This is a genomic window from Lysobacter sp. HA18 (assembly GCF_054057595.1).
Genome location: NZ_JBSRZL010000001.1, coordinates 3,130,708 through 3,188,378, shown reverse-complemented (window position 1 = coordinate 3,188,378; position 57,671 = coordinate 3,130,708). Strand labels below are relative to the sequence as shown.

General features: G+C 67.2%; 43 protein-coding genes (2 of these 43 only partly in view). 25 read left to right on the top strand and 18 right to left on the bottom strand.

Features of this window, described 5'->3' with window-relative positions:
• The 3 genes from ACVWWW_RS15395 to fucP form a co-directional block, all read right to left on the bottom strand.
• A protein-coding gene (locus ACVWWW_RS15395; protein WP_051234581.1) for a glycoside hydrolase family 3 protein crosses the window boundary here: on the bottom strand, positions 1-2,499 show its 5' portion. Its footprint begins 30 nt before the window's first position; 2,499 of the gene's 2,529 nt are visible here — the first part of the coding sequence; its start codon is at positions 2,497-2,499; the stop codon falls past the left edge of the window.
• Positions 2,500-2,616: 117 nt separating this feature from the next.
• On the bottom strand, positions 2,617-3,918 hold the full coding sequence (locus ACVWWW_RS15390; RefSeq protein WP_027081637.1) for a glycoside hydrolase family 2 TIM barrel-domain containing protein: 1,302 nt from the start codon (positions 3,916-3,918) through the stop codon (positions 2,617-2,619).
• A complete protein-coding gene (fucP, locus tag ACVWWW_RS15385; protein ID WP_027081638.1) occupies positions 3,902-5,188 on the bottom strand; it encodes an L-fucose:H+ symporter permease in 1,287 nt (428 codons plus the stop codon). Before fucP ends, ACVWWW_RS15390 begins: the two co-directional genes overlap by 17 nt.
• A 205-nt stretch (positions 5,189-5,393) precedes the next feature.
• Between fucP and ACVWWW_RS15380 the strand changes: the two genes are divergently transcribed.
• Positions 5,394-6,422: a substrate-binding domain-containing protein gene (locus ACVWWW_RS15380; protein ID WP_036140947.1), complete on the top strand. Its 1,029-nt coding sequence runs from the start codon at positions 5,394-5,396 to the stop codon at positions 6,420-6,422.
• On the opposite strand, the gene ACVWWW_RS15375 is transcribed toward ACVWWW_RS15380, so the two are convergent.
• The gene (locus ACVWWW_RS15375) at positions 6,423-7,613 is read right to left on the bottom strand and encodes a BaiN/RdsA family NAD(P)/FAD-dependent oxidoreductase (RefSeq protein WP_027081640.1); all 1,191 of its coding nucleotides are present in this window, start codon (positions 7,611-7,613) and stop codon (positions 6,423-6,425) included. It abuts the gene before it with no gap.
• 134 nt (positions 7,614-7,747) lie between these two features.
• Complete coding sequence (locus tag ACVWWW_RS15370) at positions 7,748-10,129, bottom strand: S9 family peptidase (protein ID WP_027081641.1); 2,382 nt, start codon at positions 10,127-10,129, stop codon at positions 7,748-7,750.
• A 288-nt stretch (positions 10,130-10,417) separates the two neighbouring features.
• Between ACVWWW_RS15370 and ACVWWW_RS15365 the strand changes: the two genes are divergently transcribed.
• Genes ACVWWW_RS15365 through ACVWWW_RS15350 form a run of 4 tightly spaced genes read left to right on the top strand, consistent with a single transcriptional unit; the run spans position 10,418 to position 16,461 of the window.
• Positions 10,418-11,836, top strand: a complete 1,419-nt coding sequence (locus tag ACVWWW_RS15365) for a cytochrome ubiquinol oxidase subunit I (RefSeq protein ID WP_027081642.1) — start codon at positions 10,418-10,420, stop codon at positions 11,834-11,836.
• Positions 11,833-12,849: a cytochrome d ubiquinol oxidase subunit II gene (gene cydB, locus ACVWWW_RS15360; RefSeq protein WP_027081643.1), complete on the top strand. Its 1,017-nt coding sequence runs from the start codon at positions 11,833-11,835 to the stop codon at positions 12,847-12,849. Before ACVWWW_RS15365 ends, cydB begins: the two co-directional genes overlap by 4 nt.
• Positions 12,850-12,893: 44 nt before the next feature.
• On the top strand, positions 12,894-13,175 hold the full coding sequence (locus ACVWWW_RS15355; protein ID WP_027081644.1) for a YcgL domain-containing protein: 282 nt from the start codon (positions 12,894-12,896) through the stop codon (positions 13,173-13,175).
• Positions 13,168-16,461, top strand: a complete 3,294-nt coding sequence (locus ACVWWW_RS15350; protein ID WP_051234583.1) for an ankyrin repeat domain-containing protein — start codon at positions 13,168-13,170, stop codon at positions 16,459-16,461. The genes ACVWWW_RS15355 and ACVWWW_RS15350 overlap by 8 nt, the downstream gene beginning before the upstream one ends.
• 41 nt (positions 16,462-16,502) lie before the next feature.
• Here the strand turns inward: ACVWWW_RS15350 and ACVWWW_RS15345 are convergent, their stop codons facing one another.
• On the bottom strand, positions 16,503-18,305 hold the full coding sequence (locus ACVWWW_RS15345; protein ID WP_027081646.1) for a monovalent cation:proton antiporter-2 (CPA2) family protein: 1,803 nt from the start codon (positions 18,303-18,305) through the stop codon (positions 16,503-16,505).
• Positions 18,306-18,446: 141 nt separating this feature from the next.
• Between ACVWWW_RS15345 and ACVWWW_RS15340 the strand changes: the two genes are divergently transcribed.
• The 3 genes from ACVWWW_RS15340 (at position 18,447) to ACVWWW_RS15330 (ending at position 21,389) form a co-directional block, all read left to right on the top strand.
• Positions 18,447-19,475, top strand: coding sequence for a GGDEF domain-containing protein (locus ACVWWW_RS15340; RefSeq protein WP_036141110.1), 1,029 nt, complete (start codon positions 18,447-18,449; stop codon positions 19,473-19,475).
• Entirely contained in the window at positions 19,472-20,353 is an 882-nt protein-coding gene (locus ACVWWW_RS15335) for a hypothetical protein (RefSeq protein ID WP_027081648.1), read from the top strand. Before ACVWWW_RS15340 ends, ACVWWW_RS15335 begins: the two co-directional genes overlap by 4 nt.
• A gap of 160 nt (positions 20,354-20,513) precedes the next feature.
• Positions 20,514-21,389, top strand: a complete 876-nt coding sequence (locus tag ACVWWW_RS15330; RefSeq protein WP_456998734.1) for a hypothetical protein — start codon at positions 20,514-20,516, stop codon at positions 21,387-21,389.
• A gap of 88 nt (positions 21,390-21,477) precedes the next feature.
• Here the strand turns inward: ACVWWW_RS15330 and rho are convergent, their stop codons facing one another.
• On the bottom strand, positions 21,478-23,202 hold the full coding sequence (gene rho / locus ACVWWW_RS15325) for a transcription termination factor Rho (protein WP_027081650.1): 1,725 nt from the start codon (positions 23,200-23,202) through the stop codon (positions 21,478-21,480).
• A 303-nt stretch (positions 23,203-23,505) separates the two neighbouring features.
• Positions 23,506-23,832 carry a thioredoxin gene (gene trxA / locus ACVWWW_RS15320; RefSeq protein ID WP_027081651.1) on the bottom strand — a complete coding sequence of 109 codons (327 nt, stop codon included), beginning with the start codon at positions 23,830-23,832 and terminating at the stop codon, positions 23,506-23,508.
• Positions 23,833-24,070: 238 nt separating this feature from the next.
• On the opposite strand from trxA, the gene rhlB reads away from it, so the two are divergent.
• The 10 genes from rhlB (at position 24,071) to eda (ending at position 34,958) form a co-directional block, all read left to right on the top strand.
• On the top strand, positions 24,071-25,822 hold the full coding sequence (rhlB, locus tag ACVWWW_RS15315; protein WP_027081652.1) for an ATP-dependent RNA helicase RhlB: 1,752 nt from the start codon (positions 24,071-24,073) through the stop codon (positions 25,820-25,822).
• A 13-nt stretch (positions 25,823-25,835) separates the two neighbouring features.
• Positions 25,836-26,621: a cell division ATP-binding protein FtsE gene (gene ftsE, locus ACVWWW_RS15310; RefSeq protein ID WP_456998733.1), complete on the top strand. Its 786-nt coding sequence runs from the start codon at positions 25,836-25,838 to the stop codon at positions 26,619-26,621.
• Entirely contained in the window at positions 26,618-27,577 is a 960-nt protein-coding gene (gene ftsX / locus ACVWWW_RS15305; RefSeq protein WP_051234587.1) for a permease-like cell division protein FtsX, read from the top strand. The genes ftsE and ftsX overlap by 4 nt, the downstream gene beginning before the upstream one ends.
• Before the next feature lie 58 nt (positions 27,578-27,635).
• On the top strand, positions 27,636-28,424 hold the full coding sequence (locus tag ACVWWW_RS15300) for a response regulator (protein ID WP_051234740.1): 789 nt from the start codon (positions 27,636-27,638) through the stop codon (positions 28,422-28,424).
• A gap of 46 nt (positions 28,425-28,470) precedes the next feature.
• A complete protein-coding gene (ung, locus tag ACVWWW_RS15295; RefSeq protein ID WP_027081656.1) occupies positions 28,471-29,199 on the top strand; it encodes a uracil-DNA glycosylase in 729 nt (242 codons plus the stop codon).
• Between the two features lie 123 nt (positions 29,200-29,322).
• Positions 29,323-30,780 carry a glucose-6-phosphate dehydrogenase gene (gene zwf, locus ACVWWW_RS15290; RefSeq protein ID WP_027081657.1) on the top strand — a complete coding sequence of 486 codons (1,458 nt, stop codon included), beginning with the start codon at positions 29,323-29,325 and terminating at the stop codon, positions 30,778-30,780.
• Positions 30,780-31,490, top strand: a complete 711-nt coding sequence (pgl, locus tag ACVWWW_RS15285) for a 6-phosphogluconolactonase (protein ID WP_027081658.1) — start codon at positions 30,780-30,782, stop codon at positions 31,488-31,490. The genes zwf and pgl overlap by 1 nt, the downstream gene beginning before the upstream one ends.
• Entirely contained in the window at positions 31,490-33,328 is a 1,839-nt protein-coding gene (edd, locus tag ACVWWW_RS15280; RefSeq protein ID WP_036140955.1) for a phosphogluconate dehydratase, read from the top strand. Before pgl ends, edd begins: the two co-directional genes overlap by 1 nt.
• A complete protein-coding gene (gene glk / locus ACVWWW_RS15275) occupies positions 33,325-34,308 on the top strand; it encodes a glucokinase (protein WP_027081659.1) in 984 nt (327 codons plus the stop codon). The genes edd and glk overlap by 4 nt, the downstream gene beginning before the upstream one ends.
• On the top strand, positions 34,305-34,958 hold the full coding sequence (gene eda, locus ACVWWW_RS15270; protein ID WP_027081660.1) for a bifunctional 4-hydroxy-2-oxoglutarate aldolase/2-dehydro-3-deoxy-phosphogluconate aldolase: 654 nt from the start codon (positions 34,305-34,307) through the stop codon (positions 34,956-34,958). Before glk ends, eda begins: the two co-directional genes overlap by 4 nt.
• A gap of 3 nt (positions 34,959-34,961) precedes the next feature.
• Here eda and ACVWWW_RS15265 read toward each other — a convergent pair whose 3' ends face one another.
• From ACVWWW_RS15265 to ACVWWW_RS15235, 7 genes are all read right to left on the bottom strand, one after another.
• On the bottom strand, positions 34,962-35,087 hold the full coding sequence (locus ACVWWW_RS15265; RefSeq protein ID WP_456953917.1) for a hypothetical protein: 126 nt from the start codon (positions 35,085-35,087) through the stop codon (positions 34,962-34,964).
• A 98-nt stretch (positions 35,088-35,185) separates the two neighbouring features.
• Positions 35,186-36,637 carry a solute:sodium symporter family transporter gene (locus ACVWWW_RS15260; RefSeq protein ID WP_027081661.1) on the bottom strand — a complete coding sequence of 484 codons (1,452 nt, stop codon included), beginning with the start codon at positions 36,635-36,637 and terminating at the stop codon, positions 35,186-35,188.
• A gap of 92 nt (positions 36,638-36,729) precedes the next feature.
• Positions 36,730-39,522: a TonB-dependent receptor gene (locus ACVWWW_RS15255; protein WP_027081662.1), complete on the bottom strand. Its 2,793-nt coding sequence runs from the start codon at positions 39,520-39,522 to the stop codon at positions 36,730-36,732.
• Between the two features lie 422 nt (positions 39,523-39,944).
• On the bottom strand, positions 39,945-40,904 hold the full coding sequence (locus ACVWWW_RS15250) for an alpha/beta hydrolase-fold protein (protein WP_081671896.1): 960 nt from the start codon (positions 40,902-40,904) through the stop codon (positions 39,945-39,947).
• 11 nt (positions 40,905-40,915) lie between these two features.
• On the bottom strand, positions 40,916-42,952 hold the full coding sequence (locus ACVWWW_RS15245; protein WP_027081664.1) for a glycoside hydrolase family 97 protein: 2,037 nt from the start codon (positions 42,950-42,952) through the stop codon (positions 40,916-40,918).
• Between the two features lie 3 nt (positions 42,953-42,955).
• On the bottom strand, positions 42,956-45,721 hold the full coding sequence (locus tag ACVWWW_RS15240) for an alpha-1,6-glucosidase domain-containing protein (protein ID WP_081671939.1): 2,766 nt from the start codon (positions 45,719-45,721) through the stop codon (positions 42,956-42,958).
• Positions 45,722-45,746: 25 nt separating this feature from the next.
• Positions 45,747-47,360, bottom strand: a complete 1,614-nt coding sequence (locus ACVWWW_RS15235) for an alpha-glucosidase family protein (RefSeq protein WP_027081666.1) — start codon at positions 47,358-47,360, stop codon at positions 45,747-45,749.
• Between the two features lie 302 nt (positions 47,361-47,662).
• On the opposite strand from ACVWWW_RS15235, the gene ACVWWW_RS15230 reads away from it, so the two are divergent.
• From ACVWWW_RS15230 to ACVWWW_RS15220, 3 genes are all read left to right on the top strand, one after another.
• Complete coding sequence (locus ACVWWW_RS15230; protein WP_027081667.1) at positions 47,663-49,168, top strand: MFS transporter; 1,506 nt, start codon at positions 47,663-47,665, stop codon at positions 49,166-49,168.
• Complete coding sequence (locus ACVWWW_RS15225; protein WP_036141117.1) at positions 49,168-50,853, top strand: alpha-amylase family glycosyl hydrolase; 1,686 nt, start codon at positions 49,168-49,170, stop codon at positions 50,851-50,853. Before ACVWWW_RS15230 ends, ACVWWW_RS15225 begins: the two co-directional genes overlap by 1 nt.
• Positions 50,854-50,917: 64 nt before the next feature.
• Entirely contained in the window at positions 50,918-51,772 is an 855-nt protein-coding gene (locus ACVWWW_RS15220; protein ID WP_027081669.1) for an alpha/beta hydrolase, read from the top strand.
• Between the two features lie 10 nt (positions 51,773-51,782).
• Here the strand turns inward: ACVWWW_RS15220 and ACVWWW_RS15215 are convergent, their stop codons facing one another.
• Entirely contained in the window at positions 51,783-52,820 is a 1,038-nt protein-coding gene (locus tag ACVWWW_RS15215) for a LacI family DNA-binding transcriptional regulator (RefSeq protein ID WP_027081670.1), read from the bottom strand.
• Between the two features lie 232 nt (positions 52,821-53,052).
• On the opposite strand from ACVWWW_RS15215, the gene rpoH reads away from it, so the two are divergent.
• From rpoH to ACVWWW_RS15195, 4 genes are all read left to right on the top strand, one after another.
• A complete protein-coding gene (gene rpoH, locus ACVWWW_RS15210; protein ID WP_027081671.1) occupies positions 53,053-53,937 on the top strand; it encodes an RNA polymerase sigma factor RpoH in 885 nt (294 codons plus the stop codon).
• Between the two features lie 142 nt (positions 53,938-54,079).
• Positions 54,080-54,406, top strand: coding sequence for a hypothetical protein (locus ACVWWW_RS15205; RefSeq protein WP_027081672.1), 327 nt, complete (start codon positions 54,080-54,082; stop codon positions 54,404-54,406).
• A complete protein-coding gene (locus ACVWWW_RS15200) occupies positions 54,406-55,002 on the top strand; it encodes an RNA 2'-phosphotransferase (RefSeq protein WP_051234591.1) in 597 nt (198 codons plus the stop codon). Before ACVWWW_RS15205 ends, ACVWWW_RS15200 begins: the two co-directional genes overlap by 1 nt.
• Positions 55,003-55,004: 2 nt before the next feature.
• Positions 55,005-55,469: a metallophosphoesterase family protein gene (locus ACVWWW_RS15195; RefSeq protein WP_027081673.1), complete on the top strand. Its 465-nt coding sequence runs from the start codon at positions 55,005-55,007 to the stop codon at positions 55,467-55,469.
• 39 nt (positions 55,470-55,508) lie between these two features.
• On the opposite strand, the gene ACVWWW_RS15190 is transcribed toward ACVWWW_RS15195, so the two are convergent.
• The gene (locus ACVWWW_RS15190; RefSeq protein WP_081671897.1) at positions 55,509-56,891 is read right to left on the bottom strand and encodes a peptidoglycan-binding protein; all 1,383 of its coding nucleotides are present in this window, start codon (positions 56,889-56,891) and stop codon (positions 55,509-55,511) included.
• 21 nt (positions 56,892-56,912) lie between these two features.
• On the bottom strand, positions 56,913-57,671 hold the 3' portion of the coding sequence (locus tag ACVWWW_RS15185) for a hypothetical protein (protein WP_155914071.1). 33 nt of this gene lie beyond the right edge of the window; only the last 759 of its 792 coding nucleotides appear in the window; its start codon lies beyond the right edge, outside the window; the stop codon is at positions 56,913-56,915.

The following is a 57,671-nucleotide window of genomic DNA, read 5'->3' as shown; positions in this document are numbered from 1 at the left end:
GGCCTGGGTGTCGAGCTCGATCTGCGAGAACGCGATCTCGAGCCCGGCATCGGCGGTGACATGGAACACGTCGTCGACCTTGGTGAGGTCGGTGCCGCCACGCGCGAAGCACACCAGCGGGACGGCGACGCGCGTCCACCGGCCTGTCGGAATCTCGGCGAGCGTGGCGGTGAGCGGCACGTGCCCGCGGCCGATCGCGATGTCGACCTCGCCGCGCGCGGGCGAGTCGATGCGCAGCGTGGTGACCAGCGATGTGCCGGCCATGCTTTCGCGCGACAGGTCGATCGGCGCGTCGGCACGCAGCGATACCTCGGCGGGGCCGCGCCACTGCAGGCGACGCGCGTCTTCCTGCGCGTGATGGTCCGTCGCACTCACCGCAACACCGCGCACGAGATCGCGCGACGGCAGCGTGCGTACCGGCTTCGCTTCGCCGCCCTTGTCTGCAACACGCAACGTCCAGCCTGGTGCGAGCTTGCCGCGTTCGAAGAACACCGCGGGATCGGCGTCGGCGTTACCGAGCCCGGATTCCTCGGGCAACGTGCCGACCTTGTGCGGCGACGCATAGCTCAGCCCGTAACCGAGCGGAAACTGCGGGTCGTAGCCCGGCTGCCCGGCATTGAGTGGCGTCTGCACCGCGGTGCGCGGCCACGAGAACGACAGTCGACCGCTGAAGTCATGACGCGGCTTGCCGGATGCATCGGCGAACAGCACATCCGCGATGCCGCCACCTTCCGAACCCGGCAACCACGCGGCGACAAATGCATCCGACGCATTGATCTCGCGATTCATCCACAACGGACGACCCGACAGAAACACCGCGACCACCGGAATGCCCGCAGCCTTGAACTGGCGCAGCATCTCGAGGTCATGCCCGCGCCCATGACGGAACGCGAGGCTGGGAATATCGCCAAGGAATTCCGCATACGGGTCTTCGCCGAACACGACGATCGCGACGTCGGGCTTGGTCGTGTACTTGCCGTCGACCGACAGCTCGGCCCGGCCACCGGCCTGCGACGTCGTCGTACGGATGCCGTCCCAGATCGATTGGGCGTTCGGGAAATCCGCGCGTTCGGTGCCGCTGCCCTGCCAGCTCAGCGTCCAGCCGCCGGCCTGTTTGCCGACGTCGTCTGCACCGTCGCCAGCGACGAGCACGCGTGTGTTCGGCTTGATCGGCAGCACGCCGCGGTCGTTCTTCAGCAGCACCAGCGACTTGCGCACCGCTTCGCGCGCGAGTGCGCGATGCGCGGCACTGCCGAGTTCCTCGAAATGCCCGCCGAGTACGCGCTGCGACGGCTTCGGTGCACCGAACAGACCCATGCGGAGCTTGACGCGCAGGATGCGCGACACCGCATCGTCGAGGCGCTGCATGGGGATCGTGCCGTCGCGCACCTGCTTGACCGTCGTCGCGTACAGGCCTTTCCAGCTGTCGGGCGCCATGTACATGTCGACGCCGGCGAGCAGCGCGGTGGCGCAGTCGATCGGCGTGCAACCCGGCACGTCGGCGTGACCGTTCCAGTCGCCGACGACGAATCCGTCGAAGCCCATGCGCTGCTTCAGCACGTCGGTGAGCAGCGACCGGTTGCCGTGCATCTTCGCGCCGTTCCAGCTCGAGAACGACGCCATCACCGTCTGCGTGCCGGCTTTCAACGCCGCGATGTGCCCCGCGCCGTGGATGTCGCGCAGCTCCTGCTGGGACACGCGCGTATCGCCCTTGTCCTTGCCGTCGAACGTGCCGCCATCGCCGATGTAATGCTTGGACGACGCGACGACGTGGCGCGCATCGAGAAATTCCTTCGAACCGACGCGACCCTGCAGGCCTTCGACCACCGCAGTCGCATAGCGCGATACCAGCGCCGGATCTTCCGAATAACCTTCGTACGTGCGGCCCCAGCGATCGTCGCGCGGCACGGTGACGGTGGGCGCGAACGTCCACTCGAAACCGGTGGCGCGCAGTTCGTCGGCGGTGGCCTGCGCGATGCGGCGCACCAGCGCCGGGTCGTTCATCGCACCGAGCGCGATGTTGTGCGGATACAGCGTGGCGCCGACTACGTTGTTGTGGCCGTGCACGGCGTCGATGCCGAGCAGCACGGGAATACCGCGGCCGCCCTTGCTCTTGTCGACGGACGCGTCGTGCAGTGCATCCGCGAGTGCGAGCCAGTCTTTCGCCGGTGCGTTGTACTTGCCGCCGGGATCGGAGTTGCCGCCGCCGAGCACGGAGCCGAGGTGATAGGTGCGCACGTCGTCGGGCGTGAGGCTGCCGAAGTCGCCCTGGATGACCTGGCCGACCTTTTCCTCGACGCTCATGGCCGCGAGTAGTTCGCGGATACGCGCTTCGATGCGTGCATCGCGCGGAACGGGCGACGTCATCTTCGGCCACAGGTCCGGATGCGCGACGTTGGACGCCGACTGCGCGGTGGCGCTGCCGATGCCGGCGATCGCGACGGCGAGCGAAGCCGCGAGCAGCAGGCGGCGAGGGGCGCGGGACGGGAAGGGCGGCATGCGGGCTCCGGGTCGTCATCCACGTGTCGGGCCGGCGGGCCTGACAGCGTTGTCAGTCCAAGCGTGAAGGCGGCCGGCGGCGCGTGCACGCTGCACTGCCGCATGACCGCGCGCGGGTCAGTGGGTGGGCGGGGTCGCGACGCGGAACGGAAGGTTCGCGTAGCCGGCGTGGCCGCGGCCGTCGCGCACTTCCACGAACAATCGGTAGTCACCGGGATGGACGGGCGCGACGAAGCGCGCAGTGCCGGCATCGACGATCTTCGCCGCGACATCCATCGGCGTCGGCCGCGTCTCGGCATCGCCTCCGATTGAGGTCGCGCGGCTCTCCTCGAGCACGTACCAGCGCGGCTGCAGGCGGTCGCCGTCGGGTTCGCTGACCTTTGCGCGGGCGACGTGCGGGGTGCCGGGTGCGAGCACGATGCCGGACTTCGCGGTGCGCCCGTCCACCGTGAGCGACCCAACCAGCGGCGCGCGGTTCGGCGGCGCCTTGCCGGTCCACGCGGTCTGCAGCGCGTCGACCGCCGGTGTCGATTCGCCCGACTCGAGAAACAACCCGTACCAGGTCGGCGTGCGTTCCTGCTTCTGGCCCCACAGGAACACGAAGGAGCCGAGCCGCTGCGGATTCGCGGGTGCGATCTCGTGCAGGTAGCGCTCGCGAATCGACGCCGCCTTGCGCGCGCTGTCGTCCTCGATCGGCGCGCCCCACGGCGTGGTCGGGCTTTCCCAGTGACCGGTCGGTCCCCATTCGGTGACGACGTACGGCCCGGTCCAACCGGACGCACGGATCTTCGCGTCGAGCCCGGCGATGTCGGCATAGAGCTGCACGCCGAGCAGGTCGAGCTGCGGCGCGCGCGCTTTCACTTCCGCGACGACCTTCGGATCGATGCCCGCAAGCGTCGTCATCACCGGATGGTTCGGATCCACCGCGTGAATGGCCGCGGCCATGCGGTTCACCGCGTCCCAGACGCGCGGATTCGTCGCATCGAGGTTGAGCTCGTTGCCGACGACCCACATCAGTAGCGCGGGGTGATCGCGATAGCGCAGTGCTTCGGCGCGAATGCGTTCGACTTCGCGCGACACCGCGGCATCGTCGTCGAAGTCGAAACCGTGGCGCTCGCTTTCGACTTCGAGACCGAGCGCAACGTGCAGGCCGTTGCGCTTCGCGCGGTCGAGCATCGCCGTCGCGTCATCGCCGGGTCGCCAAGTGCGGAACGCGTTGCCGCCGCGTTCGCGCAGCGCTTCTTGGTTTCCATCCTGCAGGCCGGCGCCGCGGATCACGAACGGCTGGCCGTCGACCTGCAGGTGGTATGCGCCCGAATCGTCGTGCGTGATGCGTACGACGGATGGTGCCGCGAGCGCCGTCGATGCGAACGCGGCGAGCAATGCCGCCGCGATCAAGGCCTCAGTGCGCGCGCTCATAGATGCGCGCGTACTTCAGGCCGAAGAACAGGATGAAGGCATAGCAGGCGATAGGCAGGAAGAACGACGGCTGCAGGCCGATGCGGTCGGCCAGCGCGCCCTGCAAGAACGGCACGATCGCGCCGCCGACGATGGCCATGCAAAGCATGCCGGACCCTTTGGCAGTGAGATCGCCAAGGCGATGCAGAGCCATGCTGAAGATGGTCGGGAACATGATCGAGTTGAACAGGCCGACGGCGATGATCGCGGTCATTGCGAGCGTGCCGCTGCCGAGCGTGGCGGTCAGCACGAGCAGCATCGCCATCGCCGCGTTGAAGCCCAGCACCAGCCCCGGCCGCACCTTCTGCATAACGGCGAAGCCAATGAAGCGCCCGATCATGGCGCCGCCCCAGTAATAGCTCACGTACTGGAAAGCGCTTGCTGCGGGCAGGCCACGGATCTGAGGCTCACCCAAAAAATTGACCAGCAGCGAGCCGATGCTCACTTCCGCGCCGACGTAGAGAAAGATCGCAACCGCGCCGAGCACGAGGTGGCGATGACGCAGGATCGACGGCGTCGGTGCCCCCGGCAGCGCGTCGTCATGCGTGATGCGCGGCAAACGCACGATCGCGAACACCACGGCGAGCAGTGCGAGCGTCGCGGCGAGGCCGAGATACGGGCCCTGTACGGTCGCGGCTTCCGTCGTGCGATAGGCAGCGCGCGCGGCATCGTCCATCGCGGCGAGGCGCTCCGGCGTCAGCGCCTGTACGCCGGTAAGGATCAGCAGGCCGCCGACGTACGGGCCGACCGTCGTACCCAGCGAATTGAACGCCTGCGTCAGCGTGAGCCGGCTCGACGCCGTGCGCGGATCACCGAGCACGGTGACGTAAGGATTCGCCGCGACCTGCAGAATCGTGATGCCGGCCGCGAGCACGAAGAACGCGACGAGGAACAACGCGTAACCGCTCGTCGATGCCGGATAGAACAGCAGGCAGCCGGTCGCCGCGATCGCGAGCCCGGTCACCACGCCCTTCTGGTAACCGATGCGCCGGATCAGCGCACCCGCGGGCAACGACACCAGGAAGTACGCGCCGAAGAAGCAGAACTGCACCAGCATCGCCTGGGTGTAGTTGAGCGTGTAGATCGACTTGAGGTGTGGGATCAGCACGTCGTTGAGCGACGTCAGCAGTCCCCACATGAAGAACAGCACGGTGACGATCACCAGCGGACGCGTGGTGTCCGCGGGCGCGTCGGTGGTCGAAACGGACGGTGCAGCCGAGTACGAAGCCATTGACGCGGTCTCCTGCGGAGGGTCGGCCGGAGTCTGCCGCAAAGTTTCGCTCGATGATAGCGCTGTCAATTTTTCGGGTAGGATCGGGCGCGTCCGGGGGATCGCCGTTCCGGAAATGCCGTGGGAGGCCGCCCGGACGGGGCCATTACACTGTGCCGCGCCGCGTCGCCCGCCTTCCATGGCGGCGCCGGCCGGATGCGGGCCGATGGGAGCGATCATGGTGTCGAGAGTGCGGATCGAGGACGTCGCCGAAGCGGCGCGCGTATCGATGAAGACCGTCTCGCGTGTACTCAACCGCGAGCCGAACGTGCGCGAGGAAACCCGCGAGCGCGTGCTCGAGGCCGTGCAGCGCCTCAACTACATCCCGCATTTCTCCGCGCGCAGCCTCGCCGGCAGCAAATCGTTCCTGGTCGCGTTGCTCTACAACAACCCGTCCGACAACTACCTGATGGGCGTGATGTCCGGCGCGCTCGCGGCCTGCGAACAGCGCGACTACGCGATGCTTCTGTGCCCGGTCGACACGGATGTTCCCGAGTTGCTCGAGCGCGTCGAAGGCCTGATCCGGCGCTCGCAGCCCGACGGCCTGATCATGACGCCGCCGATCACCGACATCCCCGAACTGCGCGCGCGTCTTGCGGAGATGCAGATTCCCGTCGCATGCATTTCGCCGAAGGATCGCGTCGGCAGCATCGGCGTCGGCATGGACGAGACGCAGGCCGCCTGCGACATGGTCCAGCACCTTGCGTCGCTGGGCCATCGCCGTATCGCGCACATCTCCGGCCATCCCGCGCACGGCGCGACCGGTTGGCGTATCGCGGGTTACAAGCTCGGCCTGCAACGCGCGGGCCTCGACGTCGACGACTCGCTACTGATGCCGGGCGAGTTCTCGTTCGAATCGGGTGCACGCGCCGCGCACGAGCTGCTCGCGCAGAAGCGTCGCCCGACCGCGATCTTCGCCGCCAATGACGACATGGCCGCCGGCGTGATTTCCGTCGCGCTGGAGCAGGGCCTGCGTGTGCCGGAAGATCTCTCCGTCTGTGGCTTCGACGACACGCCGATGTCGACGCAGATCTTTCCGCCGCTCACCACGGTGCACCAGCCCACGCACGAGATGGGCCGCCTGGCGACGCTGGAACTGCTCGCCGCAGTGCAGACGCCCGGCAGCGGCCGCATGCTGCATGTGCCGTACACGCTGTGCGTGCGGCGATCGAGCGGCCCCGCGCCGCGCCGCTGATCAGTCGCTGCACACCGCTTTGCCGCAGGCGTCGCCCGCCGCCCAGGCCCACTGGAAGTTGTAGCCGCCGAGCCAGCCGGTGACGTCGACGACTTCGCCAATGAAATACAGGCCGGGCACGCGCTTTGATTCCATCGTTGTCGACGACAGCTCGTTGGTATCGACGCCACCGAGCGTGACTTCCGCGGTCCGATAGCCTTCGGTTCCGCTCGCGACAATCGGAAAGCGCTGCAGCAGCGTGGCGGCGTCGCGCAGCTGCGGTGGCGTGAGTTGCTTGATCGGGCGATCGGGCAACCAGACTTCGCAGAGTCGTTGTGCAAAACGTTTCGGCAGCACGTCCGAGAGAATCGTGTGCAGCATCGCGTCCGGTCGTGCATGGCGTTGCGACGTCAGGAACTCGTGCGAATCGTGCTGCGGCAGCAGGTCGACGACGAGTTCGTCGCCCGGTTGCCAGTACGACGAGATCTGTAGGATCGACGGCCCGCTGAGGCCGCGATGCGTGATCAGCATCTGGTTGCTGAAGCTGGTGCCGTTCGCTTCGACGGTGACCGGGAACGCGACACCGCTGAGATCGGCCAGCCGTTCCTGATGCGTGCCGCTGAGCGTGAGCGGCACCAGCCCTGCGCGCGTCGGCTTCAGCGTGTGACCGAACGTGCGTGCGAGTTCGTAGCCGAAACCACTTGCACCCATGCTCGGGATCGAGAGGCCGCCGCTCGCCACAATCAACGCACGTGTTCGGAAAACGTCGACGGTCGTGCGAACGCGAAAGTCACGCTCGCCTTCGTGTTCGATCTGCTCGACGCTGCAACTCGTCAACACGCGGGCACCGGCCGCATCGCATTCGTCCATCAGCATCTTGACGATGAGCTTGGACGACTCGTCGCAGAACAGCTGACCGAGTTCCTTCTCGTGATACGCGATGCGATGACGCTCCACCATCTCGATGAAATGCCACGGGGTGTACCGCGCCAGCGCCGACTTGCAGAAGTGCGGATTGCCCGACAGGTAGTTCGCCGGGGTCGTGCCCGTATTGGTGAAATTGCAGCGCCCGCCACCGGACATCAAGATCTTCTTGCCGACGCGGTTGGCGTGCTCGATCACCTGCACGCGCAGGCCCCGGCGCGCGGCGGTGAACGCGCACATGAGGCCGGCGGCACCGCCACCGATGATCAGGACGTCGACGTCTTGCATGGGATCCGTGAGCTGGAGCGTTCGCCGGATCGGCCCGACGAAGCGTGCGTCGCATTATCGCCGCGAACCGATCACGGCCGCGGAAACGAAGACGCCGCCCGGAGGCGGCGTCTCGCATGACTCAGCCGGACGACTTACTTGCCGAGCGACTGCGCGAACAGCTCGCGGATGCGGCGGTATTCGTCGTACCACGAGTCCGCGTGCACGAAGCCGTGGCGTTCCAGCGGATACGGCGCGAGCGTCCACTTGTCCTTGTGCAGTTCGATGAGCTTCTGCGTGAGCATCACCGAATCGCGGAAGAACACGTTGTCGTCGATCATGCCATGTGCGATCAGCAGGTTGTCCTTCAACCCGGCGGCGTATTCGATCGGCGAGCTCGTCGCGTACGCGTCGGGATCGAGCTCCGGCGTATTGAGGATGTTCGACGTGTACTCGTGGTTGTACTGCGACCAGTCGGTGACCGGGCGCAGCGCGGCGCCGGCCTTGAACGTGCCGGGCGAACGGAACAGGCCCATCAGCGTCATGAAGCCGCCGTAGCTGCCGCCATAGAGGCCGGCGTGGTCGCGATCGGCGTGGCGATTGGCCACCACCCAGTCCAGCGCGTCCAGATGATCGTCGAGCTCGGGATGACCCATGTTGCGATAGATCGCCGTGCGCCAGTCGCGGCCGTAACCGCTGGACGCGCGGTAGTCGATGTCGAGCACCACGTAACCCGAATCGACGAGCAGATTGTTGAACATCTGCTCGCGGAAGTAGTTCGGATAGCGCGCGTGCACGTTCTGCAGGTAGCCCGCGCCGTGGATGAAGAACACGATCGGGTACGTCTTGCCGGCCTCGTAATTCTTCGGGCCGTAGAACTTGCCCCAGATCGTGCCGGCACCGTGCTTGCTCGGGATCTGCACGATCTCGGGCTTGATGAAGTCGAACGCTTTGTACTGCGCGGTGCGGGTGTCGGTGAGCTCACGCGCGGTGCCGCCGTTCGCATCGACGACCGCGAGCTGCGGCGGCAGGTAGCTCGACGAATGCCGCACCAGCAGCTTCGACTCGTCCGGCGACAGCGCGAAATCCTCGACGCCATCCAGGCTCGTCACTTCGCGCACGTCGCCGCCGTTCGCATCGACCGCGCACACTTCGTAATCGCCCGGCCAGCTGCGATTGCACTCGAAGTAGAAGCGATGCCCGTCGCGCGTGAGATGCGGCGCGGAAACCTCCCACTTGCCCGACGTCAGTGCGCGCGACGAACCCGGTGCATCGCTGACGTACAGATGCGAGTAACCCGACTTCTCCGACAGGAACCACAGGCGGTTGTGGCCGTTCGCGGGCATCCAGCCGAAGTCGTTGAAGTTCCAGTTGATCCACGCGTTGTCGGTGAGGCGATCGCGCGTCACGAGTTTCTTGCCGGCGAGATCGACCTGCGCGATCCAGCGGTCCTTGTTGTCGACCGCACGCACCAGCACCGCAGCATCGCGGCCGTCGTCGCTCCAGTGGATCGCCGGGCCGGTGCCGTCGCCGTCGGTTTCGATGCGTACCTCTCGCGCGCCATCGAGCGGCTTCTTGCCGGCCTTCTTGCGCAACTCGGCGAGCGGGTCGGTCTTGATGCCGGGCAGGTCGTCGAACTTGAGCGGCGTGACCGCGCCGGTCGCGGTTTCGACCAGCCACAGCGAATGCGCGGCGGGCGTATTGCGGCCGACGCGCGTGCGCGCTTCCTCGGTTTCCTCGTAACCCGATTCGGTCACGTAGCGCGGCAGCTTGCCGGCCTGGCCGAGGTCCGCGCCCTTCGGATACGTCACCGCCAGCAGCCAGCGGCCGTCGGGCGAGAGCGCGCTGTCGACCAGTTCGACGTCCTTGCCGAGATACGCAGTCGGCGGTGCGGCGGTGGGATCGGCGGCACGCCAGACCTTGTCCTGCGCCTTCGCGGCCTCGCGCTTCTCGCGGTCGGTGCGCAGCGTGTCGATCAGGCGCAGCTGGCGCGCGCGCAGGTCGTCGTCCTTCTTCGCCTTGTCGGGGTCGTCCTCGGTCTTGAGCGTGGACGCCTGCGCGACGCTGCCGGCGCGCCAGACGAACCAGTCGTTGCCCGCGCGGAACACGAGCTGCCCTTGCGGACCCCACTGCGGGCGCGATTCCTCGGCCGCGGTGCGCGTGACCTGCGTCAGCGCGCCGCTCTTGAGGTCGCGCACGAAGATGTCACCGCCGCGCGAGAACGCCATGCGCGTGCCGGCCGCGTCGACCACTTCATCGTCGCCGTCGATTGCCGCGTGCTCCGCGCCGTCGAGCTTGACCGCTACGCCGCCAGTGATCGGCTGGCGAAAGGTGTCGCGGATCGTCGCGCCGGTGCGCTTCTGGCTGAAGTAGGCGTTCTGGCCGTCCCACGACCACCACGCCTGCTCGACGGAATTTCCGATCCAGTCGGGATCGGCCATCGCCTGGTCGAGGGTGATGCGCGGCGTGGACTGCGCGTGGGCGAACGGGGCGAGCCCCGCGAGGACAAGGGCGGTGGCAAGGGCGCTGCGACGCATGGAGAGTCCGGTGATACGAAGTCGGCGGAGCGTAGCAGCCGGTGCGGGTGGCGCACCGTGGCGTCGGTCATCCTCGCGAGCGGCCGCATCCCACTATCGCCACGCGACGTAGTGCATGAGACGCGACCGCGCATCCGGCCTTAACGACGCGACGTCCATCGTGCCGCGGCGCGCGCGGTCGTCCGGCGACGGCGTCCCGATGCTGCGACGCTGCTGCAGCGAGCTCGCGCGTGGCGCACAATACGCAGGCGAATAGACGACTCAACCTGATCGACGGGAAGGCCCTCGATGGATGCTCTGCTGCTCTCGCGAATCCAGTTCGGATTCGTGATCTCGTTCCACATCATGTTTCCCGCATTCACGATCGGACTGGCCAGCTGGCTCGCGTTCTGTGAATGGCGATGGCTCCGGACGCGCGACAGCGTCTGGCGCGACATCTACTTCTTCTGGCTGCGCATCTTCGCCATCAGCTTCGGCATGGGCGTGGTCAGCGGCATCGTCATGAGCTTCCAGTTCGGCACCAACTGGGCCGTGCTCAGCGAACGCGCCGGCAACATCCTCGGCCCGTTGATGACGTACGAGGTGCTGACCGCGTTCTTCCTCGAGGCGACCTTCCTCGGCGTGATGCTGTTCGGCGCGCGCAAGGTGCCGGAAAAACTGCACTTCTTCGCGACGTGCATGGTCGCGCTCGGCACGCTGGTGTCGACGTTCTGGATCATCTCGGCCAACAGCTGGATGCACACGCCGGCCGGTTACACGATCACGCAGGCCGGCGTGTTCGAACCCGCGGACTGGTGGGCGATCGTCTTCAATCCGTCGTTCCCGTACCGGCTCGCGCACATGGTGCTGGCCGCGTTCATCACCACGTGCTTCGTGGTCGGTGGCGTCAGCGCGGGCTACCTGTGGCGACGCGAGCATGTCGATGCTGCGCGCAAGATGCTGAAGATGGCGGTGCTGTTCGCCGCGATCACGGTGCCGACGCAGATCTTCGTCGGCGACCTGCACGGCCTCGAAGTCCACAAGTACCAGCCGACCAAGCTTGCGGCGATCGAAGCGCACTGGGAGCAGGGCGCGGCCGGCGCTGGCGTGCCGCTGGTGCTGTTCGCGGTGCCGAACCAGCAGGCCGAGCGCAACGATTACGAAGTCGCATTGCCGCGTGTCGGGTCGCTGGTGCTCACGCACAGCTGGGCCGGCGAGATCACGCCGCTCAAGGCCGTGCCGCGCGAAGACCGCCCGCCGGTCATCCCGGTGTTCTTCTCGTTCCGCGTGATGGTGGGGCTCGGGCTTGCGATGCTGGCGCTGGCCTGGCTGTCGGCGCTGCAGCTGCGTCGCGGCCGGCTGTTCGACACGCGTTGGCTCATCAACGGCTGGCGCTGGATGACGTTCGCCGGCTTCGTCGCTTTGCTGACGGGCTGGTACGTCGCCGAGATCGGCCGTCAACCGTGGGTAGTGTACGGCCTGCTGCGTACAGCGAATGCGGTAAGCCCGATGCTGACCACCGGCGAAGTGATTGCGTCGATCGCCGCGTTCATCACCGTCTACGCGATCGTGTTCGGTGCGGGCATCTGGTACATCCGCAAGCTCGTGCGCGTCGGTCCAGTGCCGCACGATCCGGGCCCGGAAGCCGAGCATGGCGAGCGTCGACCGAAGCGGCCGCTGTCGGTGGATTCGGTCGACGACGGCGCCGCGCGCGAGGTGCGCCCGTGAGCGCCGCGACCGTGCTGCCGGTGCTGTGGTTCGGCGTGATCGGTTTCGGCGTGCTGATGTACGTGCTGCTCGACGGTTTCGTGCTGGGCCTCGGCATCCTCGCGCCGTTCGCGCGCGACGAGGACGAACTCGACCACATGATGAACACGGCCGCGCCGATCTGGGACGGCAACGAAACCTGGCTGGTGCTCGGCGGCGCGGGCCTGCTCGCCGCGTTCCCGAAGGCCTACGCGATCATGCTGTCGGCGCTGTACCTGCCGGTGCTGCTGATGCTGATCGCGCTGATCTTCCGCGGCGTCGCCTTCGAATTCCGCTTCAAGGCCACGCGCGCGCGACGCTTCTGGGGCGCGGCGTTCGGGCTCGGCTCGACGTTCGCCGGATTCGCGCAGGGCGTGATCCTCGGCTCCATCGTCGAGGGCATGCCGCTGGAATCGGGCAAGTACCTCGGCGGCGCGTTCGGCTGGTTCAGCCCGTTCTCGATGCTGACCGGCGTGGCGGTGGTGTTCGGCTACGCGCTGCTCGGCACCACGTGGCTCATCCTCAAGACCGAAGGCCCGCTGCAGCGCCTCGCGCGGCACATGGCACGGCCGCTGGTGCTGGTGGTTGTGGCGTTCATGGGCCTGGTCAGCGCATGGCTGCCGTTCCTGAGCTCGCGGATCATGGCGCGCTGGTTCGAGGGCGGGCATTTCTGGTGGCTCGCGCCGGTGCCGCTGCTCGCGCTGGTCAACGCCGCGTGGCTGTGGCGTGCGGCGCTGCGCGAAGGGCGCGACGCGACGCCGTTCCTGCTCACCCTGAGCTTCTTCCTGCTCGGTTTCGTCGGGCTGGTGCTCGGCGTCTGGCCGCACATCATTCCGCCGTCGCTGACGATCTGGAGCGCCTCGTCGCCGCCGTCGTCGCAGGGCTTCGTGATGGTCGGCATGGTCGTGCTGCTGCCGGCGATCCTCGGCTACACGTGGTGGTCGTACCGGGTGTTCGCGGGCAAAGTCGCGGCCGACAGCGGCTATCACCACTAGTCCGCGGGTATGCTGTCGCGACGCCCTCAACGAGCGTTGCCGTCATGCACGCCCACGTCTACAAGAGCCTGCGAAAGGCCGACACCTACGTCTATCTCGCGCAGCGCGATGCGTTCGACGCGCTGCCCGAGCCTGTGCGCGCGCAGCTCGGCGGACTCGAATACGTGCTCGAAGTCGAGCTGACGCCCGAGCGTCGCCTCGCGCGCGCCGACGCCGCGCAGGTGCGCGAAGCACTCGAATCACGCGGCTTCTTCCTGCAGATGCCGCCGCCGCCCGACGCACCGGCCTACGACGCGGGCGAGTACTACCGGAGCCGCGATGCCTGACCGCGGCAACCTGCACGGACGCGCGTTCGCGTTCATCGCCGCGGCGGTTGTCATCGCCGCGCTCGCGATCCTGCCGTCGCCGGTCACCTCGATCGGCATCCTTCTCGCACAGCCGCTTGCGGCGGTCGGTGTATCGACCTGGCGTCGCCGCGTCGGTTCGACGTCGCGTCATCTCGCGACATTGCTCGGCCTGTGGACGATCGCCACGCTCGGCGTCGGCCTGTTGTTGTCATGGCCGTTGATGGCGCTGCTGCGCAGCGGTTCGCTGCCGGCGACGATCGCGTTGAGTCTCGCGGTCGGCATCGCGCTTCTTGTGCTTTGGCCAACGTGGACGTTATGGACCGGCGTGGAGCGCGATGGCGACTGGCGCGCGCATCTCGACGCGATGCCCGATCGCGATCGCACCGCATGGCGCGGGCTCGCCGTCGCCGTGCCGGTCGTCGCACTCGCATCGGCGGTCACGGTGTTCGCGTGGCCGGGCGTGCTGACGGGCTCCACGCGCATCGCGGTCGCGGTGTTCGTCGCGCTGCTTGGTCCCGCGTTGCATTTCCTGATCTCGCGCGTCGATGGCAATGCGCGCGAGGTACGACCCGAACGTACCGACCGCATCGACAACGTGGTCGCGCTCGACGCCATTCGCGCCGAAGCGCCCGTCGCGGTCGCGCCGGCCGTCGACCCCAAGGCGATGCTGCGCGAGCTGTACGACGCCGCACGCGGTGGTCGCGTCGAACGCGCACTCGCACTGATCGACGCCGGCGTCGACGTCAACTCGCCGCCGCCCGCCGGCGAACGCGACCAGCGTGCATTGCCGGTTCTCGCCGCAGTGCTGCCGGACCTGCGCCTGCTGCGCGCGCTCATCGCGAAGGGCATCGATCTCAACGCGATGCAGGCCGGCATGACGCCGCTGCTGGCCGCCACGCGCGACAGCTGGCATGGCCGCCCCGAAGCGGTGATGACGCTGCTGTCGAACGGCGCCGACCCGCGCCTGCGCGATGGCGACGGCAATACCGCGCTGCACTTCGCCGCGCGCAGCACCGATCCGGGTGTCGCCGCACTGCTGCGCGATGCTGCGGCCGAACTCGAAGTCGTCAACGCCGAAGGCCTGTCGCCGCTCGGCATGGCCTGCGCTGCGGGCAACTGGCGCGTCGCGCGTTTCCTGCTCGAACGCGGCGCGCGTCCCGAGCCGCCGGGCGGCCAGCCTGCATTGCTCGCCGCCGCGGGTGCGGAAGACGATGACCCGGCTGGCGTGCAGCTGCTGCTCAAGCACAAGGCGCGCGTCGACGCGCGCGACCGCTCCGGTCGCACCGCGTTGCACGTTGCCGCGCATGCCGGCCACATGGAAATCGTGATCGCGCTGCTCGAAGCCGGCGCCGATGCCGCGCTCACCGACGCGCAGGGCCGCACGCCGATCATGGAAGCCGTGCGCGGCGGTCAGCTCGAAGTCGCCGACGAACTGCTGCGCCAGTTGCCGGATAGTGGCGTCGCACAGGCGTCGCGTGTCGACGCCGACGGCCGAAGCCTCTTGTCGCTGGCCTGCGATTCCGAACGCGCGACGCCCGAACTCATCACGCGCCTGCTCGAGCTCGGCGCCGATCCTGCGCAGGTCGACAAGCAGGGCAAGCGCCCGGTCGACCGCGCGGCGGAAGCCGGTCGCTGGGCGCTGGTCGCCGCACTCGACGCCGGCTATCGCCTGCCTGCCGCGCTGCGCGAAGACGACGATGCACCGTTGCCCGACCGCACGCCGATCGCGTTGCTGCGCGAAGGCCTGCGTGAGCACGCGGACGGACTCGACAGCGTCGTGCGGTTGATGTCGGCCAGCGATCTCGGCTCGCTATTGCACGACGACGAGATCGTCGCCGATCCCGCCAACGTCGCGTGGCTGCTTGCGCGCGGTGCCGATCCTTATATTCGCGACGGGCAGGGCCAGACGCCGCTGTTCGTGCTGCTCGGTCGCGGCCCGGCCGCGTTGCCGGCACTGCGGCGACTGCTCGATGCCGGCGTATCGCCGGCGGGTCGCGGCGGTCTCGCGCGTTTCCTCGCGGCCTGCGTCGCCGGCGATGCCGCCTGCGCACGCATGGCGGTCGAGCTGTTCGAACGCGGCGCCGATCCGTTCGGCCCGTCGCGCGGCGGCGATCCCGCGATCACGCTCGCCGTGCGCCTTGGCGGCATCACGTTGATCGAGCGTCTGCTGCAGGCCGGCGTCGGCCTCGACGCGCGCGACAGCCGCGGCATGAGCGCGCTGCATCTCGCCGCCGCGCTCGGTCGCGTCGATCTGGTGAAGCGCCTCGTCGCGCACGGCGCATGCACCGAGTTGCGCGCCACCGACGGGCAGACGCCGCTCGGTGTCGCGCTTGCCGCAGGTCGTCGCGACATCGCCGACTGGCTGGACTGGCGCGGCTGGCCGCTGCCGCGTCGTCCGCTGCGCGCGCTCGACGTGCCGGCCGCGGCGATGGCGGGCGACGACGATGCCGTGCGTCGCCTGCTGGATCTCGAACTGCCGGTCGACGCCGTCGATCGCCAGGGCTGCAGCGCACTGCTGCGCGCCGCCGGTGGCGGACATCGCGCGGTAGTCGAACTGCTGTTGCAGCGCGGTGCCGATCCGGGTCTCGCCGCGCAGTCGGGCGCGACGCCGCTGTCGGCCGCGGTGTCGATGCGTCATATCGACATCGTCGATCGCCTCGTGGCGTCGCGCGTATCGCTCGAACAGCGACTGCCCGGTGATCTCACCGTCTTGATGGTCGCAAGCGCGCTCGGTCTGCCCGATCTCGCGATGCGCTTGATCTCGGCCGGCGCCGACGTGCATGCGGTCGACGGGCAGGGTCGCAATGCGCTGCACTGCGCCGCACTGTATGCCTTCACGTCGCGCGATCGCGCACGCGTCGCCGCGTTGCTGGATGCGCTGGTACTCGCAGGCGTCGAACCCGATGCGGCCGCCAACGACGTCACGCCATTGCTGTTGCTGCTCGGTGCGCGTGCAGAGCCAGGCACCGGCACGGACGAGGACGTGCTGCTCACCGCGCTCGAGCAGTTCCTCGTGCAGGACGTCAAACTCGACTCACGCGACGCGCGCGGCTTCGGTCCGCTGCATCTCGCTGCGCTGCACGGCCTGCCGCGCATCGTGCAGCGCCTGTTGAAGGCCGGTGCGGATCCGGATCTTCGCGATTCGCTCAACCGCACGCCGCGCGAAGTCGCCTTGATGCGCGGTTTCGTCGACATCGCTGCGGAGTTCGCGCCGAGCAACGCATCGCGCGACATCTCCATGGCGCGGTTCCTACGCGATCGCTGAAGCAGACACAGCGGACGGTTCGACGTCCGCTCAGTCGACTGTCACGGCGTTTCCGGTTCGCGCACCATGCCGCCGAGCACGCCCTCGCCGACGTCCGCGTTGAACAGGTCCTCCAGTTCGCGGCGTGCATCGCGCGCGCTCTGCAGCAGGGCTTCCTCGTCGTCGCGCACTTCGTATTGCGCGCGCAGCAGACGCTCATCGTGCTCGCGGAAACGTTTGACCTGCGCGTGCACGGTCGCCGCGTCGAAGCCGAGTTCGACCAGTACGCGCTCGCCGGTGTACAGGCTGGAGTGGAAGGCCTCGCGGATCGCATGCGCGCCGAGGTCCATCAGTTCCCATGCGTGGCGACGATCGCGCGCACTCGCATATACCGTGGCGTCCGGGTACATCTGCCGCACCGTGCGCGTCGTACGCACCGAGGCTTCTGGGTCTTCCAGCGCGATCACGAACACTTTCGCCGAATCCGCGCCGGCGGATCGCAGAAGATCCGAGCGGCTCGGATCGCCGTAGTACACGGGATTGCCGAAGCGACGCACGAAGTCGACCTGGTCCGCGCTGGGCTCGATGGCGATGAAGGGCAGCTTCTGCGCGGTCAGCAATCGTGCGACCACCTGCCCGAAGCGACCGAAGCCTGCGATCAGCACCTTCGGTTGATTGTCGGGAATCGTGTCGAACGCACGCGCCGGTTTCGCCGGTGCATGCCGTAGCACGCGCGAGACGACCAGCAGCAACAGCGGGCCGAACGCCATCGACAGGCCGACCGTCGCGACGAGCCGATCGCGCGTCAATGCATCGATGATGCCGACGCGGTTCGCTTCGGAGAACACCACGAACGCAAACTCGCCGCCGAGCGCGAGTACGCCCGCGAGCTGCAATGCATCGCGTGTCGACAAGCGACCGGGCCGCTTGCCGACCATCACCAGCAGCACGAACTTGATCGCGAGCACGCCGCCGACCATCGCCGCCATGCGCAAGGGCTCGGCGGCCACGCGTGCGACGTCGATGCTCATGCCGACCGCCATGAAGAACAGGCCGAGCAGCAGACCCTTGAACGGATCGACCTGCGCTTCGAGTTCGTGGCGGAATTCCGAATCCGCCAGCAGCACGCCGGCGAGGAAAGCGCCCAGACCCGGCGACAGACCAGCCTGCAACATGATCCACGCCGCGCCGAGCACCGTCAGCAACGCAGCGCCGGTGAAAACTTCCGGCATGCCAGTGCGCGCGATCAATCGGAAGCCCTGTCGCAACAGCAAGCGCCCGCCGACGACGACGAGCAGTACCGCGCCGATCGCCTTGCCGACGGTGTAGCCGTCGAACGTGGTGCCGCCGACGTGGCCGAGCACCGGCATCGCGGCGAGCAGCGGAATGGCCGCGAGGTCCTGGAACAGCAGGATCGCGAACGCGAGCCGGCCATGCTCGCTGTGCACCGCGCGCCGTTCGGACAACAACTGCAGGCCGACCGCGGTCGACGACAGCGCGAGCGCGACGCCGACCACGAACGCCGCCGTCCACGACAGTCCCGCGAGCTTCGCGGCAACAGCGAGTGCCGCACTGCAGGCGAGCATTTGCGCACCGCCCGCACCGAACACGGGACGGCGCATCACCATCAAACGTGATGGCGACAGTTCCAGGCCGAGCACGAACAGCAGCATGACGACGCCGACTTCCGACGCCGCGAGCACCGGGTCCGCATCGGCGACCACGCGGAAGCCCTGCGGCCCGAGCAGCACGCCCGCGGCGAGATAGCCGAGCACCGCGCCGAGGCCGAGCCGACGGAACAACGGCGCCGCGACGACAGCGGCGAGCAGGAAGACGAGTGCGAGGTCGAGACCGCTGCCGTGCATGGAAAGCTCCGGGGCCGGACGCGCCATCGTAGCGGGCGTTGGATCATGAACGGCAGTGGCCGTCGCGACGCAGTGTCCGTCGGGTTACGCTCGGCGGCCGGCCGCGCGAGGCCGGTGCCCTTCAGCGCGGACGAGGCCGTGATGTCGCTCCACCGGTTGCGCACCGATTTCCAGTTCACCGTCCTCGTCCTGTTCTGCCTCGTCGGCCTGATCGGCATCGCGCCGTTCGTGGCGTATCGCTTCGTGCGCGTCGAAACACAGGTCGCCATGGTCGACAGCGCGATCGTCGCCGCACTGTTCGGCACGCTGGTCTATGCATGGCGCGGCGGCAACGTGGCACGCGCGAGCCTGTTCGTCGTCGGCATGACGTCGTTCGCCTGCATCATCGTCGCGCGCATGGTCGGGCTGTCCGGCGCGTTCTGGTCGTGTCCCGTGCTGGTGTCGAACTTCCTGCTGGTGCGACGCGGCTACGGCCTGGCCGCATCGATCGTGCTGATCGCGGTGATCGTGATCGACGGCAGCGCGTTCGCGACGATGCTCGATCGCCTGATGTACCTGTCCAGCGCATCGGTCGCGTGCATGCTTGCGTACGTGTTCGCGCGACGCACCGAATTGCAGCGCGCGCAGCTGGAGACGCTGGCATCGCGCGATCCATTGACGGGCGTCGCCAATCGCCGCGCGATGGATCGCGAATTGCACATCGCCGCCGAAGCGTTTCGTCGCCATCGCACGCCGGTGGGCCTGCTGGTGATGGACCTCGACCACTTCAAGCGCGTCAACGACGAGTTCGGCCACGATGCCGGCGACGACGTGCTCGTCTCCTTCGCACGCGTCGTGCAAGCGCGCGGCCGCGCCGGCGACCGCCTGTTCCGCTACGGCGGCGAAGAGTTCGTGCTGATGCTGCCCGGCACCGACGTCGAGACGTTGCAGCAACTCGCCGACGCGCTGCGAGCCGACGTTTCGAGCCGCGTGCGCGCCGGCGATCGCGCGATCACGGTGTCGGTCGGCGGTGCGGTCCTGCATCCGGGCGAGGACAACGCGCATTGGCTGGCAAGGGCGGATGCGGCGATGTACGAGGCAAAGCATCAGGGGCGGGATCGGGTGGTGGTGGATACCGCGCCGCCGGTTCCGGCATCATCGGTCACCGGCCCCTCAAGGAAGACGACATGAAGCACCGCTGGACAATCCTGCTGTGCGCGGCGCTGGCGGCGTCGACCGCCCATGCCGCGGTCACCCCGTTGCCCGCGATGGAAGAGCCGATCCTCGTCACCCGCGTCGACTGCCGCATCGTCATCGACACGCAGGGGCATGTCGCCGAGTACGTGCCGAAGACCGAACTTCCCGCACCCGTCGCGGCGCGCGTGGCCGACCTGGTCAACGCATTGCGCTTCGAACCGGTGGAAGTGGACGGTCGCGTCGTCAATGCGGAAACGACGATGCGCGCGGCGGTATCGGCCAAGAAGCTCGATGACGGTGGCATGCGCCTGGCGATCGATAACCTGACGTTTCCGCCGGAGAAGCCGACGAGCCCGGGCGCTCCTTCGTCCGCGTACAGCAAGCGCATCTCGATCCACTTTCCCGAAGAGGCGCTACGCCTTGGGCTCGATGCCGATGTGCTCGTCGCGCTGCGACTGGGTGCAGACGGACACGTGCTCGACGCGGCGGCCCAGCAGAGTGCATTGGTGCACCAGCGTGGAAACCCGCGCGAAGTCGCCAAGGCGCTCGCGATCTTTGAACGTGCGGCTGTCGCGGGCGTGCGGCAGTGGCAGGCGAATCCGGCGTCGCTGCAGGACAAAGACCGCGTGGGCGACGGCTATATCACCTACATGCCCGTGCAGTTTCGTACGGCGTCCCAAGGCCAGAAGCCGTCGTTCGACGGCGTCGGCCAGTGGACGCTGGAGACGCGCACCGTGAAACGTGTCCCCGCGTGGGTGCCTGTCGCCGCAACCGCCCCGCAGCCCGGTGCGTCCGATCTCGCCGACGGCGAACAGAGCGGCGTCAACACGCGCTATCGCCTCGCGGCGCCGTTGGCCGCGCTCGCGCCCTGACGTACGAAGGGCGCGTAGAAGGCTTCGTCGCGCCGCTTACTCAACGCCGACGCGCCGTCAAGGCGCAAACCGGCGCTGGACGTACGACGCGCACAGTCAAGGCATGCCGAACCGCGGCAGACGTTTTGGCAGAACATATTTGCGAGCGATAGGGGGATACATGAATCGTCGTTGCCTAGTGCTGTTGAGTACCCTGATCGCCGGGCCTGCGTTGGCAGGCCCGCTCACCGTCGAGCCGCGTGTATTGACCACGTATCTCGATGGCGAGCTTACGGTCGACCCGGCGGGTGTCGTCGAGTCGTATCACGTGACCGGGGACGTGCCCGAAGGGCTCGCGACCAAGGCTCAGGAGATGGTTCGTCAGCTGCGATTCGAGCCTGTGCTGGTCGACGGCAACCCGGCGCGTGCGCACACACAGATGCGGGTAACGCTCGCTGGAACGCCGACGGATGACGACGGGCTGTCCGTTCACCTGGACAACATTTCGTTTCCCAAGCAACGCGAGGGCCGGAGTGCGGATCACTACGAGCCGGTGCAAATGAAGGTCGATCAGAAGTCGATGGCCGATTATCCGAAGCCTGCTGCCGTCGCGGGCGTCGATGCGAACGTGCTGGTCGCCGTGAAAGTCGCTCGTGACGGCAGCATCGCCGATGCGTCAGTCCGGCAGAGCGCGCTGCTTGCTGCCGGCGGGAGTGACGCCGTGGTGTCGAGCCTGCTGTCGCAATTCGAGTATCAGAGTCTGCGGGCGGTGCGGCGATGGCACGTAAAAGTTGACGTCCGCGACGGAGCGCAACCGACCGTGTCAGACATGACCGCACTCGTGGTATTCGCATATCGCATGAAGGAACGGGCTACACCCCATGCCGGTGAGTGGACGTGGGAGACGCGCTCGGAGAAGCGCGACACGCCGTGGTTGCCGCACGATCCCTCCGAACCGTTCGCAGGCGTGGCGGACACTTTTGGTGATGGTCTGCTGAGCGACGAGGGGGCCAAGTTCCGGCTGATGCCGCCCGTTGGTGGGAAGGGCGCACCGTAGGTGCATCTGCGACTCGTGTAGTCGTGTCCGGCGCCGACAAAAAAAGCCCCGCCGAAGCGGGGCTTTTTATCGCATCAACTAACTCGACTCAGCGCTTCATCGAGCTGAAGAACTCGTCGTTGGACTTGGTGTTCTTCATCTTGTCGAGCAGGAACTCCATCGCGGCGATTTCGTCCATGCCGTGCAGCAGCTTGCGCAGGATCCAGATCTTCTGCAGAAGCTCCGGCTCGATGAGGTAATCCTCGCGACGCGTGCCCGAGCGGTTGATGTCGATCGCGGGATAGACGCGCTTTTCGGCGATGCGACGGTTCAAATGGACTTCCGAGTTACCGGTGCCCTTGAACTCTTCGTAGATCACCTCGTCCATCTTCGAGCCGGTGTCGATCAGCGCGGTGGCGATGATCGTCAGCGAACCGCCTTCCTCGACGTTTCGCGCGGCGCCGAAGAAGCGCTTCGGGCGATGCAGCGCGTTGGCGTCGACACCGCCCGACAGGATCTTGCCGGACGACGGCACGACGTTGTTGTACGCACGGGCGAGGCGGGTGATCGAGTCGAGCAGGATCACCACGTCCTTCTTGTGCTCGACCAGGCGCTTGGCGCGCTCGATCACCATCTCGGCGACCTGCACGTGGCGCGCGGCCGGCTCGTCGAATGTCGAGCTGATGACTTCGCCGCGCACGGTGCGCTGCATGTCGGTCACTTCCTCGGGGCGCTCGTCGATGAGCAGCACGATGAGGTGCACGTCCGGATGGTTGTAGGTGATCGCGGTAGCGACCTGCTGCATCAGCATGGTCTTGCCGGCCTTCGGCGGCGAGACGATCAGTGCGCGCTGGCCTTTGCCCTGCGGCGCCATCAGGTCGAGGATTCGACCGGTCACGTCTTCCGTCGAGCCGTCGCCGCGCTCGAGGCGGAACTTGCGGCGCGGGAACAGCGCGGTGAGGTTTTCGAACAGCGCCTTGTTCTTCGACGCCTCGATCGGCTCGCCGTTGATGGTGTCGACGATGTTGAGCGCGAAGTAGCGCTCGCCGTCCTTCGGCCAGCGGATGCGGCCGGAGATGTGGTCGCCGGTGCGCAGGTTGAAGCGGCGGATCTGCGACGGGGAAATGTAGGTGTCGTCCGGGCCCGCGAGGTAGCTCGCCTCGGCCGCGCGCAGGAAGCCGAAGCCGTCCGGCAGGATTTCCAGCACGCCGTCGGCGGCGACGCCTTCGCCGTGGCGGGTCAGCACCTTCAGCAGCGCGAAGATGACGTCCTGCTTGCGGGCGCGGGCGACGCCTTCGTGGATGTTGAGCTGCTCGGCGATCTCGACCAGCTTCGGCGCGGGCATGCGCTTGAGGTCGGACAGCGAGTACTGCGGGAAGCCTTCGGGCACGGCCGGGTGCGGTCGCGCGACGAAGGTCTCGCCATTGTTGTTGGCGCCATCGTCGCCGCCGGGCTGGTCGCGGCGTTCGCGCTGGCGGTCGCGGCGGTTCTTGAAGCGCTCACGGCGCGTCATGCGCTGGCCACCTTCGCCCTGCTCGCGCTGGGCGTTGTCGGCATTGGCGCCACCCTGCTGGGTGGATTCGCCGGAGGTGGACGGCTCGGGTGCGCCGGCAACGGGCGCGGCCTCGGCCGGCGCGTCGTTGCGCGGTGCGGATTCGGCGGGCGCCGCAGCTGCGGGCGCGGCCGGAGCAGGCGCTGCGGCGGGTGCCGGAGCCTCGCTGCGGGGCGGTTCGGCGACGGCGGTCGCGGTGTCGGGGGCGTCGGCCTTGGGCACGCGCGTCTTGCGCACGCGCTTTTCGGCGACTTCGCCGGCGTCGGGGGTCTGGTCGGACAAGCGGGAATCCTCGCTAATGCGGCGAGCGCCCGCGGTGCGCGGGCCAAGTCGGGATCGGTGTAGAAAAAGAGGGGTGCGGCGAGCGCGAACGCGCCGGGCCAGCGGGAAACTAGCACCGCCGCGACGAGGCGTGCAAGCGCTCGAAGCGACGGTCATTCGACCGTGGACGGCTACGGTGCCGTGTGAAGGCCAGCGCCGGGGGGGCGCGGTGAGTCCACCTTACGCGAGAGCAGGGCGCGCGATGCGGCGCGCGGCCCTGCGATTCATCGGCGGGTCACGCCATCGGCGCGACCCGCGAAACGCTCAGAGCGCCTTGTCGATCAACTGCGCGAGCTGGGCCTTGCCCACCGCGCCGATCTGCGTGCCCTGCACCTGGCCGTTCTTGAAGACCAGCAGCATCGGGATCGAACGCACGTGGTACTTCAGCGCGGTCTGACGCTCATTGTCGACGTTGACCTTGACGATCTTGGCGCGGCCCTCGTAGGTGCCGGCGAGCTCGTCCAGCGCGGGCGCGATCATCTTGCAGGGGCCGCACCACGGCGCCCAGAAGTCCACCAGCACCGGCTCGGCCGACTGCAGGACCTCGCGGTCGAAATCGGCATCGCCGACGTGCTTGATCTTCTCGCTCACTGAACAGGTCTCCTCGAGGTACGGGTGCGGGCACCATGGTCGCACGGGGTGCGTGGAGCCATGCGCTACACTTGGGGACCTTACGCGGTGGTGCAAGCCCCGCGCGACCGTCCGGCCGCATCCGCAGCGTTCCGCGAATGCCACCGTCGCCGCCCCACGCGCGCCCGGACTTCTTTGCCGGCCGCCGTCTTCCGGTCGCCGCCCTCCCTGCAAGCGCCGCTCGGCGCGCCGGATCCTGATGAGCGACAAGCCCCTAACCGACGTTTCCTTTACCTCCTTCGACCTGCATCCCGCACTGCTGGCCGGCCTCGAAGCCGCCGGGTTCACGCGCTGCACGCCGATCCAGGCCATGACCCTTCCGCTGGCGCTCGCCGGCCGCGACGTCGCCGGCCAGGCGCAGACCGGCACCGGCAAGACGCTCGCCTTCCTCGTCGCAGTGGTGAACCGGCTGCTGACGCGCCCGGCGCTGGCCGACCGCAAGCCCGAGGACCCGCGCGCTCTGATCCTCGCGCCGACCCGCGAACTCGCCATCCAGATCCACAAGGACGCGGTGAAGTTCGGCTCCGAACTCGGCATCAAGTTCGCGCTGATCTACGGCGGCGTCGACTACGACAAGCAGCGCCAAATCCTGCAGCAGGGCGCCGACGTCATCATCGCGACGCCCGGCCGCCTGATCGACTACGTCAAGCAGCACAAGGTCGTGTCGCTGCACGCCTGCGAAGTCTGCGTGCTCGACGAAGCCGACCGCATGTTCGACCTCGGCTTCATCAAGGACATCCGCTTCCTGCTGCGCCGCATGCCCGAGCGCACCACGCGGCAGACGCTGCTGTTCTCGGCGACGCTCAGCCACCGCGTGCTCGAGCTTGCGTACGAGCACATGAACGAGCCGGAGAAGCTCGTCGTCGAGAGCGAGTTCATCACCGCCGCGAAGGTGCGCCAGAAGGTGTACTACCCGTCGGATGAGGAAAAGATCCCGCTGCTGATCGCGCTTCTGTCGCGTTCGGAAGGCGCGCGCACCATGGTGTTCGTCAACACCAAGGCGTTCGTCGAGCGCGTTGCGCGTGCGCTTGAACGCGCCGGCTATCGCGTCGGCGTTCTGTCGGGCGACGTGCCGCAGAAGAAGCGCGAGTCCTTGCTCAAGAAGTTCCAGGCCGGCCAGCTCGAGATTCTCGTGGCGACCGACGTCGCCGCGCGCGGCCTGCACATCGACGGCGTGTCGCACGTCTACAACTACGACCTGCCGTTCGATGCCGAGGACTATGTCCACCGCATCGGCCGTACGGCCCGTCTTGGCGCGGAAGGCGATGCGATCAGCTTCGCCTGCGAGCGTTACGCGATGAGCCTGCCCGACATCGAGGCCTACATCGAGCAGAAGCTGCCGACCGAGCAGGTCACAGCCGACATGCTGGTCGCGCTTCCGCGCACGCCGCGCGCGAAGGTGGAAGGCGAAGAGGAAGAAAGCGTCAGCGCGATCTTCCGCGAAGCGCGCGAACAGAAGGCCGAGGACGATGCGCGTCGTGGCGTCAAGCCGCGTTCGGGCAGCCGCACCGGCGGTTCGCGTGACGGCGAGCGTCGTCCGCCGCGCGGGCCGAAGCCCGAGCGTGCGACGAGCACGCCGAAGCCCGAGGCCGTCGTCGCCACTGCGACCGGCGATGCGGTTGCCGAAGTCGCCAAGGCACCACGCGCACCGCGGATCGATCCGGTCACCGGCGAAGAGCTGGCGCCGCGCAAGCGTCGTCGCCGTCGTCGTGGCAAGCCGGTCGATGGAGCCGTCGCCGCGGAGTCGGGTTCGGGCAGCAACGGAGCGGCGACGCCGCGTCCGGAACGCACGCCGCGTCCGCCGCGTCACGAGCCGCGCGGTGGCCGTGCGCAGGGCAGTGATGCGCCGGCGCCGGCCGCGGTCACGTCCGATGCGAAGCCGGGCCTGCTCGGCCGCGTCGCGCGCGGGCTGAAGTCGCTGATCACGCGGGCGCCGCGCAGCCAGCACTGAGTCCATCGCGTCGATGACACGAACGGGCGATCGCACTGCGGTCGCCCGTTTTCGTTGGTGCGCTCGCGGTGATGTCGACGGCCGTCGCGGACCATCTGCGATACTCCGCCGCATGACTCTTCTGCGTTTCGACAACGTCGGCAAGCGCTATGCATCCGGGCGCGAGGCGCTGGCCGATGTCAGCTTCGAGGTCGCGCCGGGCGAGATGCTGTTCGTCACCGGGCATTCCGGTGCGGGCAAGAGCACGCTGCTGCGCCTGATCCACCTGACCGAGCGCGCGAGCCGCGGCGCCGTGATCTTCGACGATCGCAACCTCGGCAAGATGCGCGGGCGCCGCATGGCGCTGCACCGTCGCGATGTCGGCGTGGTCTTCCAGGACCATCGCCTGCTGGCCGACCGCAGCATCGGCGACAACGTCGCGCTGCCGCTGCTGCTGCGCGGTACGCATCGCGCGGAGATCGCCAAGCGCGTGCGCTTCACGCTCGAAAAGGTCGGCCTCGGCGACCGCGAGAAAGCACTGCCGCGGCAGCTCAGCGCCGGCGAGCAGCAACGCGTCGGCATTGCGCGCGCGATCGTCGCCGAACCCAAACTTCTTCTCGCCGACGAACCGACCGGCAACCTCGATCCCGCGCTGTCGACGGAGATCATGGCGCTGCTCGAATCGCTGTCGATGCGCGGCACCTCGGTGATGGTGGCGAGCCACGACCTCGCGCTGGTGCGCCGCATGCGCAAACGCGTGATCGTGCTCGACCACGGCCGCCTGGTCGATGACATTCCGCCCGGGGAGCTCGCCGCATGAGCACCAAGGCGAAGAAGGCCAAGCGCGTCGAGGGCGTGCGCACGCGCTCCCGCGTCGGCAGCTGGTTCGATCACCACGTCTACAGCCTGATCGCGAGCCTCGGCCGCATGCTGCGCAAGCCGTGGGCGACGGGGCTGACCGTCGGCGTCATGGCGATCGCGATCGCGTTGCCGCTGGGCCTGTGGGCGGTGCTGTCGAACCTCTCGCAGTTCACGGGCGACGTGCAGCAGTCGCGGCAGGTCAGCCTGTATCTCAAGCCCGGCACCACGCTCGAGCGCGCCAATGCGCTCGCGCAGCAGGTGCGCGCGCGGCCGGACGTGGTCAACGCGACGGTGCGCAGCGCGGACGAGGGGTTGAAGGAACTCCGCGAACAGGGCGGGCTAGCCGAAGCCGCCGACGCGCTCGGCGAAAATCCGTTGCCGCACCTTCTGCGCATCACACCGCGTGGCGACGATGCGGTGCTCGCGGCGTCGCTGCAGTCGCTCAACGATGTCGACGTCGTCCAGCAGGACGCCGCCTGGCGCACGAGGCTCGATCGCTGGCTCACGCTCGGCGAGCGCATCGCCTGGGTGCTGGCGACTCTGCTCGGCCTCGGTGCGCTTCTGGTCGTCGGCAATACCGTGCGGCTGGATATCCAGTCGCGACGCGACGAGATCGAGGTTCTTCAGCTGCTCGGCGCCACCGGCGGCTTCGTGCGTCGACCGTTCCTGTACCTGGGCGCCTGCTACGGGCTTCTCTCGGGCGCGATCGCGCTCGGCCTGCTCACCGGCGCGGAACTCGCGCTGCGCGAGCCGATCACCCGGCTGGCGCAAACGTACGGCAGCGCATTCCGTCTGCAGGGTTTCGACCCGATCCGGGCCGCCGTCGCAGTTCTGGGCGCCGGGCTGATCGGCTGGCTTGGCGCGGGGCTGGTGACGGGTCACTATCTCCGGCAGACCCGCTCGACCGGCGATTGATGTGAGCACGGAGCACCAGGATCTTCGCCATCTGCCGACGACCACGTCGGCGCGCGTGATGGTGGTCGATGGATCGAAGCTGGTGCGCAAGCTCATCGGTGACGTGCTGCAGCGCGAAGTGCCGGGCATCGAGGTCGTCTGCTGCGACGGCGTCGCGCAGGCCGGCGAAGCGCTCGCCAACGGCCCGGTCGACCTCGTCACCACCGCACTCGCACTGCCCGACGGCGACGGCATCGCGCTCGCGCGCACCGTCCGCCAGGCGGCGGGGCAGAAGTACGTGCCGATCATCGTGGTGTCGGGCGATGCGCAGTCGCACCTGGAATCGCGCACCTTCACCGAAGACGTCACCGACTACTTCGACAAGGCGCTCGGCCATGCCGCGCTCGCCGCCTTCATCCGCGGCTACGTGCACCCCGAGCCGATCCCCGGCGCGCGCGTGCTGTACGTCGAGGACAGCAAGGTGGTGGCCGTCGCGACCAAGCGCATGCTCGAGCGCCACGGCCTGAAGGTGATGCACTTCATCGGCGTCGAGGAAGCGCTCGCGCATTTCGACGCGCACCGCGACCAGCCCGACATCGGCGCGGACCTCGTGCTGACCGACGTCTACCTCAAGGGCGAACTGAGCGGGCACGACCTGCTCGGCCGCCTGCGCGTGCAGTTCGGCTATGGCAAGCGCCGCCTGCCGATCCTGGTGATGACGGGCGACGCCAACCCGCAGAACCAGAGCGAGCTGCTGCGCGCCGGCGCGAACGACCTGGTGCTCAAGCCGATCGAAGAACGCCTGCTGATAACCAAGACGCTGTTCCAGCTGCGCCTGTCGCGACTCGAGCACGCCGCGGCCGCCTGAGGCGATTCGCATTGCGCCCGCCGCGTCGATTCCCGACGATACGGCGATGAGCGCCGCCGAAAACATCCGTCTCGAGCCCGGCTGGAAAGCGCAGGTGGGCGATTACCTGCTGCGCGATGACATGCAGCAACTCGCCGCCTTCCTGCGCGACCGCAAACGCGCGGGCGCTCAGGTGTTTCCGCCGGGCCAGGAAATCTTCGCCGCGTTCGACGCGACACCTTTCGATCGCACGCGCGTGGTCGTGCTCGGGCAGGACCCGTATCACGGCCCGGGGCAGGCGCATGGCCTGGCGTTCTCGGTGCTGCCCGGCGTGCCGGTCCCGCCATCGCTCGCCAACATCTATGCCGAGCTGCAGCGCGACCTCGGCATAGCGCGGCCGGATCACGGCTGCCTGCTGCCGTGGGCATGGCAGGGGGTGCTGCTGTTGAACTCGGTACTCACCGTCGAGAACGGCCGCGCTGGCGCGCATCAGGGCAAGGGCTGGGAAGGCTTCACCGACCACGTGGTCGACGTGCTCAATGCCGAGCGCGAGGGCCTGGTGTTCCTGCTGTGGGGCAGCTATGCGCAGGCCAAGGGCAAGCGCATCGACACGTCCAAACATCGCGTGCTGAAAGCGCCGCATCCGTCGCCGCTGTCGGCCCATCGCGGCTTCATCGGCTGCGGACATTTCTCGTCGACGAACGAGTACCTGGCGCGCCGCGGCAGCCCTGTCATCGACTGGTCGCTGCCAGCCGCGGCCGCACTCAAGGCGACCCTGGACCGCACGCCGGCGTAGGGTCCGGCGGCGCATGACAGCGCTGCCATTCGGGGTATTCTCGACCCAGCGGCTGTAATCGTTTGCACCGCACCCTTCATTGCGCGCGCCGTACGCTTGCGAGTCCTGTCGATGCCCGTGCCCATGAGTCCAACGCCCGCTTCGCTGCTCACGATCTTCGGCGCCTCCGGCGATCTCGCGCAGCGCATGCTGCTGCCGTCGCTGTACGGCCTGCATCGCGACCGCCTGCTTCCGCCGTCGCTGCGCATCCTCGGCACCGCGCGCAGCGATTTCGACGACACGGCCTTCCGCGGCAGCGTCGCGCAGGCGATCGAACGTTTCGTGCCCGCCGCCGATCGCGACGACAGCGTCGTGCGCGAACTGCTCGAACGCATCCACTACGTGCCCGCGACGCTGGGCGATGAAGCCTCCTTCGCCACGCTCGGCGAGCGCATCCGCGAACTGCGCAACGGCGGCGATGTCGTCTATCACCTGAGCACCGCGCCGCGTTTCTATGGCGACATCTGCCGCGCACTCGGCGCGATGGATCTGGCTGACGCCGGCACCCGCGTGATGCTGGAAAAGCCGATCGGCCACGATCTTTCCAGCGCGAACGCGATCAACGACAGCGTCGCGGCGGTGTTCAACGAAGCGCGCATCTTCCGCGTCGATCATTACCTCGGCAAGGAAGGCGTGCAGAACCTGCTCGCGCTGCGCTTCGGCAATGCGATGTTCGAGCCGCTGTGGAACGCGCGGCATATCCAGCAGGTACAGATCACCGTCGCGGAAACCGTCGGTGTCGAAGGTCGTGGCGATTACTACGACGACTACGGCGCGATGCGCGACATGCTGCAGAACCATCTGCTGCAGCTGCTGTGCCTGACCGCGATGGAGCCGCCGTCGCATTTCGATCCATCCGCGGTGCGCAACGAGAAGATCAAGGTGCTGCGTTCGCTGCGGCCGATCGGTCGCAGCGATGTCGCAACCGAAACTGTGTCGGGCCAGTACACCGCCGGTGCGATCGACGGACAGGCCGTGCGTGGCTATCTCGATGAGCTCGGCCGATCGAGCCGCACCGAAACCTTCGTCGCCATCCGCGCGCAGGTCGACAACTGGCGCTGGGCCGGCGTGCCGTTCTACCTGCGCACCGGCAAGCGAATGCCGCGTCGCTCCACCGAGATCTATCTGCAGCTGCGACAGGTGCCGCATTCGATCTTCGGCGCCGCGCCGCAGGCGAACGCGCTGGTGATCCGCCTGCAGCCCGACGAGCGCATCGAGCTGCAGGTGATGAGCAAGACGCCGGGCCTGGATCGCGGCGGCGTGCAGTTGTCGCCGGTCGAACTCGACCTTGACATGCACGAGGAGTTCGCGAGCGTGCGCCGTCGCCTCGCCTACGAGCGCCTGTATCTCGACGCGATCGAAGGCAATGGCACGCTGTTCGTGCGTCGCGACGAAACCGAAGCGGCGTGGCAGTGGGTCGATGCCATCTACGACGGCTGGCGCGCGGCCGGCGTCGCACCGAAACCGTATCCGGCCGGAACGTGGGGCCCGAGCGCGGCGGTCACACTGATCGACCGCAACGGCCACAGCTGGCGCGAGTGATGGCCTGGATCGAGCACACCTACGACGACGGTGAAGCCCTGGCGATCGCGCTCGCGCGAACGCTGGGCGATGCGGTGGATACCGCGCTGGACACACGCGGCGAAGCGCTGCTCGCGCTCGCTGGTGGTCGCACGCCATTGCCGGCCTATCGCGCACTGGCATCGCGCTGGCGCGACAGCGGCCGCGCATCGAACATCGTGCTGATGCCGACCGACGACCGCTGCGTACCGCACGATCATCCGAATTCGAACGTCAGCGAACTTCGCGCGATCTTTGATGCGACGCCCGTGCGCGTCGAATCGCTGACCACCGCGAACGGCGATCCGGAACGTTCCGAGCGTTATGCACGCGCGATGCTCGCCGATCATCCGGGTGAGTTCGATGCCGTGGTGCTCGGCATGGGCGCCGATGCGCACACCGCGTCGCTGTTCCCGAACGCGCGCCAACTGGCGGCCGGGCTCGACCACGCATGCACGCTTGAAGCGCTGCGCGTCGATCCCGATCCTTTGCCTGTCGAAGCCCCGTTCCCGCGCATTTCGCTCACCGCGGCGCGCCTGCTGCGCGCGCGCGCCCTGCACCTCGTCGTGACCGGCGCCGCCAAGCGCGTGGTGCTGGAGGCCGCGTACGCCGATGCCGATGGATCGAAGCGACCGGTCGCCGCGCTGCTGCATGCGTCGGGTCGCACGGTGCACGTCCACTGGAGTCCCTGATGTCCCTGCATCCCACCGTCGAGCGCGTGACCGCGCGCATCCGCGAGCGCAGCGCGCCATCGCGTGCGATCTACCTGGCGCGCATGGCGTCGATGCGCCAGGACGGCCCCGCGCGCGGTGGCCTTGGCTGCGGCAACCTCGCCCACGGTTTCGCCGCCGCCGGTGCCGACAAGCCGCTGCTGCGCGGCAAGGTCGGCGCGAACATCGGCATCGTCACCAGCTACAACGACATGCTGTCGGCGCACCAGCCGTTCGAAAACTATCCGACTCTGATTCGAGCGATCGCGCGCGCGAACGGCGGCAGCGCGCAGGTCGCGGGCGGCGTTCCGGCCATGTGTGATGGCATCACGCAGGGCCGCTACGGCATGGAGCTGTCGCTGTTCTCGCGCGACACCATCGCGCTCGGCACCGCGATCGCGCTCAGCCACGACATGTTCGACGGCATGCTGCTGCTCGGCATCTGCGACAAGATCGTGCCAGGCCTGCTGATCGGCGCGCTGAGCTGGGGCCATCTCCCGTGCATCCTCGTGCCGGCCGGGCCGATGCCGTCGGGCATTCCGAACAAGGAAAAGGCGCGCATCCGCCAGCTGCATGCCGAAGGCAAGGTTGGCTACGACGAACTGCTCGAAGCCGAAGCCGCGTCGTACCACTCGCCCGGCACCTGCACGTTCTACGGCACCGCGAACTCCAACCAGATGCTGATGGAAGTGATGGGCCTGCACATGCCGGGCACCGCCTTCGTCAATCCGGGCACGTCGCTGCGCGATGCGCTGACCGTCGCCGCGACCGAGCGCGTATTGCAGATCACCGCGCTAGGCGATGAGTACACCCCGCTGTGCGATGTCGTCGATGAGCGCTCGATCGTCAACGCGATGGTCGGCCTCGCCGCGACCGGCGGCTCGACCAACCATGCGATCCATCTCGTCGCGATCGCACGCGCCGCCGGCCTGCGCATCGACTGGGATGATCTCGACGAACTCTCGCGCGTTACACCGCTGCTCGCACGCGTGTATCCGAACGGCAGCGCCGACGTGAACCATTTCGAGGCCGCGGGCGGCGTCGCGTTCGTCATCCGCGAACTCATCGACGGCGGCCTGCTGCACGAGGACGTGCGTTGCGTGCACGGTGGCACGCTGCGCGACCAGGCGAAACAACCGTATCTCGACGGCACGACATTGCGCTGGGCCGATGCACCCGTGCAGTCACGCGATCCGTCCGTGGTGCGTCCCGTCAGCGATGCATTCGACAGCGAAGGCGGTCTGCGTCGTCTGCAAGGCAATCTCGGCCGCGCGGTGGTCAAGGTGTCGGCCGTGGCGCCGGAGCACCGCATCATCGAAGCGCCGGTGCGCATCTTCGAAGCGCAGGACACGCTGCTCGACGCGTTCCGCGCGGGCCTGCTGGAAGGCGATTTCATCGCCGTGGTGCGCGGGCAGGGCCCGAAGGCGAACGGCATGCCGGAGTTGCACAAGCTCACGCCGACGCTGTCGGTGCTGCAGGATCGCGGGCAGAAGGTGGCATTGCTGACCGACGGCCGCATGTCCGGCGCGTCGGGCAAGGTGCTCGCGGCGATCCATCTCACGCCCGAAGCTGCGGATGGCGGCGCAATCGCGAAGCTGCAGGCCGGTGACGTCGTGCGCATCGATTCTGACGCCGGCACCATCGACGTGCGCGTCGACGAGGCCGAGTGGAATGCACGCACGCCGCAGCTGCCCGACCTTTCGAACAATCGCACCGGCATCGGCCGTGAACTGTTCGCGCTGATGCGTCGCGAAGTCGGAAGCGCCGAAGAAGGCGCATGCAGCCTGCTGGACGCCAGCGACCGGGAACTCTCCGCATGAGCAATCTCGGCCTGATCGCCGACATCGGTGGCACCAATGCGCGATTCGCGCTGACCGACTTCGATGCCGCGACGCCGTCGCTGCACGACATTCGACCTCTAGCCTGCGGCGACTTCGCATCGCTGCAGCACGCGTGCGAGCACTACCTGCAGGGCGTCGGTGCGCAGCCGACGCGCGCGGCGATCGCAGTCGCGTCGCCGGTCAATGCCGACGAGATCCGTTTGACGAATCGCGCGTGGTCGTTCAGTCGTCGCGAACTCGAACAGGCATTGGGCCTCGAACGATTGCTGCTGCTCAACGATTTCGGTGCGGTCGCATGGGCCGTGCCTGCGTTGTCCGATGAGGATGCGCTGCATCTCTACGGGCCGTCGCAACGCCCGCCGCGTTCGCCGGTGACGGTGATCGGGCCCGGCACGGGACTTGGTGTCGCGTTATTGATCGGCGACGAAGCTACGGGCTGGCGCGTGATCGAAACCGAAGGCGGGCATGGCACGTTCGCGCCGGTCGGCGACGAGGAGCGGCTCATCGCGCGTTGGCTCGATTCGCTGCACGGGCGCACGTCGACCGAACGCGTGCTGTGCGGCACCGGGTTGGCGCAGGTCGATGCGGTATTGCGTGATCCCGAGCGTCCCGCCGGTACCCAGCCGACGCTGCGGGATCCCGCCGAGGTCGTGCGTCTCGCGCTCGAAGGCCATGACCTCACCGCACGACGCGCGCTCGCGCGCTTCTGCGCGATCCTCGGCAGCGTCTGCGGCGACGTCGCTCTGGTGCACGGCGCGCGCAGCGTGATGATCGCCGGCGGCATCGTGCCGCGCTTCGTGCCATTCCTGCGGTCGAGTGCGTTCCGCGAGCGCTTCCTCGCGAAGGGCCGCTTCGCCGCGTATCTCGAGAACGTCGCGATCGACGTGATCACCCATCCGCAACCCGGCCTGCTCGGCGCGGCCGTCGCGCTGCGGGCATCGACGGAGAACGACCGATGAACTGGACGCCCGAAACGCGCGCGGCGCGCGTCGATTCCATCCTCGCGCAGGCGCCGGTGCTGCCGGTGCTCGCGATCGATCGGCTCGAAGACGCAGTGCCGCTGGCGCGTGCGTTGGTCGATGCGGGATTGCCGGTACTCGAAGTCACGTTGCGCACGCCGTGCGCTCTGGATGCGATGCGCGCCATCGTCACCGAAGTGCCCGGCGCGGTGGTCGGCGCGGGCACGATGCTGCGCGCGGAGGATTTCCGCGCGGTGGAAGCCACCGGTGCGGTGTTCGGCATCGCGCCGGGCGCGACTGCCAAGCTCTATGACGCCGCCGAACTCAGCGCGCTCGCCTTCATCCCCGCCGTCGCGACCGCCAGCGAACTGATGCTCGGCATGGAGCGCGGCTATCGGCGCTTCAAGTTCTTTCCGGCCGAAGGCGCGGGCGGCGTCACCGCGCTCAAAGCGTTCAGCGGCCCGTTCGCCGACATCCGCTTCTGCCCGACCGGCGGCATCGACGCGGCGAAGGCGCCGAACTACTTCGCGCTGAAGAACGTGGCGACGGTCGGCGGTTCGTGGATGGTGCCGTCGGATGCGCTGCTCGCCGGCGACTGGGAACGCGTCGGCCGGCTCGCACGCGAGGCCGCGGCACTGCGCGCGGCCTAAGCGTCAGCGGCGACGGTCGCGACGCCGGCCAAGACGCGTGAGCTGCGCGAGGGCGAACGCGACCACCGCCAATGCGGTGAGCGCGATGAGCACCAGCGGGCTATGCCCGAGCATGTAGTCCAGGATCATGCGGCGAGCTTACGCCCGCTCGCGTCGGCTGGCCGCTGAACGCCGGGCCGGAAACGAAACGGGCCGCCAAGCGGCGGCCCGTTTGCATCGGGGAGAACTCAGGCGGCGTCGGGAATCGCCTGACGCCGTGCCTCGCCCATCAGGCGGCTGCCGACCAGCGCGAACGCGATCGTCGCCAGCAGCGTCGCGAACATCAGGTGGATGTAGTGCGGCGGCGGCGACAGCAGGTGACGCGCCGTCAGCGCCGGCCAGCCGAAGGTGAAGAAGGCATACAGCAGCGTGCCGAACACCAGCGACCAGCGCACCGCGCGTGCATTCACGCCGTTGAAGAAGATCGCGACGATGAACGCGGCGAGCACCGGCATCGAATACAACCCGTTGAGCTGCTGCAGCGTGCCGATGATGCTCTTCGAGTGCGTGTACAGCGGCACGATGGCCAGCGACACCACGGTGAACGCGATGGTGACGATGCGGCCGAGGCGCTTGGCGTCCGCGTTCGGATTGATCTTCGCCAGGTGCACGTCGACCGTGTAGAGCGCAGCCGCCGAATTGAGCGCCGCGCTGTAGCTCGACAGCACCGCGCCGGTGATCGCGGCCGCGAATGCACCCGACAGCCACGACGGCAGCACCGCGCCGACCAGTCGCCCGTAGGCGTCGTCATCGACATCACCGAACAGCTTGAACGCGATGATGCCGGGCAGCACCACGATCAGCGGCGTGAGCAGCTTGAAGAACGCGGCAGCGTAGATGCCCTTCTGTGCTTCGCGCACCGTCGGTGCGGCGAGCGCGCGCTGCGCGATCACCATGTTCGTGCCCCAGTAGAACAAGTGCGCGAACAGCATGCCGGTGAACAGTGTCTGCCACGGAATATCCGAATCCGCCGCGCCGATCAGCGTGAGCCGCTGCACGGGCACGTCGGACAGATCCCAGTGAATCGCGTTGAGCGCAAACACGGTGACGAGGATGCCCATCACCAGCAGCACCACGCCCATGTAGGTGTCGGAGATCGCGATCGCGCGCAGACCGCCAAGTGCCGCATATGCGAGGCCGCCGATCGCGAACAGAACCGCGATGGCGAGAATCGGCAGGTCCGGATGGAACATCGACGCCATGAACTTCGAGCCGGTGTACAGCACCATCGGCAACAGGATGAAGAGATAGCCGAGCAGGAACATCACCGACACCGCGCGACGCAGGCCGGGATCGCCCAGGCGGCGCTCGAGCAGTTCGGTCGTCGTCGTGCACTTGTAGCGGTAGTACATCGGCACCAGCACGTGCGCGAGCACCAGCAGGCCGGCCGCGGCGCCGAATTCCCACCACGCCATCAGCATGGTCTGCGCGCCGTTCATGCCGACGATCTGTTCGGCCGACAGGTTGGTGAGCAGCAGCGAGCCGGCGATGAAGGGCCACGTCAGCGAACCGCCAGCGAGGAAGTAATCGCGACCGCGATCGGCGGTGTGGCGCTCGCGGCGGCAGCGCCACCACGTCGCGAGCGCGACGAGCGCGGTCATCGCAAGGAATACGGCGACCTGCACGGCATTGGAGGACATCGGCGACTCCATCGGCTAGCGAACGTGTACCAAAAAAAAGCCCCTGCCGTCGGAGAGAACCGGCAGGGGCTGGGGTTACGCGATCAGCAGGATCAGAACTTGTAGCTCACGCCCACCAGGTAGGTGCGGCCCCATTCGATGTACTCGAGCGGGCGATCCTTCGTGCCGGCATACGTGCGGTAGGCCTCGTTCGTGAGGTTGTTGGCCTGCAGCAGCAGGCTGAGACCCTTGAGCGAGCTCTCGTCGCCGAACGTGTAGCTGACCTGCGCGTCGGTGATGTTCTCGCCGACCACATAGCGCAGCGTGCGGTCGCCATTGAAGTTGCCGATCTCACCGATAAAGTCGGAACGACGACGCTGGTTGATGCGTGCCTCGAATCCGTTGTTTTCGTAGTACGCGGTGAAGTTGTACACGCGTTTTGACAGGCCTGGCAGCGCGATCGGCGCGTTACCCACACTGTTGATGTTCGGACCGTCCGGCGGGATGGTGATGTTGCTGTCGGTGTACGTCGCGCTGGCGACGATGCCGAAGCCGTCGAGCACCGGCGTAAACAGGTTGAGCGGCAGCGACGCGGTGAGTTCGATGCCCTGCATCTTGCCGCCCTTGCCGTTGAACGGCGCGACGTACGTGCCGGTCGACTGCGGCGTGGTGCCGCCCGCAGGCACGACGTAACCTTGCAGCAGGTCGGAGAAGTCGTAGCCGTCGACCTTCTGCGAGTAGATGTACGTCGTCAGATCCTTGTAGAAGTATGCGGCGGCCACGTAGGCCTTGGTGCCGAAGTACTTCTCGTAGGAGATGTCGAACGCGTTCGCCTTCCACGGATCGAGCTCGGGGTTGCCGCCGCTCGCGCCCGGCACCGCCGGGCTCTTGCTCTGGTCGACACCGAAGTCACGCGATGCGCGCAGTTCGTCGATGCGTGGGCGGGCCACCTGCTTGGCAAGCGCGACGCGAAGTGTCTGGTCGTCGGGCAGCGAGAACGCAAGATTCAGACTCGGCAGCACGTCGGTGTAGGTCTTGCCACGCGTGTACGCCACGATCTGCTGGCCCGCGGGACGCGTGCCGTCGAACACGTTGCCGCGCGACGACTGGTCGACATGCTGCACCTGCACGCCGATGTTGCCGCGCACCGGAACGCTCCCCCACTGCGTGTCGATATTCGCCTTCGCGAATGTGGTGGTGATCTTCTCGTCCACGGTCCACGCCTTAGCGACGAGGTAGCTTTGGGCGGTTTCGCTCGGGTTGAACGTCATGAAGCGGTTGACCACGCCCGGTACGTTCCACGACGGGACCAAGCCGACGCCGGCGAAGTCGAGGTCGACGAGACCGTACTGCAGGTCCCCCGGAATCGTGAAGGGAGTCTGCGGCGGGGGCAGGTTGATGTTCCCCTCCGGCTGATGCTTTTCCTTTTCGCGGTCGGCGTAGTTGATGCCGACGTCGAAATCCTTGATCCACTGCAGCGACTGCGGACCGGCGAAGTTCGCGGTCAGTCGATAGCTCTTCAGCTCGTCGATGACGCGCGGCACTTTGCCGTAACCGGAGCCGTAGATCGTGCCGGTGACGAACAGCTCGGTCGGATCGCTGTAGTCCAGGCCCGGATTGATCTGCGAGAAGCTGTCGGCGTTGATCTGCAGGCCGATCGTATCGAAAGGTGTTGATGGCGCGAGTTGCGTGTTGTTCTCGAGGCTGAGCTCGTTGCGCTTGGCGCGCGACCAGCTGATGTCCGCGTCGAGCTTGACGCTGCCGATGTTGAACCGGTTGTTCCAGCCGAACGCGTCGATCTTGTCCTTGCGGTCGTTGTACATCCCGCGCACGAGCGGATATAGATTGGCGACCTTCCCGCCGGTGAACGTGCCGTGGCCGTTGACCTGCGCGCCGGTGATTGCAATGTGGACCTTCTCGTCCACGGGTGTCTTGTCGTCATCCGACGTGCCGTTGTAGTCGCCCAACGGGACCTCAAACTGGTTCGCGGTGTCTTCCTGGTGCGCTTCGGTATGGAACACATCGAGCGTGCTGGTCCACACGTCATTCGGACGAAACTCGAGCGTGCCCATGACAGCGTCGCGCTTCTGGTAACCGGTGCGCCGCAGCGCCTTGATACCGTCGGAATAATAGGTGCCCGCGGGAACGTCCGGACGCGAGCCGGCGCCGATCGCAAACCACGGCTCGTACAGGCCGACCTGGTTTTCTTGGATCGGCGTATCCGAATGCGAGTAGCCGAGCGCGATGCCCCACGTGCGGTTCGCGAACTGGTCGATGTAGCTCGCGTTGAAGCGGTTGCCGAACGCGTCCTGGTTGCCCGCGGCACCCAGCGAGTTGTGCTGGCCGCGCGCGCTGACCGCGATCACGCGCTCCTGGAAGTTGAGCGGGCGCACCGTGTGCATGTCGATCGTGCCCGACAGACCCTGACCGACGAGACCGGCGTCTGGCGTCTTGTACACGGTCACGCCGCTGAGCAGCTCGGACGGGTACTGGTCGAACTCGACGCTGCGGTTGTCACCGGTGCTGACCATCTCGCGACCGTTGAGCAGCGAGGTGGAGAAGTCCGGCGACAGGCCGCGCACGCTGATGACCTGCGCACGACCGGCGACGCGCTGGGCCGCGAGACCCGGCAGGCGCGCGATCGACTCGGCGATGCTCACGTCGGGCAGCTTGCCGATGTCTTCGGCCGAAACGGCTTCGACGATCGACGTGGAATTCTTCTTGACGTCGATGGAGCGCTCGATGCCGCGACGGATGCCGCGCACCGTGACGGTGTCGAGCTGCTTGGCATCGGGCGCGTCCGACGGGCTCGCCGGCGTGGCGGTCTGCGCCTGCGCGGCCGACGCGAGCATCATCGCCGCGCTGGCGAGCGCGACGCTGAGCAGATTGCGTTTCAGATTCAACATCCCCAGGTACTCCCCGAACTTAGAGGTTCTTAATCGGACGGCTGCGATCGACGTCGCATGGCCGGGCTGCTGCGGCGACCGTCCACCGAGCTGCGGCGATGGTAGAGGCCGTCCTCCCTGCACAAATTGCCCTGCAAACGTATTCATGGCAGTGCCGTGACAGCGCAGCGCGCCGCGGACGACATGGCATGGCGCGGACGGCGCATCCGGCGACATGAACAGGCGTGGACGGCAGCACATGGCATCGGTTTGCGCGACATCATCGTCGCCGCCGACGTCGACTTACCGGTCGGACGCGATCCGACCGCCCGTTCCGTGATGCTCGACCGGTTCGACAGTGTCAGCGGGCGAGAACGACAGCCCGCGCACGCAGGAACGCATCGACAATGCGCTGGTGGACCCGCGCCGATTTCGGGAGCCGCTCAGGGCGTGCGCGGCGAATACATCCAGCGCAGAAATACCGGCAGCATGCGCGCCCAGCTCGCCTGTTCGTGGCGGCCACCGTCGAGCACGTAGAGCGCGACGTCGCTGCTTCCGGTGTCGTGCATCGGGTCCTCGGTCACGCGATAGCCGAGCTGCCTCAGGCCACGCATGCCGCCCGGGTCGGCGTTCCAGCCGCCGACCAGATCGCGAACATCGTCCACGGCGTCGTTGATGCCGTCGGCGTCGCGATCGCTGGTTTCCTCGTCTGTGCCGATCGCGAAGAAGAATCGCGAGCCGTGACGTGCATCGACCGTCGCGAGCATCGACTGCGCGATCCGAGTGCGCTGCAGCGTCGATGCATCGGTGCGATCCGTCGCCAGCCAGAACGAGGGCGAGAAGGCGCCGACTCGCCCGAACACCTCGGGGTACTGCCAGCCGACGTTGAACGCATGCGCACCGCCGAGCGACCAGCCGAGAATCGCGCGCGCGTCGGGCGACGGCCGCACGGCGTAGCGCGAGTCCACGAACGGGACCAGCGTATGCACCAGCCACTCGGAGTACGCCTGAGCGCGCGCGCCGACGTCGCCGTACTTGGTCGGCGCGACGACCGACTTGCCCGCTGCGCGGTCGGAAAAGCCGTATGCACCCATGCGGTCGGGCGGCATGTCGATCGCGATGACAATGGGTGCGCGGATGTCGCCCGATGCAGCGAGCGATGACACGGTGTCGGCGAGATGCACAGCCTCGGCATCCTGGCCGTCGTCGACGTACAGCGAATCGCATGCCGGCAGGGCACCGACGCGGCAGGTGGCAGGCACGAATACACGAACATGCAACGGAGTCGATGCGACGCCGGGCGCCATGATCCGGTAATCATCGATGCGAAGCGGTTGTGTCGGCGCCGCCGCTAAGGCAGGCGCGGCAACGACCGATAACGCGACCGTCGACAGCAATCGCATCGCGGACGACCTCACTTCAGCGCCTTCAAGCGGATCGCCTCGCCGCCGCCGGCCGCTAGCTTCAACGTCAGCACGTCACCACGCTTGACGCGCTTCGTTTCGACTACGAACGCGAACGGATTCGTCTTCCAATCCGCACCGTCGCCGTCGCGATAGATCTGCGCTTCGTACGTGCGGCCGGCATCGAGGAAGTCGAGCGGCAAAGTGAGCGTGCGCGTGTTCTCGTCGGTCACCGAACCGACGAACCAGTCGTTCGCCCCGCGCTGCTTGCGCGCGATCGTCACGAAGTCGCCGGGCTCGCCGTTGATCACCTTCGTGTCGTCCCAGTCCGTCGGCACGTCCTCGATGAAACGGAACGCATCGAGGTGCTGCTCGTAATTCTCCGGCAGGTCCGCCGCCATCTGCACCGGCGAATAGATCACCACATAGTTGGCGAGCTGCTTGGCCAGCGTGCTCTGCATCTGCTGCCCGTTACGACCCTTGAGGCTCAGCACGCCCGGAGTGAAGTCCATCGGCCCGGACAGCAGCCGCGTAAACACCAGGTTTGCTTCGTGTTCGGGCGGATTCGGCGGATTGCCCCACGCGTTGTATTCCATGCCGCGTGCGCCTTCGCGCGCGATCCAGTTCGGATACGTGCGACGCAGGCCGGTGTCCTTGATCGGTTCGTGGTCAACGATCGCGATGTGCCGCTTCGCCGCCTCCTGCACCACGCGCAGCTGGTGGTTCGCGCGCCACTGGCCGTCGTGCCATTCGCGCAGCACCGGGCCGCCTTCGACATCCTGGCGTTCGATCTGCCCCGCATCGCAGACATAACCGGTTTTGACCACGTCGATGCCGAGCCGCTGGTCGAGATCCAGCGCCTTCGGCAGCTGTCGCTCGTAATGGCTCACCGCGCAGCCCGTTTCGTGATGTCCGATCAGGTGCACGCCCTTTGACGCTGCATATTTCGATAGCGCTTCGATGTCGAAGTCGGGCGTCGCCTTGGTGAAGTCGAAATCCCAGCCGTTGGCGAACCAGTTGCCGTCCCAGCCGGGGTTCCAGCCTTCGACCAGCACGCCGCGGAAGCCGTGTTGCGCCGCAAAGTCGATATAGCGCTTGGTCTCGTCCGTCGTCGCACCGTGCTTCGCGCCGGTGGCCCAGCTGTGTTGCTCGAGATGCAGTGTCCACCACACGCCGACGTACTTCGCCGGCTTGAACCAGCTCACGTCGCCGATCTTATTCGGCTCGTTGAGGTTGAGGATCAGGCTCGACTCGACCAGCCCGCCGGCGCGGTCGCTGATCGTGATCGTGCGCCACGGCGTGGTGAACGGCGCCATGCGGCGCACCTTCCAGCCTTCGCTGCCGGGCGCGAGCTGCGCCTTCATGCGCTGGCCCTCGACGCGGCGCAGCCACATGCTCGAATAGTCGACGAGTGCGGCTTCGTGGAACGACAGGTAGGTGCCGTCGTCGGTCTTCAAGGTGATCGGCGTATGCGCCTGGCTCACTTCGCGCAGCGGCGTGCGGTTGTACAGGTATTCGTAGCGGTTCCACTCACCGGCCGGAATCCACCACGCGGTCGCGTTGGGCACCACGTCGAACTCGGTGAGCTCGTCGGTGATACGCACATCCTTCATCGACGGCTGGTCCGGGAATTCGTAGCGGAAGCCGATGCCGTCCTCGAACACGCGGAACGTCACGTCGATCGCACGCTTGCCGTTGATGGTCTCGGTGAAACGCGTGCGCAGCTCGTTGTAGTGATTGCGCGTGACTCGGCGCTCGCCCCAGGGCTGCTCCCAGGTCTCGTCGACGCTGCGCGTCGCCTGCGACGTGAATGCGAGGTTGCGCTGGATCTGCTCGGCGTCCTGGAACAGGAAGCCAAGTCGCGACGTACCGATCAGTGGCGCGCCGTTGCGGAACACGCGATAGCCGATGCGGCCGTCGTCCACGTCGAGTTCGACATGCAACTTGTGACCGGGCGAGTCGACGCTGGCGACGGTTTTCGCGAGCACGGGTGACGTCGCGAGCACGAACAGCAGCGGCGCAACGAGACGGGCGGGTCGAAAGGTCATGGCTTACTCGATGACGAAAACGGCGGCGGTGCGGCCGGGCACGGTGACGCGGCCACGCGGGTCGTAGCGGGCGTCGCGCACACGCGCGTCGCGGCCGTGCTGCAGGACGGGATGTAGCACGTAGTGCTTGTTCGCTTCGCGCGGCAGGTCGAGCGTCTGCGCGGTGGGCGAGGTGTTGACGAGGTAGAGCAGTTCACGCGCGCCTCGCATGCCCGCACCGTCGAGGTGGCCGACGATGACCGCAGGGTTCTGCGACCCGCCGACGTTCTCGAACGTCAGTCGCCGCTGCACGTCGTCCCCCGTGCGAAGGCGCAGCAGCGGCGTCGACCCGCGCAGGCGCAGCCAGTCACGGAAGACGTCGCGCGTCCATGCGATGTCGTCAGGTGACGGCTTGATCGACGTATTGCGCAGCACCGGCGCGAGCAGCGGCCAGTCCTTGCCGTTGTCGACCTCGCGCGGAAGGCCGACGCCGAAGCCGTTGTCGGTATAGGTCCAGTCGATGCGGTTGAATGCGTCGCCGGATTCGAAGCTGTTGCGGTCCAGCGACTTGCTGCGCAACACGTCGATGCCGGCGTGGTAGTAGGCGACGCCCTGGCTCAGCGCGACGATCGCGATGCCGAGCGCCTGCACGCGTGCACGCTCGGCGGGCGTGGTGTCCGCCGGAAGACGCAATGCATCGACGTCGAACAGCGTCAGGTTGTCGTGGTTCTCGACGTAGTTGACGACTTCGGTCGGCGCACTCGCGTAGCCGGCCGGTTGTCCGCTGTAGTCGAGCGAGGACAGCGGCGCAGTGCGGCCGTCTGCGAACGTGGTCGTGTAGTCACGCAGCGTGGCGGCGAGGCCGACGCGGATCAGGTCGGCGTCGCGCAGCGCGTCGGCATGCGTATGGGCCGCGCCGTTGAGCCAGCCCCTGCGACGCAGCAGGTCCTCGCCGCTATCGCAGCAGCCACCGCCGCGCAGTGCGTCGCGCGCGCGATCGCTGAAAGTCCCGATGCCGGCGCCGTTCAACCGGCCCTGCGCCGCCTGCACGAAGCGCGCGCCGTTCGCGACCTCGCCGAAGTTCCAGCCTTCGCCGATCAGCGGCACGTCGTGGCCCACCGCATCGCGCAACGCTCGCTGCGCACGCTCCATCGCCGCGCGCGGCTGGTGGCCCATCAGGTCGAAGCGGAACGAGTCGATGCCGTAGTCGCGTGCCCAGCGCACCAGCGTGTCCGCCATCAGCCGCGCCATCATGCGATGCTCGGTCGCGGTGTTCTCGCAGCAGGTCGAATGCTCGACTGCGCCCTTTGCATCGAGGCGGTAGTAGTAGCCGGGCACGATGCGGTCGAGCACCGAGGTGTCGGCCTGGCCCGACGTCGTGGTGTGGTTGTAGACCACGTCCATGCCAACGCGCAGGCCGAGCGCGTGCAGCGCCTGCACCATCGCGCGGAACTCGCGGATGCGCACCGCGCCGTCGCTCGCGTCGGTCGCGTAGCTGCCTTCGGGTGCGCCGAAGTGCTGCGGGTCGTAGCCCCAGTTGTAGCAGTCGGTCTTGCTGATCGCGGCAATCGCCGCCTGCGGTGCCGGGCTGTCGGGGGCTCCGCGGACGACATCGGGCGTAACGCAGCCCTGTTCGGGAATCGTCGCGATGTCGAAGACCGGCAGCAGGTGCACGTCGCTGAGCCCGGCGTCACGCAGCGCGGCGAGATGCTTCATGCCGTTCGACGCGGTGTCGGTGAATCCGAGATAGCGGCCGCGATGTTCTGCGGGAACGCTTGTGTCGGCGACGGAGAAGTCCCGCACATGCAGTTCGTACACCGTCATGTCGACGTTGCTGGCGGCCGGCGGCGGGCGCGCATGACTCGACCATCCACTCGGTGTGAGTCGCGCATTGCGTGACTCCGCAAGATCTTCGACGACGCTGCGCTGCGAATTCGTCGTCAGCGTGACCGAGTGCGGATCGGTGACGCGATTGCGCACAACGCCGATGCCGGGGACGAAGACGTCGACGAGGAACAGGTAGGCGTGACCGTGCAGATCACCGGAGATGCGCGTCGTCCATGCACCCGTCGCGTCGTCGCGTTGCATGGCGACTGGCGCGGTCGCGGGATCCGTTGCGGTCGGATAGATGCACAGCGAAACGTTGCGCGCCGTCGGCGCCCACACACCGAAGCTCGTCGCGGTCCGCTCGACTTGCGGACCGAGCGTCGCACGGTCGCCATCGAACGCGGCGTCGAGCAGGCCGGGGGATTGGATGTAGGTCGCATCGGTGACGCGGCCGTTGGCGTCCTGCTCGACCATCCACCATTGCGCGGCGATGTTCTTGCGCACCGTGCGGGCTTTGTCGTGTTCCAACGCAAACTGCGCGCCGGCGGGAACGAAACCGAACGCCTTTGCTACGTCGCCCGTAAGCCGCGCATCGCTCTGCGTCAGCGGGAGCGATAGATCCGCGCCTTGCAGCCGCTGATGGCGATCGATCCGCAGCGCGGCGTTGCGCGACGCCGCGAGTCGGTACTGTGCACCCGGTGATTTGCCAGGCCACCGCAGCGTCGCGCTATCCAGCCAATACGCCCGGGCATCGCTGCGACCGTCCGCAGCCGAAGCGAGTAAGGACGACGTTGCCTTAGCGTTGCAGTCGGCCGCCGTCGGTGTCTGCGCCGATGCGACTGTCGCTACGGTGAGCAGCACGATGCCGCTCAGGCAGCGCGCGATCGTGAGGGGCGCCGAGGCTGTCGATGTATCGACGTACGCGTCACATCGCGCAGTTGGCGGACTGCATAGGCCCCGCATGTCGCGACGCCGCATGCTCGATTGCTCAGCCAATTCGTGCGAACAGCGCGCCATGCGCCGGCAACTGCAGTCGCCCGCCCTCAAGTCGACCGGTCACGACGCCGGGCGCATCGATCACCACGGCGGTGCCGACATCGAGCGCGCATTCAATCTCTGCGCCCGAAAGGTTGAACGCGACCAGCAACCGCTCGCCGTCCTGCTCACGCACGAAGGCCAGCACCGGCTCAGGCGCATCGACAAAACGAATCGAACCTTCCACAAGCGCAGGCTGCGAACGACGCCAGCGCAGGAACGCGCGCACCGCATTCAACACCGACGACGGATCGCCATCCTGCTTCGCGACACTGCGCGGCGAATGCGCCGGCGCGACCGGCAGCCACGGCGTGCCATCGGTGAAACCGGCGGATGCGCCGCCATTCCACGGCATCGGCGTGCGGCAGCCGTCGCGGCCCTTGAACGTCGGCCAGAAGGTGATGCCGTAAGGGTCCTGGAGCAGTTCGTACGGCACGTCGGCCTCCGGTAGACCGAGTTCTTCGCCCTGGTACAGGCAGACCGAACCGCGCAGCGAACACACCAGCGCGACGAGCTGGCGCGCGAACAAGTCGTTCGCCTGCGCATCGCCCCAACGTGTCACCGCACGTTGCACGTCGTGGTTGGAGATCGCCCAGCACGGCCAACCGTCGGTCATGCTCGCTTCGAGGCGCTCGACGGTGCCCCGGATATAGCTCGCGGTGAAGTCATCGGTCAGCAGTTCGAAGCTGTAGCCCATGTGCAGCCGGCCGGGTCGCACGTACTCGGCCATCGTCGCCAGCGAATCCTCCGACGAGATCTCGCCGAGCGCGGCGACGTCGGGATAGCGATCCATCAGCGCGCGAATGTCCTCCATGTAGCCGACGCATTCGGGCTGCGTGTTGTTGTAGTGGTGGTACTGGAACGCGTACGGGTTGTCGGGCGAGAAACCGCGACCGATGCGCAGGTGCTCGGGCTTGGGCGGGTTGTCACGCAACTGCGCGTCGTGGAAGCAGAAGTTGATTGCATCCAGGCGGAAGCCGTCGACGCCGCGATCGAGCCAGAACTGCACGTTGTCCAGCTGCGCCTTCTGCACGGCCGGGTTGTGGAAGTTGAGGTCGGGCTGCTCGGTCAGGAAGTTATGCAGGTAGTACTGGCCGCGACGCGATTCCCACTGCCACGCCACGCCACCGAACAGCGACATCCAGTTATTCGGCGGCGTGCCGTCGGGTTTCGCGTCGGCCCACACGTACCAGTCGGCCTTCGCGTTGTCGCGGCTCTGCCGACTCTGCTTGAACCATTCATGTTCGGCCGAAGTGTGGCTGAGCACCTGGTCGATCATCACCTTCAACCCGAGCGAATGCGCTTTCGCGAGCAGACGGTCGAAGTCCTCGAGCGTGCCGAACATGGGATCGACTTCGCGGTAATCCGCGATGTCGTAGCCGAAGTCCGCCATCGGCGACTTGAAGAACGGCGAGATCCAGATCGCGTCGACGCCGAGGCTCGCGACATAGTCGAGCTTCTCGACGATGCCGGGCAGGTCGCCGATGCCGTCGCCATTGGTATCGAGGAAGCTGCGCGGGTAGATCTGGTAGATCACCGCGCCTCGCCACCAGGTCTTCTTCGTCATCGAGACCTCTACAACCCTTGCGTGGACGACCGTCCCGGTCGCTGCGCGTCGTTCCGCGCGTGCCGCGGGAGAATTCCTCGCGGGCGGTGGAGGATGCCGGCACGTCGACGGGCGCCCGCGTTGAATACGTTTGCAACGCAATTTGTGCAGCAGGGGCGCTGTCTACCATGCCGCGCACATCACGTTCGAACGTTCCGCGACGCGTTGTCGATGTTGCAGCGCACACCGGTTTCTCGCGAAGCACGCGTCACACTCGCCGCAGATACGGCGCACGGCGTGCCTTCCTCACCCCAGGGGGGTTCATGAATCACAACACGCAGTCCAAGCCGCGGCTCTCGTTCTGGCAGATCTGGAACATGTGCTTCGGCTTCCTCGGCATCCAGTTCGGTTTCGCGCTGCAGAACGCCAACGTCAGCCGCATCTTCCAGACGCTGGGCGCCGACATGGACGCGCTGCCGATGCTGTGGATCGCCGCGCCGCTCACCGGGCTGATCGTGCAACCCATCGTCGGCCACTTCTCCGATCGCACGTGGACGCGGCTGGGCCGACGTCGGCCGTACTTCCTTGTCGGCGCATTGCTCGCGACGATCGCGCTGCTTGCGATGCCGAACTCGCCGACGCTGTGGATCGCCGCCGGCCTGCTGTGGATGCTCGATGCGTCCATCAACATTTCGATGGAACCGTTCCGTGCATTCGTCGGCGATCAGTTGCCGGTGAACCAGCGCGCGACGGGTTACTCGATGCAGAGCTTCTTCATCGGCGTGGGCTCGGTGGTGGCGAGCGTGCTGCCCTACGTGCTCGCGCATTTCGGCGTCGCCAATACCGCGGGCGCGGGACTGGTGCCGGACACGGTGCGCTGGTCGTTCTATGCGGGCGGCGTGGTGCTGGTCGCGGCGATCGGCTGGACGATCCTGCGCACGCGCGAATATCCGCCGGAGACGCTGCAGGCCTGGGACGAAGCGCCAGCCGTCGCGCCGCGTCCGCGCAATGCTGCGTCGATGCGCACGACGGCGATCGCATGGTTGGTCGCCGGCGCGGTGCTGCTCGGCATCGTCTACGCGCAGCAGCTCGACAAGCAGCTCTACATCCTCGGCGGGCTGGTTGCGGCGTATGGCATTGCGTTGATGCTGCGCGGGTCGGGCAACGGCAGCGGCACGTTCGCGCAGATCATGGACGACCTCTACGACATGCCGTCGACGATGCGGCAACTCGCCGTCGTCCAGTTCTTCTCGTGGTTCGCGCTGTTCGCGATGTGGATCTACACCACGCCCGCGGTCGCCGACCTGCACTTCCACAGCACCGATACCACGTCGGCTGCGTACAACGAAGGCGCGAACTGGGTGGGCGTGCTGTTCGCGGCGTACAACGGGTTCGCAGCGATCGCCGCGGTCGTCATCCCGAAGATGGTCGCGCGCTGGGGCCTGCGCACCAGCCACCTGATCAATGCGGTGCTCGGCGGTCTCGGTCTCATCTCGATCATGCTGATTCGCGACCCGCACTGGCTGCTGCTGTCGATGGTCGGCGTCGGCTTTGCGTGGGCGTCGATCCTGTCGCTGCCGTACGCATTGCTGTCGGACAGCGTGCCCGCGAAGAAGATGGGCGTGTACATGGGCATCTTCAATTTCTTCATCGTGATCCCGCAGCTGGTCGCGGCCAGCCTGCTGGGCTTCCTGCTGAAGGCGCTGTTCGGCGGGCATCCGATCTATGCGTTGGTCATCGGCGGCATCTCGATGATCGTCGCGGGGCTTTGCGTGTTGCGTGTTCGCGAACCGCAGGCACGCACGGCGCGACTGGCGGCCGCACCGTGATGCGCGTGCTCGCACTCACGCTCGCCATCGCGGCAGCGCTTCCTGCGGCCGCGCAGAATCGCGACACGCAGATCGCCCAGCGCCAGTTCGTCGGCACCGCCGAACCGTTCGCGAGCGACGCGATCTATTTCCTGATGACCGATCGCTTCGTCAACGGCGATCCGTCGAACGACCACCGCGAGCAGGGCGGCAAGTTGCTGCACACCTTCGACCGCCCGACACCGGGCGCACCGAAAGGGCACAGCGACAACATCGGCTACATGGGCGGCGACTTCAAAGGTGTGCTGGACAACGCCGACTACATCCGCGACATGGGTTTCGGCGCGGTGTGGATCACGCCCATCGTCGACCAGCCGGACGAAGCGTTCACCGGTGGCAGCCCGGTGAAGTGGGGCGGCCAATGGACCGACCAGGGCAAGACCGGCTACCACGGCTACTGGGGCGACAACTTCTGGGTGCTCGACGAACACCTGCCAAGCAAGGATCTCGATTTCCGCGGGCTGACCTCAGGTCTGAAGCAGCATGGTCTGAAGACCGTGCTCGACATCGTCTGCAACCACGGCTCGCCGGCGTACACGATGCCGAAGGATCAGCCGAAGTACGGAAAGATCTACGGCCCGCACGGCGAGTTGCTTGCCGATCACCAGAACCTGCCGCCGTCCAAGCTCGACCCGAAGAACAATCCGCTGCACCGCTGGTACAACACGTCCGGCGGGCTAGCGCAGTTGTCCGACCTCAACGAGAACGAGTCCGCCGTGCTCGACTATTTCGTTGGCGCGTATTCGCAGTGGATCGACCAGGGCGCCGACGCGTTCCGCATCGACACCATCGGCTGGATGCCCAACTCGTTCTGGCACGCGTTCAGCACGCGCATCCGCGCGAAGCATCCGGGCTTCTTCATGTTCGGCGAAGCCTTTGATCCCGACGCCGCGACGATCGCCGCGCACACGCTGCCGCGCAATGCCGACGTTAGCGTGCTCGACTTTCCGCTGAAGGATCGTCTGGTCGAAGCGTTCGGGCGCCAGCACGCCGGCTTCGAGCGCGTCGCCGAGCGTCTCTATCTCACCGACGGCCCGTACGCGAACCCGTATGAACTAATGACGTTCTACGACAACCACGACATGGCGCGTCTCGACGCGAGTGATGCGGGTTTCATCGACGCCGACAACTTCCTGTTCACCGCGCGCGGCATCCCGGTCATCTACTACGGTTCGGAAATCGGCTTCGAACGCGGTGCAGTCGAACACACCGGCAACCGCAATTACTTCGGGCAGTCGCGTATCGACGAAGCCAAGCGCAATCCGATCCACGACGCTCTGCGTCGCATTGCGAAGGTGCGCACCGCGACGCCAGCGTTGCAGCGCGGGTTGCAGGTGAACCTCGAGTTCAAGGGCGACGTCGCGTCGTTCTATCGCGTGATCGAGACCAGCGACGTGCACCAGACCGCGCTGGTGCTGCTCAACAAGGGCGACGCGCCGGCGATGTTCGCGGTCGACCGCATGCTCCAGCGCGGCGATTGGCAGGCGCGCATCGGTGGCCGCACGTTCGCGGTGGGTGACGACGGTCACGTCTCGGTGCCGGTGCCGGCGCATGGCGTCGAAGTGCTCCTCCTCAACGCGCCGCTGACGCAGCCTGAGCTGCTCCGTGCGGTGCAGGACGCGGCGGTGCGCGCACGGCGGCACTGAGGCGGCTGCATCCCGTCGACGCGGCGGTCCGTATATCGGGTTTGCCCGATTCGGATCATTCCCGATGCGATTGCAATCCCTGATCGCTGGCGCCGCGCTGGCGGTCGTCGCCGCCACCGTGAGCGGCTGCCAGTCGTTAGTGTTCGCAGTCGCGAATCGCGGGCTCGAGGCGCCCACGGCGACCGTCGTGTATGCCGGGGACCGAGGGCTATCGCTCGACATCTATCGCCCGGCGGCGGCCACGTCGGCGACACCGGTCGTGGTGTTCTTCTATGGCGGTTCGTGGCAGACCGGCCAACGCGAGGACTACCGCTTCGTCGGGCGTTGCCTCGCCGGCGAGGGCATCCTCGCCTTGGTCGCGGACTACCGTTTGTGGCCTCGCGCGGGCTTCCCGGGCTTCGTCGAGGACGGTGCGCAGGCGGTCGCGTGGGCGCGACAGCACGCCGGCGAGTACGGCGGTGATCCGCGGCGCCTGTTCGTGGCCGGGCATTCCGCAGGCGCACAGGTCGCCGCGCTGATCGGCACGGACGCACGCTGGCTCGCGCCGCAGGGGATGCAGCCGCGCGATCTCGCCGGCGTGATCGGGTTGTCCGGCCCGTACGACTTTCGCATCGGCCCCGATCTCGCGCCGATCTTCGGCCCGCCCGCGCAGTGGCCGCTCGCGCAGGCGGTTGGTCAGGTCGACGGCGACGAGCCGCCGTTCCTGCTGGTGCATGGCGATGCAGACACCACGGTCGGCGTCGCGCAGAGTCGCGAACTCGCGCGTCGACTTAGCGCGCAGCACGAACCGGTGTCGTTGGTGATCCTGCCGGGCGGCGGGCACCTGGCGACGATCACGGCGCTCTACGACCCGTCGCGCAACCCCGAAGTACTCGCGTCGATCCGGCGCTTCGTCGATGCGCCGCGCGCCGCGCAGTAGGTACGGCGCGCTACCCCGAGACGAACGACGACTTCCGCACCATCAGCGACGCGGGCAGCATCGCGCTCTCCGCCTGTTCATCGCGCACGAGTTGCATCAGCGTGGCGACCAGCAGCTGACCCGCACGCTGCGTGTCCTGCACCACCGTGGTGAGCGGCGGGGTGGCGAAGCGCGCCGTCGGGATGTCGTCGAAGCCCACGACGGAGACGTCGTCGGGAATGCGCAGGCCGGCCTCGCGGAGCGCGCGCATGGCACCGAGCGCGATCAGGTCACTCGCAGCGAATACCGCGTCGAACGGGCGACCACGCGCGAGCAACTGGATCGCGGCGGCATGGCCCGATTCCTCGCTCGTTTCGGCATCCACCTGCAACGCGCGGTCAAGCCGCCCGAGGCCGGCGTCGACCATCGCCTGCTCGCAGCCCGTGTAGCGATCGAGGAACTCCGGGTAGTGGCTGGACGCATGGCCGAGGAAGGCGATGCGTCGCCGTCCGCAGGCGATCAGGTGCTGCCCGGCGAGCTGGCCGCCGTGCACGTTGTCGCAGCCGATCGACACGCCGGGCTGGTCGTCGGCCACCGCTCCCCAGCGCACGAAATGCGTGCCGCGTTCGACCAGCGCCGACAGCTTGTCGCGGTAGAGCTCGTAGTCGCCGTAGCCGAGCAGGATCAGCCCGTCGGCCTTCATCGAGTCCTCGTAGTCCGAATGCCAGTCCTCGGACAGCTGCTGGAACGAGACCAGCAGGTCCTGCCCGTGGCGAGCGCAGGCGCGGGTGATCGAGCCGAGCATCGACAGGAAGAACGGGTTGATGTGCGACTCGTCCGGCGTCGGGTCCTCGAACAGCAGCAGGGCGAGGGTGCCGGACTTCTGCGTGCGCAGGCTCGACGCGCGGCGGTCGACCTTGTAGTTGAGCTCGCGGGCGACGGCCTCGACCCGCTTGCGGGTCTCCTCGTTGACCAGCGGGCTGCCGCGCAGCACGCGGGACACGGTCGCCTGCGAAACCCCCGCCCGGTAGGCGATGTCGAAGGAGGTCGGCCTGGTTCGCTTGGTCATTCGGGCGGCAGTGTAGCCGCCGCCGGTCACGACCACGGGACCCTGTCATCGGTCAGGGCTGGAAAAGCGGCTCGCGCGCCCGCATGCCGAGGATTCAGCTCCATACCGCCGGTTTTACGCGTCATGAACGGTCCGATTGAGAGAATTCCGCTTTCGTCGTCCCATGGATGCAACGGTCCGGAACTCCCGGACCCTTTAGCAGTCCAATAACCCGACTGCTAACCTAGAGCCTATGACCCAGACAGCCACTACCGCTCTCGTTCCCAACAGCCTGCCGGCCGTGTCGCCGGTCGGGCTGAGCCCGCTCGGCTCGCTCGAGGCCTACATCGGCGCGGTCAACCGCATCCCCGTGCTCAGCGTCGACGACGAGCAGCGCCTTGCGCGCCGCTACCGCGACGACGAGGACCTCGACGCCGCCCGCGAGCTGGTGCATTCGCACCTGCGCTTCGTCGTGCACGTCGCCCGTGGCTACAACGGCTACGGCCTCGGCATCGGTGACCTCATCCAGGAAGGCAACATCGGCCTGATGAAGGCGGTGAAGCGCTTCGATCCCGACCAGGGCGTTCGCCTGGTCAGCTTCGCGGTGCACTGGATCCGCGCCGAGATGCACGAGTTCATCCTCAAGAACTGGCGCATCGTGAAGGTCGCCACGACCAAGGCGCAGCGCAAGCTGTTCTTCAACCTGCGCAAGAGCAAGACGCGCCTGGGCTGGATGAACGCGGAGGAGGTGCGTGCGGTCGCGGCCGACCTCAACGTGTCCGAGCGCGAAGTGCTGGAGATGGAGTCGCGCCTGTCCGGTCGCGATATCGGTTTCGATGCGCCGGACGATGGCGACGAGGACGGCCCGCCGTCGCCGGTGGCGTATCTGCGTTCGCAGGGCGAGGACCCGTCGCAGCTGTACGAGCGCGAGGACGACGAGGGCAGCAAGCTCGACGTGCTTCGCGACGGCCTGTCCGAACTCGACGCGCGTTCGCGCGACATCATCCGTCGTCGCTGGCTGGACGAGGACAAGGTGACGCTGCAGGAACTCGCCGACGAATACGGCGTGTCGGCCGAGCGCATCCGCCAGATCGAGGCGAACGCACTCAAGAAGATGCGCGCGCTGTTCGCAGCGTAAGCGGCGACACAGGTGTCACGGTGAGCGGCCCGGGAAACCGGGCCGTTCGCATTTGTGCGTCTGCAAACGTCGACTCGAACCGCCGCTCACGCGCCGCGTTCGACCGATTCGCTATATCGAAGTGCCCCATCGGAGCGTCGCCATGGATCCGACCCCGCCAGCGCCTGCTACGCATCTCGACGCCGCCACTGCGGCCGCGCAGGTCAGCCTTCGCTTCGAGCGATGGTTCGCCGAACGAGAACTCGGCCTGCCCGCGGAAACGCGCGCGGAGTTCATCGAGATGGGCATGCAGGCCCTGCAGCGTTGGCCCGATCGCTCGACGGGCGACGTGCTCGACGAACTGATCGCGGAACTCGACGAGCGACTCGCCGCGATCGCCAATGAGGAAGGTCGCAGCGGCGATGCACGCGAGCCGGCGCGCTCCGGGCTCAGTCGATTGTTCGGTCGACGCGGCAACCGCCCGCACTGATGCGCCCGGAGCTCGTCCGCCAGAGCCGCTTCATCAGCCGCGTGCTGCGGCATTCGCCGCAGTCGATCGGGCTGTCGCTGGACGACGCGGGTTGGGCCGATATCGATGGACTGCTCGCGGCCGCCGCACTGCATGGCGTTGCGCTCGATCGCCTGACGCTCAACGAGATCGTCGCGAGCAACGACAAGCAGCGCTTCGCCGTCGATGCGAGTGGCACGCGCATCCGTGCGAACCAGGGACACTCGATCGACGTCGATCTCGGCCTCGTCCCGGTCGAACCGCCGGAACGCCTGTTCCACGGCACGGCGACGCGGCATCTGAAGTCCATTCTGCGCGACGGCCTGCATCGCGGCCGGCGTCGTCATGTGCATCTCTCGACCGATGCCGACACCGCTAGACGTGTCGGCGCGCGTCATGGCGTGCCTGCGGTGCTCGGCATCCGCGCGCATGCGCTGCACACGGCCGGGGAAATGTTTTATCGCTCGGACAATGGCGTCTGGCTGGTCGAGAAGGTGCCGCCGCGCTTCATCGATTATCCGGTCGATGCATCGCCACGCGGTGCGAACGACGGCGCTTCCACGGCGCCGGACGCCTGACGATGCGCATCGGATTGATCGCCGACACGCACGGCCTTCTGCGGCCGGAGGCGATCGAAGCGCTGCGCGGTAGCGACCACATCCTGCATGCCGGTGACATCGGCGCCGCGTCCATCCTCGACGCACTCGCGGACATCGCGCCCATAACGGCCATCCGCGGTAACAACGACACGGCCGACTGGGCACGTGGTCTACCGGATGCACGGACGGTGCAACTCGGCGGTGTCGCCATCTACCTCTTGCACGACATCAAGACGCTGGCCACGTATCCACCGAGCGAACGCGTCGACGTCATCATCGCAGGACATTCGCACCGCGCGACGATCGAAACGCGTGACAGCTATCTGCTCGTCAATCCAGGCAGCGCGGGTCCGCGACGCTTCAAGCTGCCGATCAGCGTAGGCGAGCTGACGATCATCGACGGCCGCGCGAGCGCGACCATCCTTCCGCTGTCGATCAATACATGACAAGCGCGGCCGGACGACGCGTCCGGGCCGCGCTGCGCATCAATGCGCCAATGCCGGCGACGGCGCGACGTGCGGCTGGGCCTGCGTGAATTGCGGATCCTGACGTCGCGCCTGCATGTTCACCGCCGCCTCGTGCATCTGCCGACTGCTCTCGGCGATCGGCTGCACGGATGCCTGCCGCGAACTGATCGCATCGGTCGCGTGGTTCAACCCCGTCTCGTCTCGCATGGGGCTGACCTGCACCGCGCGTACTAACGTGTTGTCCCGATTGAACTCCACACGATCGACGCGAGTGATGCCCTCGCGGACCAGCTCCGTCGTAAGTGCCGCCGCGATGCGTTCGCTGTGCGCGCCCGGCGCGACACCACGCGCGTGCTCGGCTTCCCGCACCTTGGCCAGCGTGTGCTCGAAGAGGGCGTGATGCGAATGCGCGGGCGAGGTGACAAGCGCCGCCGCGGACGCGTGCATCGCTGCCTGAGTCTTCGGACCGTACACGCCCTTGTCGTCGAGGCCGTGGTCGCGTTGGAATGCTTCCAGCGCTTCGCGCGTGTGCCGACCCAAATGGCCATCGGGGACAAGGTGTCGCCCTTCGCTATCGCGATAGCCCAACCGATCGAGCGAGCGCTGAAGGGTGCTGACCTCATGACTCGCGTCGCCACGCGGGGCATGATGCTCTGGCAGAGCATGCATGTGATGCGCATGCGCAGTTGGCGCGCCCATGGGTGCGCTGATCGGATGATCAGTGTGCCTTCCGGAGGGCGCAAGCTGCTGCAGTCCTTGGGCGCGCTGCGCGTAAGGCTCGAACGCATTCAGGAGCTGGCCCATGGCGCGGTAGCAACTCGCCACCGACTGGCGGCCGTCCCCATACAGTGCCGGATTCCCACGGATCACCGTGTCCGACAACACGTTGCTCACCGGCTCGTTCGGATTCTCGCGCAGCGCCTTAAGAAACGACGATGCATCGCGACCGCCAAGGTTATGGAGCGCATATACGTTCGCTACCGGGTCCCCACCGCCGAGCCGGGCACCCGTCGCGACATTCTCGCGAGTGAACTCCGCGAGGAAGGCTGCCTGAAGAGTCCGACTACCACGTATCTCCGGCGCATTGGCCTGTTCGCGCGTCATGGCCGTCGAGTTCGCGACGCCGTACTTCGCGCCATACCGATGCACCATGTCGAGCCAGGTGCCGTCAACAAACTGTCCGTACCCATAAGCGCTCGAAACCGCCATCGTGCCGTCGAACTGGCGGACGCGATTCGCATGGACATTTCTCGACACCGGTCGCGCGTCGGGATTGAACGACGATTCGAAACCGGCGATCTTGACCATGATCCCGGGGTCTACCCCGGCGTGGATCGCGGAATCGACGAGGATCCGGCCGGACGCCTCCCAGTTTCGGTCCCGCTGCGTTGGCTCAGTCATTTCGCCCTCCCTGGCGGCTGATCAGAAGTTGGTGGGCAGTTCGTAAGCACCGACGGTCTTGTCGTATTCGACCGAGCGGTAGTCCGCTGGTTGTCCATCCACATGCGCGGTCACGGATAGGGCGAACCACGAAGCGGTAGGTTTCGAAGCATCAACGACCAGGTCGTATGCCACGTTCTGCGCTTCTTCCTTGATCTCGGGGATACGACTCACGTCGACCATCGTGCCGTCTCGCGGTGTAACGATCGCGTAGTTCGAGACCGTGACCCCCTGCCACGTGCCGCCACTGGTGAAGATCCAGCCGTTCCGCTCATTCCCGAGCTGACTGAATTGCGGATGGTCGCAGCCGCAAGCCCCTGCCGTGCCGTACTCCATATCCCTCGTACCGGCGATCAGGCGTGGAGTCTTCCCCGCGTCGAACTCAAACGCTCCGAAGAGTCCAGGTGCGTCGCTGCTGTACAGGTACCGGGTATCGTCCCGAATATCCGAGGCGCTCGCCAGCGCGATATAGATACGCTCGCCTTTGGCCGTCTTTACGCGGTCAGCGCGCGTTACACGCATGCAGTAGCTTGCTGGATCGCCGGCCGCAACGGCATGTTGAACGCGCCAGCAGCGGTGCTTGGCATCAAAACCATCGGAATACTGTGCGCCGAGCAGTCGCTCAACAGTCTGTTCGTTGCTTCCCGAAAGCGCCTTCGATGGCGCCGGGAATGGCGAAGTGGTTGCATGGCCCGTTGCAGACGTGGGCTTGGCGCAGCCGACGAGTATCCCGATGAATGC

What these genes read in the sequence shown, in the direction of transcription:
- ACVWWW_RS15225 (WP_036141117.1), top strand. Translation starts at nt 49,168, where the DNA reads ATGCGCGTGCTCGCACTCACGCTCGCCATCGCGGCAGCGCTTCCTGCG.
- ACVWWW_RS15260 (WP_027081661.1), bottom strand. Translation starts at nt 36,637, where the DNA reads ATGTCCTCCAATGCCGTGCAGGTCGCCGTATTCCTTGCGATGACCGCG.
- edd (WP_036140955.1), top strand. Translation starts at nt 31,490, where the DNA reads ATGTCCCTGCATCCCACCGTCGAGCGCGTGACCGCGCGCATCCGCGAG.
- ACVWWW_RS15235 (WP_027081666.1), bottom strand. Translation starts at nt 47,360, where the DNA reads ATGACGAAGAAGACCTGGTGGCGAGGCGCGGTGATCTACCAGATCTAC.
- eda (WP_027081660.1), top strand. Translation starts at nt 34,305, where the DNA reads ATGAACTGGACGCCCGAAACGCGCGCGGCGCGCGTCGATTCCATCCTC.
- ACVWWW_RS15250 (WP_081671896.1), bottom strand. Translation starts at nt 40,904, where the DNA reads ATGCGATTGCTGTCGACGGTCGCGTTATCGGTCGTTGCCGCGCCTGCC.
- ACVWWW_RS15390 (WP_027081637.1), bottom strand. Translation starts at nt 3,918, where the DNA reads ATGAGCGCGCGCACTGAGGCCTTGATCGCGGCGGCATTGCTCGCCGCG.
- rpoH (WP_027081671.1), top strand. Translation starts at nt 53,053, where the DNA reads ATGACCCAGACAGCCACTACCGCTCTCGTTCCCAACAGCCTGCCGGCC.
- ung (WP_027081656.1), top strand. Translation starts at nt 28,471, where the DNA reads ATGAGCGCCGCCGAAAACATCCGTCTCGAGCCCGGCTGGAAAGCGCAG.
- ACVWWW_RS15365 (WP_027081642.1), top strand. Translation starts at nt 10,418, where the DNA reads ATGGATGCTCTGCTGCTCTCGCGAATCCAGTTCGGATTCGTGATCTCG.
- zwf (WP_027081657.1), top strand. Translation starts at nt 29,323, where the DNA reads ATGAGTCCAACGCCCGCTTCGCTGCTCACGATCTTCGGCGCCTCCGGC.
- ACVWWW_RS15350 (WP_051234583.1), top strand. Translation starts at nt 13,168, where the DNA reads ATGCCTGACCGCGGCAACCTGCACGGACGCGCGTTCGCGTTCATCGCC.
- rhlB (WP_027081652.1), top strand. Translation starts at nt 24,071, where the DNA reads ATGAGCGACAAGCCCCTAACCGACGTTTCCTTTACCTCCTTCGACCTG.
- ftsX (WP_051234587.1), top strand. Translation starts at nt 26,618, where the DNA reads ATGAGCACCAAGGCGAAGAAGGCCAAGCGCGTCGAGGGCGTGCGCACG.
- ACVWWW_RS15205 (WP_027081672.1), top strand. Translation starts at nt 54,080, where the DNA reads ATGGATCCGACCCCGCCAGCGCCTGCTACGCATCTCGACGCCGCCACT.
- ACVWWW_RS15220 (WP_027081669.1), top strand. Translation starts at nt 50,918, where the DNA reads ATGCGATTGCAATCCCTGATCGCTGGCGCCGCGCTGGCGGTCGTCGCC.
- ACVWWW_RS15230 (WP_027081667.1), top strand. Translation starts at nt 47,663, where the DNA reads ATGAATCACAACACGCAGTCCAAGCCGCGGCTCTCGTTCTGGCAGATC.
- glk (WP_027081659.1), top strand. Translation starts at nt 33,325, where the DNA reads ATGAGCAATCTCGGCCTGATCGCCGACATCGGTGGCACCAATGCGCGA.
- ACVWWW_RS15345 (WP_027081646.1), bottom strand. Translation starts at nt 18,305, where the DNA reads ATGCACGGCAGCGGTCTCGACCTCGCACTCGTCTTCCTGCTCGCCGCT.
- ACVWWW_RS15375 (WP_027081640.1), bottom strand. Translation starts at nt 7,613, where the DNA reads ATGCAAGACGTCGACGTCCTGATCATCGGTGGCGGTGCCGCCGGCCTC.
- ACVWWW_RS15195 (WP_027081673.1), top strand. Translation starts at nt 55,005, where the DNA reads ATGCGCATCGGATTGATCGCCGACACGCACGGCCTTCTGCGGCCGGAG.
- ACVWWW_RS15215 (WP_027081670.1), bottom strand. Translation starts at nt 52,820, where the DNA reads ATGACCAAGCGAACCAGGCCGACCTCCTTCGACATCGCCTACCGGGCG.
- ACVWWW_RS15330 (WP_456998734.1), top strand. Translation starts at nt 20,514, where the DNA reads ATGAATCGTCGTTGCCTAGTGCTGTTGAGTACCCTGATCGCCGGGCCT.
- ACVWWW_RS15380 (WP_036140947.1), top strand. Translation starts at nt 5,394, where the DNA reads ATGGGAGCGATCATGGTGTCGAGAGTGCGGATCGAGGACGTCGCCGAA.
- ACVWWW_RS15245 (WP_027081664.1), bottom strand. Translation starts at nt 42,952, where the DNA reads ATGACCTTTCGACCCGCCCGTCTCGTTGCGCCGCTGCTGTTCGTGCTC.
- ACVWWW_RS15240 (WP_081671939.1), bottom strand. Translation starts at nt 45,721, where the DNA reads ATGCGGGGCCTATGCAGTCCGCCAACTGCGCGATGTGACGCGTACGTC.
- ACVWWW_RS15335 (WP_027081648.1), top strand. Translation starts at nt 19,472, where the DNA reads ATGAAGCACCGCTGGACAATCCTGCTGTGCGCGGCGCTGGCGGCGTCG.
- ACVWWW_RS15255 (WP_027081662.1), bottom strand. Translation starts at nt 39,522, where the DNA reads ATGTTGAATCTGAAACGCAATCTGCTCAGCGTCGCGCTCGCCAGCGCG.
- ACVWWW_RS15340 (WP_036141110.1), top strand. Translation starts at nt 18,447, where the DNA reads ATGTCGCTCCACCGGTTGCGCACCGATTTCCAGTTCACCGTCCTCGTC.
- ACVWWW_RS15200 (WP_051234591.1), top strand. Translation starts at nt 54,406, where the DNA reads ATGCGCCCGGAGCTCGTCCGCCAGAGCCGCTTCATCAGCCGCGTGCTG.
- ACVWWW_RS15265 (WP_456953917.1), bottom strand. Translation starts at nt 35,087, where the DNA reads ATGATCCTGGACTACATGCTCGGGCATAGCCCGCTGGTGCTCATCGCG.
- ACVWWW_RS15190 (WP_081671897.1), bottom strand. Translation starts at nt 56,891, where the DNA reads ATGACTGAGCCAACGCAGCGGGACCGAAACTGGGAGGCGTCCGGCCGG.
- ACVWWW_RS15370 (WP_027081641.1), bottom strand. Translation starts at nt 10,129, where the DNA reads ATGCGTCGCAGCGCCCTTGCCACCGCCCTTGTCCTCGCGGGGCTCGCC.
- ftsE (WP_456998733.1), top strand. Translation starts at nt 25,836, where the DNA reads ATGACACGAACGGGCGATCGCACTGCGGTCGCCCGTTTTCGTTGGTGC.
- pgl (WP_027081658.1), top strand. Translation starts at nt 30,780, where the DNA reads ATGGCCTGGATCGAGCACACCTACGACGACGGTGAAGCCCTGGCGATC.
- fucP (WP_027081638.1), bottom strand. Translation starts at nt 5,188, where the DNA reads ATGGCTTCGTACTCGGCTGCACCGTCCGTTTCGACCACCGACGCGCCC.
- ACVWWW_RS15300 (WP_051234740.1), top strand. Translation starts at nt 27,636, where the DNA reads ATGGTGGTCGATGGATCGAAGCTGGTGCGCAAGCTCATCGGTGACGTG.
- ACVWWW_RS15355 (WP_027081644.1), top strand. Translation starts at nt 12,894, where the DNA reads ATGCACGCCCACGTCTACAAGAGCCTGCGAAAGGCCGACACCTACGTC.